This is a genomic window from Vreelandella venusta (assembly GCF_007989605.1).
GTDB lineage: Bacteria > Pseudomonadota > Gammaproteobacteria > Pseudomonadales > Halomonadaceae > Vreelandella > Vreelandella venusta.
The window spans coordinates 1-56,832 of the sequence record NZ_BJUL01000020.1; the positions used below are offsets into that span (position 1 = coordinate 1).

Annotated in this window: 53 protein-coding genes and 2 tRNA genes (1 of these 55 only partly in view); 30 read left to right on the plus strand and 25 right to left on the minus strand. The window is 52.1% G+C overall.

The window, feature by feature from the left end; translation table 11 throughout:
• Positions 1-196: 196 nt before the first annotated feature.
• From trpC to HVE01_RS16750, 3 genes are read right to left on the minus strand one after another with little or no spacing between them, the layout of a single operon-like run.
• Positions 197-1,000 (minus strand): indole-3-glycerol phosphate synthase TrpC, encoded by an 804-nt coding sequence (gene trpC, locus HVE01_RS16740; protein ID WP_146945151.1) that lies wholly within the window; start codon positions 998-1,000, stop codon positions 197-199.
• Positions 1,001-1,008: 8 nt separating this feature from the next.
• Positions 1,009-2,028, minus strand: coding sequence for an anthranilate phosphoribosyltransferase (trpD, locus tag HVE01_RS16745; protein WP_125746775.1), 1,020 nt, complete (start codon positions 2,026-2,028; stop codon positions 1,009-1,011).
• A gap of 36 nt (positions 2,029-2,064) precedes the next feature.
• The gene (locus HVE01_RS16750) at positions 2,065-2,670 is read right to left on the minus strand and encodes an anthranilate synthase component II (protein WP_146945152.1); all 606 of its coding nucleotides are present in this window, start codon (positions 2,668-2,670) and stop codon (positions 2,065-2,067) included.
• A gap of 309 nt (positions 2,671-2,979) precedes the next feature.
• Between HVE01_RS16750 and HVE01_RS16755 the strand changes: the two genes are divergently transcribed.
• Positions 2,980-3,903, plus strand: a complete 924-nt coding sequence (locus HVE01_RS16755; RefSeq protein ID WP_146945153.1) for a metal ABC transporter solute-binding protein, Zn/Mn family — start codon at positions 2,980-2,982, stop codon at positions 3,901-3,903.
• 41 nt (positions 3,904-3,944) lie between these two features.
• Here the strand turns inward: HVE01_RS16755 and HVE01_RS16760 are convergent, their stop codons facing one another.
• The gene (locus tag HVE01_RS16760) at positions 3,945-4,613 is read right to left on the minus strand and encodes a phosphoglycolate phosphatase (RefSeq protein ID WP_146945154.1); all 669 of its coding nucleotides are present in this window, start codon (positions 4,611-4,613) and stop codon (positions 3,945-3,947) included.
• A gap of 152 nt (positions 4,614-4,765) precedes the next feature.
• Here HVE01_RS16760 and HVE01_RS16765 point away from each other — a divergent pair, with 152 nt between their 5' ends.
• Positions 4,766-6,064: an NAD(P)/FAD-dependent oxidoreductase gene (locus HVE01_RS16765; protein WP_146945155.1), complete on the plus strand. Its 1,299-nt coding sequence runs from the start codon at positions 4,766-4,768 to the stop codon at positions 6,062-6,064.
• Positions 6,065-6,073: 9 nt separating this feature from the next.
• Here HVE01_RS16765 and rpe read toward each other — a convergent pair whose 3' ends face one another.
• The gene (gene rpe / locus HVE01_RS16770; protein ID WP_125746766.1) at positions 6,074-6,775 is read right to left on the minus strand and encodes a ribulose-phosphate 3-epimerase; all 702 of its coding nucleotides are present in this window, start codon (positions 6,773-6,775) and stop codon (positions 6,074-6,076) included.
• Between the two features lie 219 nt (positions 6,776-6,994).
• Here rpe and cysP point away from each other — a divergent pair, with 219 nt between their 5' ends.
• From cysP to HVE01_RS16790, 4 genes are read left to right on the plus strand one after another with little or no spacing between them, the layout of a single operon-like run.
• A complete protein-coding gene (cysP, locus tag HVE01_RS16775) occupies positions 6,995-8,032 on the plus strand; it encodes a thiosulfate ABC transporter substrate-binding protein CysP (protein ID WP_125746765.1) in 1,038 nt (345 codons plus the stop codon).
• Positions 8,033-8,041: 9 nt separating this feature from the next.
• Positions 8,042-8,896, plus strand: a complete 855-nt coding sequence (gene cysT / locus HVE01_RS16780; RefSeq protein WP_146945156.1) for a sulfate ABC transporter permease subunit CysT — start codon at positions 8,042-8,044, stop codon at positions 8,894-8,896.
• Entirely contained in the window at positions 8,896-9,723 is an 828-nt protein-coding gene (gene cysW / locus HVE01_RS16785; protein ID WP_146945157.1) for a sulfate ABC transporter permease subunit CysW, read from the plus strand. The genes cysT and cysW overlap by 1 nt, the downstream gene beginning before the upstream one ends.
• A complete protein-coding gene (locus HVE01_RS16790; protein WP_146945158.1) occupies positions 9,720-10,814 on the plus strand; it encodes a sulfate/molybdate ABC transporter ATP-binding protein in 1,095 nt (364 codons plus the stop codon). The genes cysW and HVE01_RS16790 overlap by 4 nt, the downstream gene beginning before the upstream one ends.
• Positions 10,815-10,928: 114 nt before the next feature.
• Here HVE01_RS16790 and HVE01_RS16795 read toward each other — a convergent pair whose 3' ends face one another.
• Positions 10,929-11,543: an alpha-ketoglutarate-dependent dioxygenase AlkB family protein gene (locus HVE01_RS16795; protein WP_146945159.1), complete on the minus strand. Its 615-nt coding sequence runs from the start codon at positions 11,541-11,543 to the stop codon at positions 10,929-10,931.
• 138 nt (positions 11,544-11,681) lie between these two features.
• On the opposite strand from HVE01_RS16795, the gene HVE01_RS16800 reads away from it, so the two are divergent.
• Together HVE01_RS16800 and HVE01_RS16805 are read left to right on the plus strand one after the other, a co-directional pair.
• Complete coding sequence (locus HVE01_RS16800; RefSeq protein ID WP_146945160.1) at positions 11,682-12,584, plus strand: DMT family transporter; 903 nt, start codon at positions 11,682-11,684, stop codon at positions 12,582-12,584.
• Between the two features lie 115 nt (positions 12,585-12,699).
• A complete protein-coding gene (locus tag HVE01_RS16805; protein WP_125746753.1) occupies positions 12,700-13,293 on the plus strand; it encodes a YajG family lipoprotein in 594 nt (197 codons plus the stop codon).
• Between the two features lie 149 nt (positions 13,294-13,442).
• Here the strand turns inward: HVE01_RS16805 and HVE01_RS16810 are convergent, their stop codons facing one another.
• From HVE01_RS16810 to HVE01_RS16820, 3 genes are all read right to left on the minus strand, one after another.
• Positions 13,443-14,075, minus strand: coding sequence for a thiopurine S-methyltransferase (locus HVE01_RS16810; RefSeq protein WP_146945161.1), 633 nt, complete (start codon positions 14,073-14,075; stop codon positions 13,443-13,445).
• 53 nt (positions 14,076-14,128) lie between these two features.
• Positions 14,129-14,764 carry a TIGR04211 family SH3 domain-containing protein gene (locus HVE01_RS16815; RefSeq protein ID WP_125746749.1) on the minus strand — a complete coding sequence of 212 codons (636 nt, stop codon included), beginning with the start codon at positions 14,762-14,764 and terminating at the stop codon, positions 14,129-14,131.
• An 84-nt stretch (positions 14,765-14,848) separates the two neighbouring features.
• Positions 14,849-15,178, minus strand: a complete 330-nt coding sequence (locus HVE01_RS16820; RefSeq protein WP_009100748.1) for a DUF1820 family protein — start codon at positions 15,176-15,178, stop codon at positions 14,849-14,851.
• 213 nt (positions 15,179-15,391) lie between these two features.
• On the opposite strand from HVE01_RS16820, the gene HVE01_RS16825 reads away from it, so the two are divergent.
• From HVE01_RS16825 to HVE01_RS16835, 3 genes are read left to right on the plus strand one after another with little or no spacing between them, the layout of a single operon-like run.
• Positions 15,392-16,615: an ATP-grasp domain-containing protein gene (locus HVE01_RS16825; RefSeq protein WP_125746747.1), complete on the plus strand. Its 1,224-nt coding sequence runs from the start codon at positions 15,392-15,394 to the stop codon at positions 16,613-16,615.
• Between the two features lie 30 nt (positions 16,616-16,645).
• Positions 16,646-18,679, plus strand: coding sequence for a hypothetical protein (locus HVE01_RS16830; RefSeq protein ID WP_146945162.1), 2,034 nt, complete (start codon positions 16,646-16,648; stop codon positions 18,677-18,679).
• A 43-nt stretch (positions 18,680-18,722) separates the two neighbouring features.
• Positions 18,723-19,499: a TlyA family RNA methyltransferase gene (locus HVE01_RS16835; protein ID WP_146945163.1), complete on the plus strand. Its 777-nt coding sequence runs from the start codon at positions 18,723-18,725 to the stop codon at positions 19,497-19,499.
• A gap of 102 nt (positions 19,500-19,601) precedes the next feature.
• Here HVE01_RS16835 and mscK read toward each other — a convergent pair whose 3' ends face one another.
• The gene (gene mscK / locus HVE01_RS16840) at positions 19,602-22,901 is read right to left on the minus strand and encodes a mechanosensitive channel MscK (protein ID WP_372374281.1); all 3,300 of its coding nucleotides are present in this window, start codon (positions 22,899-22,901) and stop codon (positions 19,602-19,604) included.
• A 219-nt stretch (positions 22,902-23,120) separates the two neighbouring features.
• Between mscK and HVE01_RS16845 the strand changes: the two genes are divergently transcribed.
• From HVE01_RS16845 to HVE01_RS16860, 4 genes are all read left to right on the plus strand, one after another.
• A complete protein-coding gene (locus tag HVE01_RS16845; RefSeq protein ID WP_146945164.1) occupies positions 23,121-24,140 on the plus strand; it encodes a phospholipase A in 1,020 nt (339 codons plus the stop codon).
• Positions 24,141-24,220: 80 nt separating this feature from the next.
• The gene (locus tag HVE01_RS16850) at positions 24,221-24,553 is read left to right on the plus strand and encodes an ElaB/YgaM/YqjD family protein (protein ID WP_125746737.1); all 333 of its coding nucleotides are present in this window, start codon (positions 24,221-24,223) and stop codon (positions 24,551-24,553) included.
• Positions 24,553-24,957: a phage holin family protein gene (locus HVE01_RS16855; protein WP_125746735.1), complete on the plus strand. Its 405-nt coding sequence runs from the start codon at positions 24,553-24,555 to the stop codon at positions 24,955-24,957. The genes HVE01_RS16850 and HVE01_RS16855 overlap by 1 nt, the downstream gene beginning before the upstream one ends.
• Positions 24,932-25,231: a YqjK family protein gene (locus HVE01_RS16860; RefSeq protein WP_125746733.1), complete on the plus strand. Its 300-nt coding sequence runs from the start codon at positions 24,932-24,934 to the stop codon at positions 25,229-25,231. The genes HVE01_RS16855 and HVE01_RS16860 overlap by 26 nt, the downstream gene beginning before the upstream one ends.
• Positions 25,232-25,331: 100 nt before the next feature.
• Here the strand turns inward: HVE01_RS16860 and HVE01_RS16865 are convergent, their stop codons facing one another.
• Positions 25,332-26,516 (minus strand): BaiN/RdsA family NAD(P)/FAD-dependent oxidoreductase, encoded by a 1,185-nt coding sequence (locus HVE01_RS16865; RefSeq protein ID WP_146945165.1) that lies wholly within the window; start codon positions 26,514-26,516, stop codon positions 25,332-25,334.
• A 195-nt stretch (positions 26,517-26,711) separates the two neighbouring features.
• Between HVE01_RS16865 and HVE01_RS16870 the strand changes: the two genes are divergently transcribed.
• A complete protein-coding gene (locus HVE01_RS16870) occupies positions 26,712-27,779 on the plus strand; it encodes an efflux RND transporter periplasmic adaptor subunit (RefSeq protein WP_146945166.1) in 1,068 nt (355 codons plus the stop codon).
• On the plus strand, positions 27,779-30,919 hold the full coding sequence (locus HVE01_RS16875) for an efflux RND transporter permease subunit (RefSeq protein WP_125746730.1): 3,141 nt from the start codon (positions 27,779-27,781) through the stop codon (positions 30,917-30,919). Before HVE01_RS16870 ends, HVE01_RS16875 begins: the two co-directional genes overlap by 1 nt.
• A 99-nt stretch (positions 30,920-31,018) precedes the next feature.
• On the opposite strand, the gene HVE01_RS16880 is transcribed toward HVE01_RS16875, so the two are convergent.
• Positions 31,019-31,447 (minus strand): DUF3617 domain-containing protein, encoded by a 429-nt coding sequence (locus HVE01_RS16880; RefSeq protein ID WP_186808866.1) that lies wholly within the window; start codon positions 31,445-31,447, stop codon positions 31,019-31,021.
• A gap of 167 nt (positions 31,448-31,614) precedes the next feature.
• On the opposite strand from HVE01_RS16880, the gene HVE01_RS16885 reads away from it, so the two are divergent.
• Complete coding sequence (locus HVE01_RS16885) at positions 31,615-31,824, plus strand: zinc ribbon domain-containing protein (protein ID WP_125746728.1); 210 nt, start codon at positions 31,615-31,617, stop codon at positions 31,822-31,824.
• A 9-nt stretch (positions 31,825-31,833) separates the two neighbouring features.
• Here the strand turns inward: HVE01_RS16885 and HVE01_RS16890 are convergent, their stop codons facing one another.
• From HVE01_RS16890 to HVE01_RS16905, 4 genes are all read right to left on the minus strand, one after another.
• Positions 31,834-32,676, minus strand: a complete 843-nt coding sequence (locus HVE01_RS16890) for an ABC transporter permease subunit (RefSeq protein WP_125746726.1) — start codon at positions 32,674-32,676, stop codon at positions 31,834-31,836.
• A complete protein-coding gene (locus HVE01_RS16895) occupies positions 32,676-33,581 on the minus strand; it encodes an ABC transporter permease subunit (protein WP_213017628.1) in 906 nt (301 codons plus the stop codon). Before HVE01_RS16895 ends, HVE01_RS16890 begins: the two co-directional genes overlap by 1 nt.
• 34 nt (positions 33,582-33,615) lie before the next feature.
• On the minus strand, positions 33,616-34,800 hold the full coding sequence (locus HVE01_RS16900; protein WP_146945168.1) for an ABC transporter ATP-binding protein: 1,185 nt from the start codon (positions 34,798-34,800) through the stop codon (positions 33,616-33,618).
• Positions 34,801-34,893: 93 nt separating this feature from the next.
• The gene (locus tag HVE01_RS16905) at positions 34,894-35,997 is read right to left on the minus strand and encodes a polyamine ABC transporter substrate-binding protein (RefSeq protein WP_125746720.1); all 1,104 of its coding nucleotides are present in this window, start codon (positions 35,995-35,997) and stop codon (positions 34,894-34,896) included.
• Positions 35,998-36,340: 343 nt separating this feature from the next.
• Here HVE01_RS16905 and ahpC point away from each other — a divergent pair, with 343 nt between their 5' ends.
• Together ahpC and ahpF are read left to right on the plus strand one after the other, a co-directional pair.
• Positions 36,341-36,904, plus strand: coding sequence for an alkyl hydroperoxide reductase subunit C (gene ahpC / locus HVE01_RS16910; protein ID WP_125746718.1), 564 nt, complete (start codon positions 36,341-36,343; stop codon positions 36,902-36,904).
• Between the two features lie 243 nt (positions 36,905-37,147).
• The gene (ahpF, locus tag HVE01_RS16915; RefSeq protein WP_146945169.1) at positions 37,148-38,704 is read left to right on the plus strand and encodes an alkyl hydroperoxide reductase subunit F; all 1,557 of its coding nucleotides are present in this window, start codon (positions 37,148-37,150) and stop codon (positions 38,702-38,704) included.
• 123 nt (positions 38,705-38,827) lie between these two features.
• On the opposite strand, the gene HVE01_RS16920 is transcribed toward ahpF, so the two are convergent.
• The 5 genes from HVE01_RS16920 to hemA are packed head-to-tail and all read right to left on the minus strand — an operon-like array spanning position 38,828 to position 43,377.
• Complete coding sequence (locus HVE01_RS16920; protein WP_146945170.1) at positions 38,828-39,583, minus strand: HesA/MoeB/ThiF family protein; 756 nt, start codon at positions 39,581-39,583, stop codon at positions 38,828-38,830.
• Between the two features lie 4 nt (positions 39,584-39,587).
• The gene (locus tag HVE01_RS16925; RefSeq protein WP_038482725.1) at positions 39,588-40,088 is read right to left on the minus strand and encodes an Lrp/AsnC ligand binding domain-containing protein; all 501 of its coding nucleotides are present in this window, start codon (positions 40,086-40,088) and stop codon (positions 39,588-39,590) included.
• Between the two features lie 33 nt (positions 40,089-40,121).
• Complete coding sequence (prmC, locus tag HVE01_RS16930; RefSeq protein WP_146945171.1) at positions 40,122-40,982, minus strand: peptide chain release factor N(5)-glutamine methyltransferase; 861 nt, start codon at positions 40,980-40,982, stop codon at positions 40,122-40,124.
• A complete protein-coding gene (gene prfA, locus HVE01_RS16935) occupies positions 40,982-42,070 on the minus strand; it encodes a peptide chain release factor 1 (protein ID WP_146945172.1) in 1,089 nt (362 codons plus the stop codon). Before prfA ends, prmC begins: the two co-directional genes overlap by 1 nt.
• On the minus strand, positions 42,067-43,377 hold the full coding sequence (hemA, locus tag HVE01_RS16940; RefSeq protein WP_125746708.1) for a glutamyl-tRNA reductase: 1,311 nt from the start codon (positions 43,375-43,377) through the stop codon (positions 42,067-42,069). The genes prfA and hemA overlap by 4 nt, the downstream gene beginning before the upstream one ends.
• A 275-nt stretch (positions 43,378-43,652) precedes the next feature.
• Between hemA and HVE01_RS16945 the strand changes: the two genes are divergently transcribed.
• The 9 genes from HVE01_RS16945 (at position 43,653) to HVE01_RS16985 (ending at position 50,987) form a co-directional block, all read left to right on the plus strand.
• Positions 43,653-45,446: a tetratricopeptide repeat protein gene (locus HVE01_RS16945; RefSeq protein WP_241006802.1), complete on the plus strand. Its 1,794-nt coding sequence runs from the start codon at positions 43,653-43,655 to the stop codon at positions 45,444-45,446.
• Positions 45,447-45,516: 70 nt separating this feature from the next.
• Complete coding sequence (gene lolB / locus HVE01_RS16950; protein ID WP_125746706.1) at positions 45,517-46,170, plus strand: lipoprotein insertase outer membrane protein LolB; 654 nt, start codon at positions 45,517-45,519, stop codon at positions 46,168-46,170.
• 17 nt (positions 46,171-46,187) lie between these two features.
• Positions 46,188-47,048 carry a 4-(cytidine 5'-diphospho)-2-C-methyl-D-erythritol kinase gene (ispE, locus tag HVE01_RS16955; protein ID WP_146945173.1) on the plus strand — a complete coding sequence of 287 codons (861 nt, stop codon included), beginning with the start codon at positions 46,188-46,190 and terminating at the stop codon, positions 47,046-47,048.
• Between the two features lie 31 nt (positions 47,049-47,079).
• A tRNA-Gln gene (locus HVE01_RS16960) sits at positions 47,080-47,154 on the plus strand.
• 59 nt (positions 47,155-47,213) lie between these two features.
• Entirely contained in the window at positions 47,214-48,155 is a 942-nt protein-coding gene (locus HVE01_RS16965) for a ribose-phosphate pyrophosphokinase (protein ID WP_171880177.1), read from the plus strand.
• 96 nt (positions 48,156-48,251) lie between these two features.
• Complete coding sequence (locus tag HVE01_RS16970; RefSeq protein ID WP_125746702.1) at positions 48,252-48,887, plus strand: 50S ribosomal protein L25/general stress protein Ctc; 636 nt, start codon at positions 48,252-48,254, stop codon at positions 48,885-48,887.
• A 163-nt stretch (positions 48,888-49,050) separates the two neighbouring features.
• Positions 49,051-49,632, plus strand: coding sequence for an aminoacyl-tRNA hydrolase (pth, locus tag HVE01_RS16975; RefSeq protein ID WP_089038651.1), 582 nt, complete (start codon positions 49,051-49,053; stop codon positions 49,630-49,632).
• A gap of 108 nt (positions 49,633-49,740) precedes the next feature.
• On the plus strand, positions 49,741-50,832 hold the full coding sequence (ychF, locus tag HVE01_RS16980; protein WP_125746700.1) for a redox-regulated ATPase YchF: 1,092 nt from the start codon (positions 49,741-49,743) through the stop codon (positions 50,830-50,832).
• Between the two features lie 78 nt (positions 50,833-50,910).
• A tRNA-Met gene (locus HVE01_RS16985) sits at positions 50,911-50,987 on the plus strand.
• Positions 50,988-51,051: 64 nt separating this feature from the next.
• On the opposite strand, the gene HVE01_RS16990 is transcribed toward HVE01_RS16985, so the two are convergent.
• On the minus strand, positions 51,052-52,356 hold the full coding sequence (locus tag HVE01_RS16990) for a M18 family aminopeptidase (RefSeq protein ID WP_146945174.1): 1,305 nt from the start codon (positions 52,354-52,356) through the stop codon (positions 51,052-51,054).
• Between the two features lie 137 nt (positions 52,357-52,493).
• Between HVE01_RS16990 and HVE01_RS16995 the strand changes: the two genes are divergently transcribed.
• Complete coding sequence (locus HVE01_RS16995) at positions 52,494-54,593, plus strand: carboxy terminal-processing peptidase (protein WP_125746696.1); 2,100 nt, start codon at positions 52,494-52,496, stop codon at positions 54,591-54,593.
• Positions 54,594-54,700: 107 nt separating this feature from the next.
• Here the strand turns inward: HVE01_RS16995 and HVE01_RS17000 are convergent, their stop codons facing one another.
• The 3 genes in view from HVE01_RS17000 to HVE01_RS17010 are tightly spaced (at most 48 nt apart) and all read right to left on the minus strand, a layout consistent with a single transcriptional unit that may run on beyond the window.
• Positions 54,701-55,360: a potassium channel family protein gene (locus HVE01_RS17000; protein ID WP_125746694.1), complete on the minus strand. Its 660-nt coding sequence runs from the start codon at positions 55,358-55,360 to the stop codon at positions 54,701-54,703.
• Positions 55,357-56,538 carry a low temperature requirement protein A gene (locus tag HVE01_RS17005; RefSeq protein WP_125746692.1) on the minus strand — a complete coding sequence of 394 codons (1,182 nt, stop codon included), beginning with the start codon at positions 56,536-56,538 and terminating at the stop codon, positions 55,357-55,359. Before HVE01_RS17005 ends, HVE01_RS17000 begins: the two co-directional genes overlap by 4 nt.
• A gap of 48 nt (positions 56,539-56,586) precedes the next feature.
• Positions 56,587-56,832 carry the 3' portion of a hypothetical protein gene (locus HVE01_RS17010; RefSeq protein ID WP_125746690.1) on the minus strand. It continues 6 nt past the right edge of the window, so 246 of the gene's 252 nt are visible here — the last part of the coding sequence; the start codon falls outside the window, past its right edge; the stop codon is at positions 56,587-56,589.

Genomic DNA, 56,832 nt, shown 5'->3' on the forward strand with positions numbered 1-56,832 from the left:
CAACCTCCAAAACTATTTATGCCCAATCCTGGCAGCCCCAGGTGGAAGCCGACGAAAACACGGGCAAGCTGCTCGCCACCGGCTACTCCTGCCGCAGCCAGGTGAAACGCTACTCAGCACAAACATTACACCACCCGCTTCAGGCGCTACTTACGTGCCTCAAGCGGGCCAGTTAATAAGCGTTTAACACTATCGATTAAAAAAACAGCTGCTTGAGGGCTTGGCCTGGGTCCTCTTCACGCATAAAGGCTTCACCAACTAAGAAACCGTTCACTTCATGGTCGCGCATAAGCTCCACGTCATCACGGGTATGGATACCAGACTCCGTGATGACCGTGACGCCCTCAGGAATGCGCGGCAGCAGGTCTAATGTGGTGTTCAGGCTGGTCTCAAAGGTATGCAAATTACGGTTGTTGATGCCCACCAGCTTTAAATCCAGCGCTAGGGCACGCTCTAACTCAACAGCGTCATGCACTTCTACCAGCACATCCATGCCTAATGCATTAGCTTGCTGGTGCAGATCGCGCAGCTGAGCGTCGTCTAGGGCAGCGACAATCAGCAAGATACAGTCTGCCCCGATGGCGCGCGCCTCGGTTACCTGATAGCCATGGGTAATAAAATCTTTACGAATGACGGGAAGGTCACAGGCATCGCGGGCAGCGATTAGAAAGTCTTCATGTCCCTGGAAGAAATCGGCATCAGTTAATACTGACAAGCAGGCTGCGCCGCCCTCTGCATAACGCTTAGCGATATCATCAGGATGAAAGTCATCACGTATCACGCCCTTGGAAGGCGAGGCTTTTTTCACCTCAGCGATAACCGCTGCGTCACCAGCGGCAATACGGGCATTCAGTGCAGCAATAAAGCCACGGGGGGCACTTTGCTTGTCAGCCAACGCCAGCAGTTCTGCTTCAGAAACCGCCTGTCGGCGCTCGGCTACTTCTTCGTCTTTACGAGCCAAAATACGCGTTAAAATTGTTGGCGTTGCCTGGTCAGTCATTTGATAGTTTACCCTTTAAAGACGCTAGTGAAGTGTGAAAGCTCTCGGAGCTTCTCTAACGGCAGCTTGGAAGCCTGCGCATCCTGAGCCACCATTACGCCCTCTTTTAAGCTATCGGCCACACCTGAACAGTAAAGCGCGGCGCCCGCATTAAGTGCCACTATATCTGCCGCTGCCCCCTCACCACTCAATGCAGCTTTTACCAGCCGTAAGCTGTCTTCGGCGCTGGCTGCTTTAAGCGTAGCTAAGCTTTGTCGCTCAATCCCCAACTCTTCTGGAGTGATGGTGTACTCGGTAATTTCGCCATCCTTTAGTTCAGCCACCCGCGTCGGTGCCGCCAAGGAGATTTCATCCAAGCCATCTTCAGAGCAAACTACTAACACATGGTGGCTGCCAAGCTTGCGGAGCACTTCAGCCATCAATGGCACTAATTCTGGAGAGTAAACCCCCAGCACTTGGTTACGTGCACTTGCAGGGTTAGTCAATGGGCCAAGGATGTTAAACAGCGTGCGCACGCCCATTTCCCGGCGCGGCCCGATTGCAAAGCGCATGGCAGGATGATGATTAGGAGCGAACATAAAGCCCACACCTACTTGTTCGATACAGCGCGCCACTTGTTCAGGCTTAAGGTCTAGGTAAATACCGGCAATATCAAAAAGGTCTGCACTGCCCGACGATGACGAGACACTGCGGTTACCATGCTTAGCGACATGGGCGCCGCCAGCAGCAGCCACAAAGCTAGCCGCCGTAGAAACATTAAACAGGTTCGCACCATCACCGCCGGTGCCAACAATATCGACGACGTTGTCAGTGTGCAGTTCAACGCGCTTCATGAGTTCGCGCATAACCTGAGCCGCCGCACTAATTTCCTCGGCGCTTTCGCCTTTCATGGCAAGCCCCACTAGCAGGCCGCCAATTTGCGCATCGGAGGCTTCGCCGGTCATGATCTGGCGCATTAGCGCGTGCATCGCATTGAAAGAGAGGTCTTCGCGGCGCATCACCGCGTTAATTGCATCTCGCATTTGCATGAACAGAAAAGCCCCTAAAGCGTGTAAATTTGGCAATCAGCCGCGTTTTAAAAAGTTAGCCAATAACGCATGGCCTTGGCGCGTGAGTATTGACTCAGGGTGAAACTGTACCCCCTCAACATCCAGGCTGCGATGACGAAAGCCCATTATCAGCCCCGGCGTAACGTCATCGCCTGAGGTCCAGGCAGTGATTTCAAAACACTCCGGTAAGCTTGTTCTTTCTACCACGAGTGAATGATAACGGGTCACTTCTAACGGGTTTTCAAGCCCGCGAAAAACCCCTTGCCCACTATGCACAACAGCAGATGTTTTGCCATGCATCACCTGGGGCGCTCGCACCACTTTACCACCGTAGACTTGTCCAATCGCCTGGTGACCAAGACAAACCCCCAAAATAGGCAGTTTACCCGCAAAGTGGCCTATCGCCGCCAGCGAGATGCCCGCTTCATTAGGGGTACAGGGCCCCGGTGAAATGACTAGATGAGTAGGCGCTAAGGCGTCAATCTGTTCAAGGGTAAGCTCATCGTTGCGATAGGTCATTACCTCGGCACCCAGCTCACCCAGGTACTGGACGATATTGAACGTGAAACTGTCGTAGTTATCGATCATCAATACACGTTGCACTACCTGCACTTGCGCCATCGCCGCAGCTACTCCATCACATTAATCAAACCCCTTGGTAGGGATGATACCCCAACCCAAGCTCCACTTGCAGAGCCAAGGGTCGGCTAGGACATTCACACGCCCAATACTCTGGTAATTTTTAGTGGGAAACAAACACTGAGTTTATCAGTAAACTAGTGAGGGACTTTTCAAGGTAATCAAAAATACTGAAAGAGAGTGGCTAGCCCTTTCTGCTAGGTTTAAACAACTTGACAGCATAACGAAACTGGCAACGGGCCTTGACTGTCTTTATCATCTGCCGACTTTTTAATGCGTTAGGAGCGTGACATGGACAATCGAGCACCCTGGATAATAACGCTCGTATTGATGACGACTGTCTGCAGCAGTCACGCGCTGGGAGACACCTCGTTTAAGGTTATCGCTTCGTTTTCAGTCATTAAAGATTTAGTGAAGCGTGTCGCAGGCGACAGCATCGGCGTTACCACTATTGTGCCCACAGGCGAAGATGTGCACCGCTGGGAGCTTCAACCGCCAAATGCCCTAGCTGTCGAGGAAGCTGACATTGTTTTCTACAACGGGTATGGGCTAGAGCCATGGATACGGCATATTGAAGCCATGGCAGACGATTCACTAACGCTCACAGCACTTGCAGAAAGTGCCGACTATGCACCGCTAACGATTCTAGTTGGCCAGTATCAAGATAACACTGACCCGCATATGTGGATGGACCCCAAAGGGGCAGCCGCTTATGTTGATGTCATAGAAAAAACGCTTATCGAACGCTATCCCGAGCAGGCTGAGGCGTTTACCACGCGTGCCACTGAGACTCGTGAAGCACTGGCGCTGCTAGATCATCAACTCCGGGAACGCTTGGAAGGCATTCCGCAAACGAATCGCATGCTCACTACCAGCGAAGCCTCCATGGCTTACTTTGCCCGTGCTTATGGTTTTGAGTACGCCGCCATTTGGGGGATTGGCAGTGAGACCATTGGCAGTGCGCAGGCAATGGAAGCAATGAGCATGCTCCTCTCGCAACAGCGCCCGCCTGCACTGTTCTATGAAAGCACCTCTCCCTATATCCACATGGATGCACATGCCCGAGCAACGGAGCTGTCGCTGGCAGGGCCTTTATACACAGACACCTTAAGTGACACAGACGGCCCTGCCTATAACTACCCTGCTATGTTGCGCCATAATGCTGAATTACTGCATGAATACCTAGGCGGCGCACGGGCAGAAAAGCAGCCCTAGAAAAAACAGTTCTAGAAAAAACAGCCGTATCACCGACAGTTTTACTCCGTCAGCGCCAGCAATGAGCTAATAATCACGTCAGGCTGGCTATGCTCAATCGGCTCGCCGTGGTTATAGCCGTAAGGCAACGCCACGGTAGTAAAGCCAGCAGCCTTACCCGCAGCAATATCGTGGCGCGAGTCTCCTACCATGACACTTGCCGAAGGTGAGATATCCAGCTGTTGAGTCGCATGCAGTAGCGGTAACGGGCTGGGTTTCTTCTCGGCAAGCGTGTCGCCACCAATGCAGTGGGTAAAAAGCGAAAGCAGATCAAAGTGGCTTAAAATTGGCGCAATAAAGCGTTCTGGCTTGTTAGTAATCAGCACCAGTAGATAGCCTGCTTTGTGCAAATCATGCAGCGCTGTTCTCACGCCATGATAGAGCCGGGTTAGTGCATTGGGGGCAGCACCGTAATGGCGCATAAAAGCCTCATAGGCGGTGGTTTGCAATGCCTGTCCTGGCGCATCAGCGAGTGCCCAGGTTAGCGCTCTTTCAATAAGTACCTGCGCACCATTACCCACCCAATCGCGCACATGCTCTTCACTAGGCGCAGGCAGCCCAACATCGCTGAGCGAGCGCTGGACCGCTATCGCTAGATCCGGGACCGAATCAATCAAAGTGCCATCTAAATCAAATGCAATTAACCGCTTACCCTGCAAAATGGCATGCACGCTCTCTCTCCCTAGGCTAGGTAAAAATATTTTTCAAAAAATGGCCGTTAGTAAACGTAATCGCGGCTAATTCTTTTATCCTACCGACTTAGCACGTCGCCAACCACGCCCGGAAGCTCTATGCTGTGATCATCTTATCCGAGGAGAAAGTAATGACCATCCCCCGAATTGTGATCGTCGGCGGTGGCGCTGGCGGACTTGCTCTAGCAACACGCTTAGGACGCACGCTGGGCAAAAAAAAGCGCGCCGAGATTGTCCTGCTAGACCGCAATGCCACCCATGTATGGAAACCGCTGTTACACGAACTCGCTACCGGAGTATTGAACTCTAGCATGGATGAAGTGGATTACCGCGGCCACTCTTCCGCGCACCATTACCGTTACCAGCGCGGCTCTTTAAATGGCCTTGATCGCGCACAAAAAGTCATTCACCTAGCACCCATCAAAGATGAAGACGGCGTTGAAATCCTTCCCTCTCGAAAACTAACCTACGATTATTTAGTAATAGCGCTCGGCAGTATTTCAAATGATTTTGGTACAGCGGGTGTTGCGGAACACTGCCACTTTATTGATTCGCCTCAGCAAGCCAAAGCGTTTCAGCGCGATATGATCAATACCTTTTTGCGTTATACCGATCCAACGCTGCGCCAAAACGCCGAACTGACTATTGGCATTGTAGGCGGCGGCGCAACGGGCGTAGAGCTTTCTGCCGAGCTTCTAGATGCTTCGCGCTTACTTAACGCCTACGGCGTAACCGCTGTTGACCATCAAACGATTAGCGTACACCTCATCGAAGCGGCTCCCCGCCTACTACCCGGCTTGTCAGAGCGTATTAGCGAAACAGTGCTGCAAGAGCTAGAAAGCATGGGGGTCACCGTTCACGTCGGCACCGCTATTAAAGAAGCTCAGCAATATCAATTAGTAACAGGCGACAGCGAGGTTATCAAAACGGACCTAAACGTGTGGGCAGCAGGCATCAAAGCACCGCCATTTTTGGCTGAATTAGACCTGACCACTAATAAGAAAAATCAAATTAACGTCCACCAAACGCTGCAGAGCGTAGATGATCCTTATATTTTTGCCATAGGTGACTGCGCCGACTGCCCTCAGGGCGAAGGCATCTCCGTGCCGCCACGGGCACAGGCTGCTCATCAACAGGCAACATTACTCGCCAAAAACCTGGTGCACTGCTTGGATAACAAACCACTGCAAAGCTTTACTTATCGTGACCACGGTTCGCTGGTGTCGCTCGCCCGCTACGATGCGGTAGGAAAGTTGATGCGCAGTTCCGCGTCTCGTGGGCTATTTTTAGAGGGCTGGTTAGCGCGCCAAGCCTACGCTTCACTTTATCGAATGCATCAGCTATCTATTCATGGCGCACCCAAAACGGGACTCGCATGGCTGGTTGATAAGTTAAACCGCTACTTAAAGCCCCGTATGAAATTGCACTAAGCTGTTTGCTTAGCCGTTATCCTTTGCCAACTCAGCGCGCATTTGCTGGATAACGCTATCGTAACCGTGCGGGTCGCTTGACTGGTGAGCATTGAAAATAGCGGAACCAGCGACAAAGGTGTCGGCACCCGCAGCGGCGATATCGGCAATATTATCTACCTTAACGCCGCCGTCGATTTCTAAGCGGATAGGGCGGCCTGAAGCATCAATACGCGCCCGAGCTTCACGCAATTTACCCAGCGTGCTGGGGATAAATGACTGACCGCCAAAGCCCGGGTTAACGCTCATCAGCAGAATCATGTCAATTTTGTCCATGACATAATCGAGATACGAAAGCGGTGTTGCCGGATTAAATACCAGCCCTGCTTTACAGCCACTATCGCGTATTAGCTGTAACGAGCGATCCACATGCTCAGAAGCTTCCGGGTGAAATGTAATGTAACTCGCCCCAGCCTCACTAAAATCGCCGATCATACGATCCACGGGTTTAACCATTAAATGTACATCTATGGGTGCCGTCACGCCGTGCTGGCGCAGGGCTTTGCAGACCATTGGCCCAATCGTCAGGTTCGGCACATAATGATTGTCCATGACATCGAAATGGACAATGTCGGCCCCAGCGGCCAACACATTGTCGACCTCTTCACCAAGACGCGCGAAATTAGCGGATAGAATCGAAGGGGCAATCAGGAAGTCCTGCTCAGCGCTCATAGTGCATTCCTAGGTTAACAGGGGAAAGGAAGGCCCCTATCTTACCAGAGCCACCTAAGAAGCCCCATCTCCCTGCCGTTAAAGCTCAGCCGACAATAAATGCATATCTTTTAATACATATTCCCAAATAGAATATAAAACACAATTGTAATTCCACAATCACAGGTTTAACCTTATCCTCATTGCGATTAAATCGCCCCCAGATACAAGGAGCCTGTAATGACGCGATCTACTTTTTTCCGTACTGGCCTGCGCCGCAGCCTGATAGCCACGGCTGTTGGCGCTACGGTGGCTGTCACCGCTGTTTCAAACACGGCAATGGCTCAAGAGCGCGAGTTACTGAACTCTTCTTACGATATTGCCCGTGAACTGTTTTCAGCGATCAATCCGGAATTCCAAGCATGGTGGCAAGAAGAGCACGGTGAAGAGATTGCCATTAGCCAGTCTCACGGCGGCTCATCCGCACAGGCGCGCGCGATCATGCAAGGCTTGCGTGCGGATGTCGTTACCTTTAACCAGGTGACTGATGTTCAAGTACTTGCGGATGCAGGCCTAGTGGCCGAAGACTGGCAAGACGCGTTCGATAATAACGCCTCCCCTTACTACTCCACGACGGCGTTTTTGGTGCGTAAAGACAACCCAAAAGGAATCGAAAGCTGGGATGATCTCGCGAAGGAAGACGTGCAAATCGTTTTTCCCAACCCAAAAACATCTGGCAACGGACGCTATACCTATCTAGCGGCTTGGGGCTTTGCGGAAAATGAATTCGATGGCGATGAAGAAAAGATTCAAGACTTCATGCGCACCTTCCTACGCAATGTTGCGGTGTTTGATACCGGCGGCCGCGGTGCCACCACAAGCTTTATCGAACGCGGCATTGGCGACGTATTGATCAGCTTTGAGTCAGAAGTAAACAACATCCGTAGCGAATATGGCAGCGACGACTATGAGGTTATCGTGCCGCCGGTCAGTATCCTGGCAGAGTTCCCCGTTGCGGTGGTAGGTGAAAATGCTGAACGTAATGGTAACAGCGACCTTGCCCAGAGCTACCTTGAGTATCTCTACCGTGAAGACACCCAGCGCTTGCTGGCGGGCTTTAACTATCGCGTTCACGATGAAACAGTTGTAGCCGAATTTGCCGACCAATTCCCCGATACCGAACTTTTTGAAGTTGAAGATGTGTTTGGCAGCTGGGAAGAAGCTATGGAAAACCACTTTGAAGGCGGCGCCCTACTTGATCAACTGCAACGTCGTTAACGGAACACCATGAGCCAGCTAGCATTATGGCGGTCCGACAGCGCTCGCGTGCTGCCGGGCTTTGGCCTATCAATGGGGATCAGCGTGCTGTTTATTTCGCTGGTCCTTCTTCTCCCAATCACCGGGCTATTTGGCCAATTGGCAGGGCTTAGCCTTGCCGAATACTGGGCCATTATTACCGAAGGCCGCGTGGTGGCCAGCTACATGGTCACCATGGGTGCAGCGGCTGTCGCGGCGCTGGTGAATGCAGTATTTGGCTTACTACTTGCCTGGGTCCTGGTTCGTTATGAGTTTCCCGGCAAACGTCTGCTAGATGCTTTAATGGATCTGCCCTTTGCGCTACCCACAGCGGTAGCCGGTATTACCCTAGCGACACTGTATGCGGGTAACGGCTGGATGGGCAGCTTGTTGGAGTCACTGGGATTCCAAGTAGCCTATACCTGGGTAGGCATTGCACTGGCCATGGCGTTTACCAGCATTCCATTTGTGGTACGCACCGTACAGCCGGTACTGGAGGATTTACCCGCAGAAGTTGATGAAGCAGCGATGTCTCTTGGCGCAACCGATGGCGTGGCGTTTCGGCGCGTGATTATGCCGCACCTGTGGCCAGCTCTCGTTACCGGCACCGGGTTAGCCTTTGTGCGCTCACTAGGTGAGTTCGGGGCGATTATTTTTATCGCGGGTAATATGCCCTACGAAACCGAAATCACTGCGCTGATGATTTTCGTCAAACTACAGGAGTATGACTACGCAGGTGCCTCTGCAATCGCCTCCGTTGTGCTGTTTGTGTCACTGGCTCTGCTGCTGGCGATCAATATTTGGCAAGGCCGCTTTGTACGCCGCCTGCATGGAGGTAAAGGTTAATGCGCCGAATTGGTGATGCACCCGCCGTGCGGCGTCTACTCATTGGCACCGCCCTGCTGCTATCTGGGCTATTTTTGCTGCTACCGTTGGTGGCAATTTTTGCCCAGGCCTTCTCCCAGGGCGTGACAGTCTTTTGGGCCAACGTTAGCGATACGTTCACCCTGCATGCGATTGGCCTGACACTCGTCATTGCGTTATTAACCATACCGATATGTCTAGTATTCGGTGTCGCCTTGGCATGGCTGGTTACCCGCTTTAGTTTCCCAGGTCGGCGTATTTTACAAACGCTGATCGATATTCCTTTTGCCGTTTCCCCCGTTGTGGCCGGGCTTATCTACCTGTTGCTATATGGCCGTAATGGCTGGATTGGCAGTTGGCTAGACAGCCACGATATTCAACTGATGTTCGCTTGGCCCGGCATTTTAATGGTCACTATTTTTGTGACCTGCCCGTTTGTGGCCCGCGAGCTCATTCCGCTCATGCAGGCCCAAGGCTCCCGGGAAGAGGAAGCCGCGGTGACCCTAGGGGCTGGCGGCTGGACCACCTTTCGGCGTGTCACGTTACCCAACATTCGCTGGGCACTGCTGTACGGGATCATCCTCACTAACGCGCGCGCCGTGGGGGAATTTGGTGCCGTTTCGGTGGTTGCCGGAGCTATTCGCGGCAAGACAAATACTTTGCCGCTGCATCTAGAGCAGCTTTATCAGGATTACAACGCAGTGGGCGCGTTTGCTAGCGCCGCACTACTGGCCCTTATTGCCCTGTTAACCCTTGCGGCCAAGGCAGGCCTGGAATGGCGTGCATCGCGCCAGGAGGCATTTTTATGAGTATTCGCCTACAGAATATCGCCAAGCACTTTGCCAACACCCAAGCGCTTGAGCCGATCAACCTGGACATTCATGAAGGCGAACTAGTCGGCCTGCTTGGTCCGTCTGGCTCTGGAAAAACCACACTGCTGCGTATTATTGCAGGCTTGGAAAGCGCTGACCGCTATCCTCAACCCGGAAAAATACTGTTCGGCGACCGCGATGTCACCAACGTTCACGTTCGCGATCGCCGCATTGGGTTTGTTTTCCAGCACTACGCCCTGTTTCGCCATATGAGCGTATACGACAATGTCGCTTTTGGACTAACCGTGATGCCCAAGAAGCGACGCCCATCCAACGGTGAAATTCGTGCGCGAGTCTTTAGACTGCTGGAAATGGTTCAACTGCAGCATTTAGCTAACCGTTTGCCCGCTCAACTCTCTGGCGGTCAGCAGCAACGTGTTTCTCTCGCCCGCGCCTTGGCCGTTGAACCTGACGTATTGCTTTTGGATGAGCCATTTGGCGCGCTGGATGCCAAGGTGCGCCAGGACCTACGACGCTGGTTACGCCGCCTGCATGAAGAACTTAACTTTACTAGCGTGTTTGTTACCCATGATCAAGAAGAAGCGCTGGAGCTGTCTGACCGCGTGGTGGTGATGAGTAACGGACGCATAGAGCAAATTGATACGCCTGAAACGCTCTATCGTTCACCCAAAAATCGTTTTGTGTTTGAGTTCCTTGGCGACGTTAACCACTTAGAAGGCAAGGTACACCAAGGTGTACTCACCTGTGGCGATGCGCACCTCAATGTTAACTTGCCTAACGGTGACGAAGAGCTGTTGCTGCGCCCTCATGAAGTGCGCCTTGCCCAGCAGCCAAGCGCAGAGAGCCACTTGCCGGTGACAGTGACTGCCATTTCACCGGTTGGTGCTGAAGTGCGTGTTGAGCTGGAAGCCGACTGGCTGGCTAAGCCATGGCTTGCAACGGTGCGTCATGCTGATTTTGAGCAGCTTCAGATGCGCCGTGGGCAACGCCTATTCGCTCATCCACGGCAGTGGCATCGTTTCCCCGCCGCAGCGTCAAAAGTAACGGAGCAAAGCCGCGCCGCTTAGGGCATGCCAACAACGGCACAAGTAGAGGGCAGCTTTAGTTCGCGGACGCTTTAGAGCTGCCACCTTCTATTATTAGTTACGACAGATGAACTATCCACCTGTATCAACAGCTGGTTAGCGCATTTGCCTAAACGTGAGGCTCACCCGCGGCTCACAATCTTTCTTGGTTTTAGGCAGGCTATGTAGCCAGTTTTGCTGCGTGGCGCCTTTCATCACCAACAGACTACCGTGCTCTAGATTAAGCGATAAACTCTCCCCTGTTTGTTTATGTTTAAACGAAAACCTCCTTGCGCCACCTAGGCTCAACGCGCCAATCACACCATTTTCAACTAGGTCTTTTTCAGCATCACTGTGCCAACTCATTCCTTCCGCGCCAGAGCTATAAAAGTTGCACAAGCACGAATTGAACACATCACTACAGTTACTCTCCACTATCTGCTTAATCTCTTGTAAAAAGCCAGGCCACACTGATGCCGTCTTGGTATATCCAGAGTAGGTATAAGAGACTGGCTCATCCGCGTACCAGGCTACTTTCCTCTTGGTAACGATCTCTTTTCCGTAAATAAACGCTCGATCATGCTCCCAGTTTAATTCGTCCCTACACTTAGCTAGATACATATCAGCAGAGGCCGCCTCTAGGATTTTACCGTGATAATAGACCGCCCCATCTTGTGGAAGCAGGTTAATCAACTTCATGTCGTCGTTTTCAAACAGGTCAGTAAACGTCATAGCGATGCCTATTTTATGCTAACTACCAAGACAGCAAGAAACGGGTTTTTCCCATACCCCAAAGGCGGCAATACTGAGCCACACGAGGCTAACTCTCGAGCCTACTGATTAATAGCAAACCTTAAAATGGGGTATAAAATGAGAGCAATCGACTATATACGACTACTGTCATTAGCCGCTATATGGGGAGCGAGCTTTCTTTTCATGCGAATCGCCGCCCCTGCAATAGGGCCAATCAACACGGCATTTTTTAGAGTCTTTTTTGGCCTAATTGGTTTAGCTTTCATCATCTTAGCCATACGCAAAAGCCTGGAATTCAAAGGTAAACTAGGTAAGACTTTGATATTGGGTGCGATCAATTCAGGCCTTCCTTTTCTGATGTACAGCATAGCAGCAACATTATTACCTGCTGGATACTCCGCTATTTTAAATGCCACCACCCCTTTGACGGGCGCCATGATTGGTTTATTTATCTTTAGCGAGCATTTATCGTTAAGAAAATGGATAGGTGTCTTATTAGGTATTATCGGTATTACGATCATTACTACGGTGGGTGATTCAAATATCGACGGCAATATATACATTGGCGTGGCCGCTTGCATCATAGCCACTATTGGTTATGGCTTGGCGGGGTTTCTTACCCGCAAGTGGATAACCCAACAAGGCGGCCTGGATTCAATGCTGGTTGCGTTTGGCAGTCAAATAGGCGCAACCGCTTTTCTTAGCCCCTTTTTGATCTGGAGTATTTCATATGGTCCGAGTACTGAATGGCTTCAGGGTGAGGTGTGGATCAGTCTGCTAGCCGTCGGCTTTTTATGCACGTCCCTCGCTTATATCCTCTATTTTAGATTAATCGCCGACATCGGGCCTTTACGATCACTCACGGTTACCTTCTTGGTGCCGCCATTCGCCGTGTTATGGGGCTTCTTAGTTCTTGATGAAACAATTTCCAGCGGATTCCTCTCGGGCTCTGCCGTCATTTTGCTATCCGTCTGGTTAATCGTTGGCCCTGATTCCCAAGCAACAGCCGAGCGCATTTGATTGCAATCGCATCACGACATGGCGTTGAAAGCGACAGAATAACCCAACCACCAGAACATACCGCCAGCACACTACCCGCGTTATACTGACGTTTTAGCCATTGCGGAGGAAGACCATGCGTCGGCGCCATTTTTTACACCTCTCTGGTGCGCTGCTTACCAGTGTTTTGCTAGCGGCCTGCGCTAGCCCTCAGTATCTACAGCTAAGCCCAGAACGCAGCGCCAGCGTGCCGCAGACAGGCTCTGGTCAGCAAGTCACCGTGATAGCGACTGATGCCAGGGAAAGCGAAGTGATTGGAACACGCTCAGGTGGCAATATGTCTACCGCGCAGATCACCGTGAGTAGCCATGAGCTCATTCCGCAGTTGCAAGCCGAAGCTGAGCGCGCTGTGCGCGATATGGGGTTCACTCCTACTCGCGATGCAGCCCAAGGCCGCCCGAGTATTACTCTTGAACTCGCTGGTCTTAACTATGCCAAAGGTGGAAGCGGCCAACCGCTGATCGACGAAGCGCGTATTGAAGGGGTTTTCAGAGCGATCGCTCAGAACAAAGGCACGACATATACCGGCACTTACACCTCGCGACGCACCCAAGGCTATGCCATTAAGCCCGGCGAAGATGCCAATGCACGCATGCTAAACGATTTGTTAAGTGATGGTTTAAACCGTGCGTTTAGTGACCCAGAACTGGGCCGCTTACTCGCTCGCTAAACCGTTTTATCCTGATAGCGTATTCTGAGAATATCTGCCCGCTTCGCGGGCAGATGTCGTTACAGACAACGCGATAAAAACACAGCTATTAGCAAACACGCTTATCAGCAAGCACAGCTATCAGCAAACATAGCTTTTAACAGAGACAGCTATACGTGCGGGCCTCGGCGCTCCAGCACCCAAACGCTTTCGCTGCGGCCCCGTTCATCAGCCTCTCTGTTCTCAACCAATTCAACACGGAAGTTGGGCATAAACAAATGCTCAATCTCACTGTTGGGCACACTGTAAGGCGGACCTGCATTGTGGTCATCGTGGGTTAACCCCACTAACAGCCCTTTAGCACCAGGCGGCACTAATTGGGCAAGGTGGAAGGCATAGCGCTCACGGGTAGCCGGCGGCAGTGCAATTAATGAAGCTCGGTCATAAAACGCGCCCACTTCTGCTGCCTGCTTGATGTGCAAGTGAAAAAAATCGCCGCACCACAATTCAACACTACCCTGGCGTGAGACATTAAAGCCTGCCTGGGTATAGCGCGACACACTCGCATTGCGCTGAGCCAGGAACTGCTCTATTGCTTCAGGAGCCAACTCAATACCCAATACCGGATGGCCTTCATCTGCTAGCCAACGCATATCCAAACTTTTTCCGCATAGCGGCACAAGCACTTTGGCTCCAGGCGTCACATTAAGCGTAGGCCAGTACTGGGCAAGCGCTGGGTGGGTATCGGACAAATGAAAGCCAATACGTCCCTCTTGCCAACGTTGACGCCAGGGGTTTTCCATTGCGGCCACCTCGTACTCGAAATTTACACGTAACGCTGGTTTGTTTACGTCGCTTAAAACCAGCGGTCTCTCTTTTTACGACGACGCGGCAAATGAGGAACAATCAGCCCAACTAATAACCCAGCGCCAGCAACTCCACCGCCGTACATGAAATAGCGCATCAGCAGATCTTCTTCCTGGGTCTCTAGACGCGCCTGCAATGCACGCACCTGCTGGCGAGACTGCTCTGCTTCACTATCAAGATCGTGGTTACGCGCTTCCAATTCGACGATCCGCTTTTCACGGATATCGAGTGTTTCCGTCATGGAAGAAATGCGCTGCTCCCAAGTATCGTTAATACCATCCAATTCTTGGGTAAGCTCATCGACTTGGGCTTGTAGTATGGGTAACTGTTGGCGGGCACTCGGGTCTTGCTGCAGCTCGCTACTGAGCACCCACACCGTATCGCCGCTATTGCTGCGTACACGCGTATAATCACCGCTTGTTTCCAGCACCTCGACCTGCTCACCTGCCTTTAATGTTCCCACAATGCGATAACCATCGGTGGGACCACTGCGCACATACGTGCTTAACTCGTCACTTACCCAAGCTTGGTTATCAGACTGGGCAAATGCTGGGGTTCCCCCGATACTCAACAACACGCCAACGGCAGCGGCGTAACAACTACTACGAAGTTTATTTACTTGCATAACGTCATGTCCTGATTGTAAAAACGCGCGAGGCAGACGAAGCCGTCGCGCGTATCGCTCAAAGCGGTGCGCTTGTCTAGGCGCTTACCCTTCTCCACGAGGCGGCAATGGAAAGGGACGAGGAAACTCTGCGACGCGAGCATCGCTTTTAACTGCTTTCAAAGGGCCTTCACGTTCCACTTCATCAATACGCACAATGGCATTAAGCGGCAGATAACTGCGCTTAACACCTTCAAAGGTACGCTGTAGCTTTTCTGCCCCTGGATCAACAACAACCCGCGACGCATCGTCAAAGACAAACTCCTCGACTTCAATAAAGCCCCAGAGTTCGCTTTGAAAGATTTCTCTGACGTATAAATCCCATATTTCACCCTGCTGGTGAACCACCACACGGTAGATCGGCTTGGCCGCCATCTTGGCCTATTCCTCTTGCCACTTGAACATAATGTTAAGGCGCCTAGCCTAACATACTCAGGGGTTTGCTCTTTAGTATGCCATCCTCAAAAGGGCTTATTTTTGGCTATTTCCACCTTCAGTGGCTGCTAATTAGCCGACGGATGACCCTATCGTGTATGGTGAAGTAAGTGGTATGGCAACTTTATTCACTCACCCACAGGAGTCACTGACATGCAAAAGGATCCCAATAAGGGCTATATCGCCCTGTTAGGTTGGAGCCTCAATGCGATTGAAGCGGCTGAGAATTTTGACCGCCGCTATATCGTGGTTGCACCCGACTGGGCCGAGGAGTACTGCCAGAAACATGATATTCCCTACGTTCCCTGGAATTTTGAGCGTCTCAACGACCGCTCTCTCGAAATTGCTGAAACGTTGAAAGAAAAAGGCGTTGACGTCGCTATCCCGCTTTACGAGGAAACCGTTGAGTGGGCAGGCGCTATTAACTCAGTGCTGCTCGACAATCCACGTATTTACGGTCAATCGCTGCTGCTTCGCGACAAAGCATTGATGAAACGCCGCGCCCAGCTTGGCGGCATTCGCGTGGGTATTTTCGAAGAAGCCCACGATAAAGATGACGTAGTACGCTTTCTAAAACGCGTTAATCAGACACTACTCAAGCTGGATGGCGACCCCAACGACCCTATCCACCTGAAGGCGTTCGATAAGGCTGGCTGTCTTGGCCACCGCGTTATCCGCACACCGGATGAAGTCGATACGATTCCCGACGAAGAGTTTCCTGTGCTGATGGAGTCTCACTTAGACGGCTGGGAATTCGCCGTTGAAGCGTGGATTCACGATGGAAAAATCGCTTTCTTGAATATTTCAGAGTACGTCACTCTTGGCTACTCAGTATTTGTGCCCGCGTCTCCAGAGCTTGAAAAATACCGCGAACAAATTACGGCACAAATCGAAAAGCTGATCAAAGCGTTTGATATTGAATTCGGCCTCATTCACCCCGAGTACTTTGTCACCAGCGACGGTGAAATGTACTTTGGCGAAGTCGCTTACCGCCCACCCGGCTTTAAAGTCTTCGAACTTCTTGAGCGGGTGTATGGATTTAACGCCTATCAGGCATCAATGCTGGTATTCGATCCTAAAAGCACAAAAGAAGAAGTCGCCGCCTTCTTTCCCAAAGAAGTGGTCGACGCTGATGGGTTCGCGGGCTGCTTCGGCGTTTATCCCCGCCGCCGGGTTGTTAGCCGCTTGGAGATTCCTGAAGAAACAGAGGATCACGCCTATTTTGAATCCCACGAGCTGACATCACCGCTTGAAGAAACCGTCACTAAACGTACGGCATTTGGTACCCACTGGGGCTTGGTCTATTTTAAAGGCGAAGACGCACACACGCTCCGTGATCTGCTTAAACGCCAAGAAGACCTCGACTTCTATGTATAATCCCCGCTACAGCTGGGATAAGGAGTCAATGTGACGAACGATCAAGAGGCATCTTCAACTGAAGAAGATGGCAAGCTCAAAGGACTGCTGAGCAAATTTGATGATGCGGTGCGCCTGCTTTCGCAGGCGCCTGCCTTTTCTAAACCGGCGAAACTGCCCCGCATAATGGATACTGCGCGCCGACTCTTGATGCAGGAGGGAGGCTGCGCTGCCCTCGAAGCGCGTGCAGCAGATTTTGAATCCGCCGGCGTGTTTGCAGGCTCAGACTGGGAAACCCCACAGTTCCTAGTCCCCACCCTCACTACGTTCTCGTTGAAAAGCCCTGACGCCAATGTGGTCGTTATTGAGGCGCTGAGTGAGCTGCGACTTTTAGCAGTCGCCAAAGGTGAATACTTGCATGCGCTGGTATCCCAAGAGCATGCACACCACTATTTAACCCAAGTAATGGCCATTAATCTGTGGCTGTTATTTAACGCACCTAGCGAAGCCGAACGGGAAACCCAGGGCCGATTAGCGACGATTCCCAGGCAACTATTCCAACACTTAGCCGACCGCATCGGCTATGAACATGTTATTGATCAGCTAATTGATGAGATATGGCGCATTCTAAAACAGCGCCCTATTCAAGTTGATGCCATTAAACAGATGATCACCCAAATTGCGTTATGCCAAATTAATCCAGCCATTGATTTGGGAGCAAGTGGCCAGGGAGCTGACAGGCTAGTTAGCTCGCTTTTCGGGCCCACCCAAGCGTGTCGCGAAGACCCAGGCATTGCGGTGTATCGTGAACGACTGGAGCGTATGGATAGCGCGGCTTTGCAAGCTGAAGCCACTGGCTTCGCTCGTGCAATGCATGACACAGGGCTGGTATCGCCCTATCACACGATACTGATGCGCTATTTACTCGAAGAGAGCGACCACCTTCTATCAGAGGCTCTAGGCCTCTCGTCGACGGGGCGTGACTGTCTACTCTGCTATCGCGAGCTAGTCCATGCGCTGATTCGCGGGGGTGTTTATCCCGCCACAGCCCAAGCGGTGTATGGCTTGGCACTGCTACTTGAGCGAGGCATTCTCTATCAGCCTCCGGTTGCGCCAGCAATGTGGCGGCAGTTAAATCTAAAGCTTTCAGAGTGGTCAGAAGCACGCTTAAATCTGGCCTATGGTGAGGATGCATCCCCCCGTGCACGTTTAATTGAAGGCGTGCTCTGCATGTTAGGTCTGCCGCTCGGCGTAGGACAAGGTAATAACCCGACCTGCCAGTCAGCGAGAGCACTTTCCATGTGGGCTTATAACGACCCTGACTATCTGCTGCAAATGGTGGCCTGGGCTGCGCGTGATGATGAAATCATTATGCATTTCGAGGGTCAGCCAATCTCTTCAATGGAAAGCGCCTCAGGCGTTGCCTCCGAGCTGCCGATGGATCTCGACCCAGCCTCGTTGATCGTGGTCCCCCATCTTGACCGTATTTACGCTGAGATGGGTAGGCGCTGCATTGGCCGCGAAGGTGATCCCCATCGCTGGGTTAATCCAGAGTTTCACGGGTGGTGGTCAGGTCGTGGCTTTAGCATCAACGTTGATGTCGCCTCCGGCCAACTTAGCGGTGTAGATAACTTTATTCGTCACTTCTACGCCAGCTATCACCCTTACTACAATGGCAACCAGCCGCTGATTCACCCTCAGCCTGCTGGCATTGCCGTCACTGACAGTGCTGCCCGGTTTATTGGTTGGCATGCAATTACCATTTTGCGCGCCTCGCTAGATCCCAACGATGTCATGAGAATCTATTTTTACAACCCCAATAACGACAGCGGCCAAGACTGGGGAGACGGCGTGAAAGTTAGCACCTCAGGTAATGGAGAACGCTTTGGCGAAGCCTCACTCCCCTTCGCACAGTTCACCTCTCGGTTATATATTTACCACTACGATCCGTTGGAGCGTGGCGAGCTGGCCACGGTAACGCAAGAAGAGCTTGAGTCTGTAAAAGGCTACCTGCATCGCAGTTGGGGAGCTAGCCGCTTACCCCCCACCGAGCTGCAGGCCGACAAAGGACCACACACGCCGTAGCGAGACACGCTAGCAGCGTTTAATAACCGCCATATTGACGACAATGACTCAACTAACACGATTAGACCAATTGCTGGTCAGCCAAGGGCTAGCCAGTTCACGCACCCGCGCGCAGCGATTAATTCGCAATGGGCGCGTGTTTCTTCAAGATGGCACGCCACTCGCAAAACCATCCGAAAAATGGCCGCTGGATACTCCGCTTCAGATTGATGAAGACCCAGAGGAGCGTTACGTTTCCCGTGCAGGATTAAAATTAGAGGGCGTTCTTAACGCTCTAAACATGCGCCTGGAAGGGTACGTTGTGTTAGACGTTGGTCAGTCAACGGGGGGATTTACCGATTGCTCGCTTCAATTTGGCGCCCGGCATGTTATCGGAGTTGAAGTCGGCCATAGCCAATTGGCCGAGTGCTTACGTAATGACCCAAGGGTCACGTGTTTAGAAGGCTTAAATGCTCGTCATATGGCCTCAGCGACAGCCCTTCAACACGTCGTGGCTCAATACCCTATCGACCTAGCCGTCATGGACGTTTCGTTCATCTCGCAAACCCTGATTTTAGCTGAAATCGCTGCTCTGCTCCCCGCTGGGGGGCAACTGCTCTCATTGGTAAAGCCACAGTTTGAGTTAGACCCAGGCGCACTGGATAAGCACGGCATTGTGCGTAACGCTAGCCGCTATGCAGAGGTAGAACAAAAGATACGCGATGCTTGCACAGAGTGTGGCTTGATCATTAGCCACTGGCAGGAAAGCCCGATTACCGGTGGTGACGGTAATCGGGAGTTTTTACTGTTCGCCACCAAACAGGAACAACCAAGCGTTTAAAAACCAGTACTTAAACACAAGTACTTAAACATAAGTACTTAAACATAAGCACTTAAACACAAGCACTCACCTCCGCTGCTAACCCAGCCATTAATTTAAAACTTAGGTTAGGTTAGCAGGAGGCAGCCGGTTAGCTGACTGTACTTTAACTGATTCACCTCGGTCACGGTGCAGCCACACGTCCATCTGCTCGAAGGCCACCCTAACGCCCGCCTCACGGAACAGCTCGTCAATCCGGCAGTTCACTTCGTCAGCAGCAAACAGGCGATCAAGCAAGTCGTTAACGAAAATGCGCAGCTCAAAATTCAGGCTGTGCGGCCCATAGTTGAGGCAGAAAACCTGTGGTTCTGGGTCTTCTAATACCCGCTCATTTTCGTCGGCAGCCTGGCGCAGCAATGTATGCACTAAAGGCAGATCAGACCCATGAGCAACGCCGTATGTCAGCACCACGCGGGTCACGTTATCCGAAAGTGACCAGTTGATGAGCTGATCCGTCACAAAGGTTTTGTTCGGAATGATAATTTCTTTTCGGTCAAAATCGGTCACGGTGGTGGCTCGGATGCGAATCCGGCTAACCGTGCCATGAAGATTACCTAACGTGATAGTGTCGCCAATGCGAATTGGGCGTTCAAACAGAATGATCAAGCCAGAAATAAAGTTAGCAAATATTTCCTGAAGACCAAAACCTAACCCCACGCTCAGCGCGGCCACCAGCCACTGCAATTTATTCCAGGAAACGCCCAGCGTGGCCAACGCCATCACGACGCCAGTACCAACAATGGTATAAGAAAGTAGCGAGCTAATGGCATAAGCACTGCCCTGCTTTAATGACAAGCGTGAAAGCACCATCACTTCCAATAAACCAGGCAAGTTACGCGCCATAATAAACGTAATGGCAATTACAAGTAGCGAGGTAAATACATCGGAAATCGATAGTGCATCTCCGACCAAGTCACCCTCTTCCGCATCCCATATTGACACTTGATCTAGATAGCTCAGTACCGCCAGCAGGTCTGACCACACTAGGTACAACAAGGCACTGAAGCCAATCAACAAAATCAATTTGGATAAGCGTAACGACTGAGAGTTAATTTTCTCCATATCCAGCGGTGGCTCTTCAACGACTTCTAGCCCACCTTCTGCGCCTTCTTGTACTTGGGCACGACGCCTGGCGAGCGCACGTCGATAAGCTAGCCGCCGCGCTGCAACGGCTAAACTACGTACGACAGTAGCCTCAACGACGACCCACAAGCCCAACAGGTAAAGGGTGATGGCAAAACGAGCGACCAGCCGCAACGCCGTATATTCATAGCCCCACGCCACCAGGCCAAGGAGTACTAATGGCACCGAAGCCATCGCAAGACCTAATACCAGCCGAAAGAGCCGCACACCGAAAAATGGCACATGGGCTAGGATTAATAGTGCCAGCCACCAGCTCATGGCCACTAAGCCTACGGCAAAAAGTCCTATCGCCACCGGGCGCATCGCCAATGGGGTTTCCATTTGTCCAGAGAGCGCGGCAATAACGACCACGGGCGCTAATGCCACGCCAAAACCACCCAGCAGCTTACGCAACCGCGCTGTATAAGCAGGTGCCCAGGTAAAATGGCGCTCAGCAACCCCGTCTTGAACGAGGAGTCGCCGGCCCCAAGCCACGACAGCCCAACTAAGCGCCAGTTGCAGCAGCGCTGGCGAAACGCTGTTTGCCAAGGCTCCTTCAGCTTCACTTAGACCGATGCCAATACCTGCCAACCCTAATGGTCCTGGTAACGCAAGCAGAGCATTTAACAGCACCGCTTTGGAGGTATGCAGTTGAGTGTCGCTTTTCAGTCGACCAATTTGTGAGTGAATAAGCGCAAGCTGTGATTTAATTCGTCGGCGCAACCCAACCAGCACCACGCCAAGTAAAATAAATGGCGTGCCAATCAGCATTTTCCAAGAAAAACCTTTCCACTGCGAAGGCAAAACGGCCCGCCACTCACCTTCTCGCCACTCCAGTTGAAGGTTTTGGGGAATTTGTCGTAGCCAATTTAAATCTAGAGGGCGGCTATTAGCTACCCAGAATAGCTGTTCATCAATCGTCGCCCGTAAATCTCGCGTCGTCGCAAATAGCTGTTGTTGATTAAGTTGAAGCTCAATAGCGGCACTCAGCAAGCTACCGTAAGATTGTTCAAGCTGCTCTACCAATTCACGCCGAGACTGGAAGAGACGCGTTAGGGAGTCCACCAACCCAGGCGTGACTTCAACCCCAGCTTCCTGCAAGCGTTGGGTCGCCAAGCGGTCACTTTGGCGCAACTGGTCACGCTGTCGAATCAAGTCGAACTGCTTGAGACGCAAATCGGCAATTTCATCTTGTAAATCACGCCTTGGCGCGACAAAAGGTAACGACTGGCGCTGTTCTCGAAGAATACGCGACAGTAATTGGCTACCGCGAATAGCATCAATTTGTTCGTTCAGGCTACGTTGAAGCTGCCGTACATGATCCAACTGACGCTGGGCTTCAATATTCTCACGTATAATGCCATTCGCCCTGTCCGTGGTTCGCAACAGCTCAAGGCTTAGCGCTTGGTTCGTTTGTTGAGCATTAAGCACCACAGGGTGCCCTTCAGCGATCAGCGGGTCATTCTTGGCGGCATCAGCAATTGCCTGCTCAGATTGTAGCCGCCGCTGGCGATCAATAACGCCTTGCAATAAATTAAGCTGCTGCTCCTGCTGGTCTATTTGCAGCTCAATGAGTTCTCGGCGCTCCTGAGCCAACTCACGCAGCCGACTATTGGCACTTAGTTCACGCTGATTAAGGTTCACTTCTTGCTCAGCGAGGGCTCGCTCAATGCGCCACTGAATCAACTGTGCATCGTGGCGTGCCGATAGTTGCCGATCTCCCAATAGGGCTTCTCGCTCATCAGATTGACGGCGTAAACTTTCAGTGCGCTGTAACGCATCTGAAATTGCTTGCTGAGCGCGCTCAGGCAGTGTCTGCGTGGCCAATAGCTGAGAGTTAACTTCCGCTAATTGGCTTTGAAGCCGCTGAAGCTCCACGACGGCTTCTGCTTGCTGCGCTTCCAGCTGATTCAGTGGCATATCACTAAGGTTATCCACCGAGAACTGTCGGCTTTGCTCTTCCGCTTCGTTTAGCTCACGCTCTAGGCGAAGCAATATTTCGGGCGCTTGGACAACCCGTTGCTCTAATGCCTCAATGCGGTCTTCAACCGCATGCAGGCGTTCATAGCCTTGTAGCGCAGCCGTCAACGCTTCTTTGACCTGAGTTTGCTCGGTGGTTAGCTCGCTTTCTTGGGACTCGAGCTCTGCTAATCGCTCAGATAACTGCTCCTCAGAAGGAACCTGTTCAAGCAACGCAGCCTGCGCGTATACGGCACTAGCAGTCGTAAGTAATAGATAAATAAAGAAGAGCTTGAGGAGTGCCTTCAGTGCATTTTTGACCACGTTAAGTATGCCTCATCGACATGGATACAACTCCAACCAGGAAGACCGCCATTGTCAGACGTTCCGGCTTCTGACGCAATCTAACGCGTTTGGTGGGCAAGAGGAGTTGACTTACGCGATGGGCGTGTATAGAAGAGAACCTGATAACTGCCCTTTATTAATTTGCGAGCCATTTTGATGGTCATTCGAAAACTGTTGCTAGTTAGTTTTATTGTATTGCTAGGCACTGAAAGTGCCGTCGCCGAATCACGAGAAGAAATCGAGGCCCGCATCCGCGCACTCAGTAGCGAACTTTATCAGTTGCGACAACAGCTGCAACAGGTTGAAGATCCTACAGAAAGCGAATCAACGACCCGCCCCAATCTGCTTCCGGAAGAGGTCGCGCTTGAGGATCTCAACGAACGCCGTCAATTTGAGCAGGAGTCATCACGCAATCCGTTTGCGATTACCACTCACCGGACCAATTATCTTTTCCCGATTAGCTATAGCACCAACCAGAACAGCGCAAACTTTCGTAGCATTTCCGCAGACTCCACGCCTAACGACGTCGAGATGAAATTTCAGTTTAGCGCTAAATTCAACCTCGCAGAGAATGTGTTTGGCGACATTGGCGATGTCTATTTCGCCTACACGCAACGTAGCTGGTGGCAGGCCTATAATACCGATGCTTCTTCCCCCTTCCGGGAAACCAACTACGAACCTGAAGTTTTTATTGATTTTGATAACGCCTGGAGCGCATTAGGCTGGGTAAATACACGCAATCGCCTGTCCTTTATTCATCAGTCTAACGGCCGTTCAGACCCACTCTCACGCAGCTGGAACCGAGTTTATTTGGAAAGCACATTCCAACGCGGTGACTGGGCACTTTCTCTCGCGCCCCACTGGCGAGTACCTGAGTCCGACGGCGACGATGACAACCCAGATATTGAGCGCTTTGTCGGTTATGGCGATATCCGTCTGGCAAAACAACTCAATGGCAACCATGAGGTCGCGGGGCAGCTGCGTGGCAACCCCAGCGCGGGAAACTATGGCACTCAAATAGACTACAGCTGGCCTGCGTTTAACAATGTGCGTGCTCATCTACAGTACTACTACGGCTACGGAGAGAGCATGATTGACTACAATAACCGCGTGCATCGTCTCAGCATCGGCTTTAGCTTAAACCCCTTGTTCAGTACGTCAGGGCTGAACCGATAGCGCCTAAGGTTGTCTTATGGTTAACGGCTGCTATGCTGGAGTTGACACTTTTTCATATTCACTCGTCAAAGGATGACATTATGGCTAAACGTACTACTGATACCTCTGCTCGTGCTGACCAGTTGAAGGAAGATCTCCGCCACCTGAGTGAAACCGTAGAAGAGTTGATGAATGCCACGTCAAAAGATGCAAGTGGCGAGATGCGTGATCTTCGTGAGCGTGCCGAAAAGCGCCTGAAAGACACTCGAGCACGCCTAGAAGCTCGCGGCGAACGACTTTACGAAGACACTCGTGAAACGCTCTCTCAGCAAGCTGATTGCTGTGACCGCTACGTGCACGAAAACCCCTGGACTAGTATTGGTATTGGTGCCGCAGCAGGTCTAGTGGTGGGTATGCTTCTCGGTCGTCGCTAATGGCTTTAGGGCCAACACAACGCGTTTTCTCTGCCGCCAAACGTCTGCTGAGATCATTAGTCGCTAATGGTGAGACCCGGCTTCGTTTGGCGGTTTTGGAATTAGAAGAGGAGCGTGCTCGTTTATTAACCCTGCTTTTGTTAGCGGGAGCTAGCCTGTTACTGCTGCTGTTGGGCGTCGCGACACTTACCGCGCTGGTAGTAGTAATGTTTTGGGACACCTATCGGCTGACTGCGATTGGCGTAAGCGCAGGCGTTCTTATGACCTTAAGTTTTTTACTCGCCGTTATTGCTATCCGCCAAGCCAAGCAGCATACGCTGTTAAAAGAAACGCTTAAGCAACTCTCCGCTGACCGAGCCTTGTTGGAGGTAAATGAGGATGACTCAACCCAACATCGTCAATAAGCCTCCCAGCCGAGCGGAGCGCAAAGCTGCCTTGTTAGCTGAACTAGAGCAACAGCGTATCGATATATTGGTTGATAGCGATACACTTACCAAGGCAGCCTCTCCGCTAGACAAGAACTGGCGCAGCCTTAAAGTACCTTTGTATGTGGTTGGTGGCATCGCCGCGTTGCGTATTTTGCGCCATCCAGGTGGCGCGATGGCGGTTGGCAGAAAAGCATTGGCTAGCTACATGTTGATAAGAAAACTGAAGCTGCTAGCGAAAGTGGCTAGCTAGCGAGTTACTAGCGATATTTTCTGAGAACGACGCTGGGCCATTTTTTATAAACGCAAAGTTTGAATGCTTTACGTATTGATGGCCCAGTTTTTGAGACTTATCAGCACGCCTGCCCACAAGCGACACCACTTGCCCAAGCCCACTGAAAGTTGTACCCCCCCAATTCCCCCGTCACATCGAGTACTTCACCGATAAACCTAAGCTGTGGTAAATCTTTCACGGCAAATGTTTTTGATGAAATCGCTTCCGTACTTACCCCACCCATGGTTACCTCAGCTGTTCGCCACCCTTCTGTACCTGACGGTTTTAGCTGCCACTGGTTTAGCCGCTGCGCCCAGTGATCAAGCGCATCATTGCTGTACTCAGCCATAGGACTGGTAAGATTGGCGTCTGGGTACCACTCTAGCAACGCTTGGGCAAAGCGCTTTGGAAAACGCTCTCCCAGCCAAGTGGACAGCAGACGCTTAGGGGTCGCATGCCGTGCATAGCGTAATACGTCAGCGGCATCTTCAGTTGGCAGTAAATTAATAGTGATCGCGTCGCCAGGTTGCCAAACGCTGGAAATTTGCAGCATCGATGGGCCTGATAGGCCACGATGAGTAAATAGCATTGGCTCTATATAGCGTTTCCCATTGCAGCTAACTTCGCATGGCACACTGACCCCAGAAAGTGCTGCTGTACGCTCTTTCCAGCTATCGCTTAAGGTAAACGGCACCAAACCTGGGCGAGTGGGCAGAACATCTAAGCCAAACTGACGGGCAATATCATAACCAAACCCTGTCGCCCCCATCGTGGGTATCGAAAGTCCTCCCGTCGCAATCACTACCGTACCCGCGTCGATGCTTCCCAACGACGTGGCTAAGCGCATGCTATCCCCCATTCGCTCCAGCCTAGAAATTGACGTGCTGAGCGATACCTCGACGCCGGCCCATTCACACTCGGTGAGTAGGACATTAACAATGTCTTTAGCGGAGCTCGCACAAAAGAGCTGGCCTGGGGCTTTCTCCACATAGTCAACACCATGCCGCTCTATCAACGATACAAAATGCTCAGGACGGTAACGCTTTAATGCGGAAATGCAAAAATACGGATTTTCCGAATAAAAGTTCTGAGGCGTAGTTGCAAGATTGGTAAAATTGCAGCGTCCTCCTCCAGACATCAATATTTTTTTGCCCGCCTTGTTGGCATGGTCCACTAACAGTACACGACGCCCTGCGTAACCCGCTTGAGCCGCGCACATTAAACCAGCGGCTCCGGCACCAATGACGACGACGTCGTAGACCATAAAATCAGGCTCCCAGGATGAAAAAATGAGGGGCATTTTAACAGGTAAACGGCTCAAGATTACTGTACATTCAAAAGCAATTGTACAAACTACGTATACCTACTTAACAAAATACCATTACTCACTCTTTCGCCCTCTAACGCGGCGCTACCCTAAATGGTATTACTAGGCCTTTTTGATAACACTGAGACGCTAATGCTTGCTTGTAAACGTATCTGTTTCTTTTGGCTGTTGACCCTATTATGGGTGAGCCCCCTTTTGGCACAGTCTCCCCCTCCTGTTATTGGGCACTACGCGGCCATAACTGCGTGGTCTGATCCGCTTGAGGCGTTAGGGACACTAAGTGCTGATGAGAGCGTGACACTTTCCGCCACAGTGACCGACACAATTGCCGAGATCAATTTTGAAGATGGCGAACAAGTAGAGCGCGGAAGGCTATTAATTCGTTTAGAAGATGCTGAAGAACAGGCTCAGTTAAGGGCGGCGCAAGCCCTTAATGAAGAACGCCGTAATGCGCTAGACCGAGCCACCCAGCTGCAACAACGCAGCCTTGCCCCGCGGGCTGACGTAGAGGATTCTCAGGCACGTTTACGTCAATCACAAGCCGATGCACAAGCGTTAGAGGCTAGGTTGTCAAATTATCGCTTACATGCCCCTTTTAGCGGACGGGTTGGCTTTCGTAACGTTAGCATCGGCGCACTAGTGACGCCCGGCATGGAGCTTGTCACGCTTGATAAGCTGGATGTCATGAAGCTCGACTTTACCGTACCTGAAGTATTTTTAGGACGTTTGTCCAACGGCCTAAAGCTTAGTGCTACGACGGCGGCCTTCCCTGACGAGGTGTTCAGTGGTGAGATCTCTAGCATTGGCACTCGCATTGACCCTATCACCCGCAGTGTTAACGTTCGCGCCGAAATGGTAAACCCTGGGCTTCGTCTGCGGCCAGGTATGTTAATGGAGGTCGTGGTTCAACAACGCATCCGCGATACGCTTGTACTTCCTGAAGCGGCGATCGAACCCAGTGGCAACCGTCACTTTGTGATGTTAATCAACCAACAGGACGGCAGCTATCGATTAGAACGGCGAGAAGTCACCATTGGCGAACGACGGATTGGTCAAGTAGAGGTACTGGATGGTATCAGTGCAGGCGACCTAATCGTGATTCACGGATTACAACTCGCTCGAGATGGCCAGCAAGTCAGACTACTCGGTATCGCTGATGAAGAAGCGGATATTCGCACGCTACTGGAGGCTGATCGTTAATGCGCTTATCCGACATTTCAGTTCAGCGGCCAGTGCTGGCGATGGTGATCGCCACACTGATTATCGCGTTTGGTTTACTGGCTCTCAACCGACTGCCCTTGCAAGAATACCCAACGGTTGATCCGCCTATCGTTAGTATTGACACCCGCTATCCTGGCGCATCAGCAAGCGTTGTAGAGACCCGCATTACCCAAGTGCTCGAAGACCGCATCGCCGGCGTGGAGGGTATTGAGCTAATAACGTCACAAAGCGAGGATGGTCGTTCGCGGATTGAAATCGAGTTCGCCATCACTATGGATATCAATGCTGCCGCCAACGATATCCGCGATCGCATTTCAGGAGCACTGCGCAACCTTCCTGATGATGCCGATAACCCAGAGGTCACTAAAGCCGACAGTAGTGAGACGATTGTCGTGTGGCTAAGTCTCTCGGGGGCAGATTACTCGATTACTGAACTGACCGATTATGCCAACCGCTTTCTGGTAGACAGCCTTTCGGTACAACCCGGCGTGGCAAGGGTGCGCGTGGGTGGTGGACGCGACTACGCGATGCGCGTTTGGCTAGACCGCAATGCGCTCGCCGCACGGGGGCTAACCGTCGGTGATATTGAGGATGCTCTACGTGCTGAGAACGTTGAGTTGCCAGCGGGCTCAATTGAATCCGAAGATCGCCAATTTATTGTCCGTTTGCCGCGCAGCTTCGCGACCGCGGATGATTTTAAGCAGATTGCTTTAATTGAAGGCAGTAACGGTTATCTAGTACGCCTGGGCGATGTAGCACGTGTCGAGATAGGCTCAGTAGAAGACCGAACGGTGTTTCGTGCCAATGGCGTCCCGATGGTGGGGCTAGGCATGATCATGCAATCAACGGCTAACGTAGTGGAGCTATCGAAAGCCGTTCGACAAGAACTTGAGCGGCTTCAAGGCACCCTGCCGGAGGGGATGTCACTCAGCCTTAACTATGATGCCTCAGTATTCGTTTCAGGCGCTATCGAACAAGTAGTGATGACGCTGTTTATCGCCATGGGGCTAGTTATTGTGGTGATGTTTATGTTTTTAGGCAATCTGCGCACCACACTAGTACCTGCCGTGACAGTGCCGATTGCCGTTATTGGGGCATTTACCGCCCTGGCCGCTATGAATTTTTCGATTAACCTACTCACGCTATTGGCGCTGGTGTTGGCGATTGGGTTAATTGTTGATGACGCGATTGTAGTACTTGAAAATATCAATCGACGCATGCACGACTACGGAGAAACACCTCTGGTCGCAGCATTTCGAGGCACACGGCAAATCGCTTTCGCGGTGATTGCTACCACGCTGGTGTTAGTGGCGGTCTTCGTTCCCCTCAGCATGCTGCAGGGGGATATTGGTCGGCTATTTTCAGAGTTCGCACTTACCATGGCAGCAGCGGTTGTTGTCTCAACCCTGCTAGCCCTTACCCTCACCCCAATGATGGCTTCTAAGATTCTTAAGCCAGGCATGCATGATAGCCGAATTGGTCAAGCCGTTCAGTGGCTGCTGACGGGCACCCAGCGTTATTACCAGCGCGCATTAGAAATCGTACTCACATTAAAATGGCTGGTCGTTGCCCTGTTTTTCTTGTTGATTGCCGCTACCGCCTGGCTGGCAACCGCACTGCCCAATGAATACACCCCGCAAGAAGATCGTGGCAATTTCATTGTCCTTGTCAACGGCCCAGAAGGCGCAACGTTTGACTATATGATGGACTATATGGATGAGATAGAGGCCAGGTTAACGCCTTTGGTGGACAATGGAGAGCTTGAACGAATCGTGGTTCGAGCACCACGTGGCTTTGGTAATATCGAAAATTTCAACAGCGGTTTTATTATCGTCAACATGGCTGATTGGGGAAGCCGCCGTAGCGCTTGGGAAATCATGGCCGATATTCGTCAGCAGCTACGAACATTGCCAGGTGTTCAGGCTTTTCCAGTGATGAGGCAAGGTTTTGGGCAGCGCACTCAAAAACCCGTGCAATTCGTGCTCGGAGGCGGTACCTACGAAGATTTAGCACGTTGGCGGGATATGTTGATTACTCATGTTCGTGAAAACAACCCGCGTATTACTGCTATCGAAAGTAATTATGATGAGACCCAGCCCCAGTTACGCGTGGATATCAATTATGAGCGCGCTGCAGCGTTGGGCGTCACGGTTACAGAGATAGGTCGGACGCTGGAAGTGCTGCTTGGTGGGCGTAACGTCACCCGCTATGTAGATGACGGGGAAGAGTACGATGTCATCCTTGAAGGTGACCGCAGCGGTCAAAATAGCCCTGCTGCGCTAAACAATATTCAAGTCCGCTCTGCTCGCTCAGGAGAACTGATCCCTCTAGCCAGCTTGGTAACGCTCTCTGACTTCGCTGGTGCTAGTACGCTGAACCGTTTTGACCGTGTTCGCGCTATTACGATTGAAGCCAATCTAGCCGATGGTTACCCCCTTGGTGAAGCATTGGAATACTTGCAACAAGCTGCCGACAATGTATTGCCTGAAGAGGTACAAACGAACTTTGCCGGGCCTTCCCGCGACTTTCAACAGGCCAGTGGCGCTACCATGTTCTTATTAGTGCTCGGTGCCGTGGTGGTTTATTTAGTGCTTGCGGCCCAGTTTGAAAGCTTAATTCACCCGTTTGTGATCATGCTGACCGTCCCACTAGCCATGGTTGGCGCCCTGCTTGCCTTGCTGCTTAGCGGCCAGTCACTCAATATCTATAGCCAAGTAGGCTTAGTACTACTGATTGGTCTTGCCGCTAAGAATGGCATTCTGATTGTTGAGTTTGCCAACCAGCTACGCGATGAAGGTCAGGCGTTTCGCTCTGCTTTAATTGAAGCATCAGTAACACGCTTACGGCCAATTTTAATGACCGCAGTCACTACGATGGCGGGTGCGATACCACTGATATTATCAAGCGGCCCGGGCGCGGAATCTCGGCTCGTTATTGGCACCGTTATTATGGCGGGTGTTGGCTCTGCGACTGTATTTACGCTGTTTGTCGTCCCGGTAGCCTACGACCTGCTTGCGCGTTACTCGGGCTCACCTGGGGCAGTTAAACGTCAATTAGAAAAGGAGATAGCCAGCGCTCCTATTGCTCATCATACGCCGCTGAATACCCCAGAGCGCTAACATGAGCCATTACGCAACGTCATAAAGCCATCTTCGCACTATGCAAAAGGCGCCACACAGGCGCCTTTTGTCGATCATGAAAATACGCTAACTGTCATCTTAATCGCAGTTACCAATACGCTCGCCTTCAATGACCGTATTCATGTTCAGCTCGCCCATCGGCGATTGAGTGAATATATCCACATTGCCTTCGATTTGCTCACCCATAAAACGCATTTCGCCATCAATGGTCGCTTCACCGCCATCGGCACGGCAAATCATGCTGTAGGAAAGGCCATCGGCATTCATATCCTGGCTCAGCAGCTCGCAGCCCTCTTCCTCTTCAATAAAGCCAAACTCAGCGCTATCCAACTCCTCTTGGGTGATGCACTGACGCTCAGTCTGGGTTTGATCCGGAATTTGCATGTCGCCACTCATGCTGGTCACGCTGACAAACTCCCACTCGCCAGGCGTAACGTTAGGGGTTTCCGCCTGAGCGACCATCGGGAAGGCCAAGAAGGCCGCTACTGCCATGTGTCGTATCATCATCGCACTCATCTCTAGGTGGCTTTAAGGAATACGTTATTATCCTACCTGATTCATTACTTACATGTCCTACCGGACAAGGTCACTGCTACACTATTATCGTCACAGTTACTCATTTTCAGAGCTTTCCGATAAAAGGGCGCTAGCGATCACATTAAGGGGAAATAGCCATGCAGGATGACGCGCTAGTCAATTATGACTTTTACTGCCCCTACTGCGATACACCACTCACGTTTCTTATCGACACCTCCCAAGGTAGCCACGATACCTGGGAGGATTGCCACCAGTGCTGTGCCCCGATTCAATTACACATCATGGTCTCGCTAATAACCGGTGAGCTAGAAGCTGTGCTCACCGGGCGAGACGACGATGTGCTTTAGCGCCCGTCGCTAAGCACTCTCGGCTTGTCGCAGCAGTGCTTTTCGTTTTGCTTCACCCCGACGCATAAAGAACCACGCCAATAGCGTCGTCAGCGATACGGCCAGAATAATCAGCGTAGCCAGCGCATTGATCTTAGGCGACACCCCCATCCGCACCGACGAAAACACCACCATTGGCAAGGTGTTGGCACCGGGGCCAGAGACGAAGCTGGCAATAACCAAGTCATCTAGTGACAGCGTGAATGCCAGCAACCACCCCGCTGCTAAGGCAGGCGAAATAACAGGCAGCGTAATAAAGAAGAAGGTCTTCACCGGTGGCGAGCCCAAATCCATGGCAGCTTCTTCGATAGAGCGATCAATTTCACGCAAGCGGGCTGCCACAACCACCGCGACATACGCACTGCAAAACGTTGTATGAGCAATCCAGATAGTCGCCATACCACGATCAGCCGGCCAACCAATCAGTTGAGCCATCTGCACGAATAGCAATAGTAGCGACAGCCCCGTAATAACTTCCGGCATTACCAGCGGCGCGGTAACCATACTCGACAATGCCGTCTTACCGCGAAAATGGCCATAACGCGTCATTACAAAAGCGGCCACTGTACCTAAACATACCGCCATGCTAGCGGCAAAAAAGGCAATTTTCAGACTGGTCCAAACCGCTGACAGGATCTGTTGATCGCGAAATAGTTCGCCGTACCATTGTGTCGAGAACCCTGCCCACACCGTCACTAACCGCGAGGCATTGAAGGAGTAAACCACCAACACCACCATCGGCAAATAAAGAAACAGCAGCCCCAACACTAACATCACGGAGGTAAAGCGTGGGCGTCTATCCAGTCTCATCATTATTCAAGCTCCCGTGACTGGTAGCGATGGAACAGCACAATGGGAATTAACAGCAGCAATAGCATTACCATGGCTAACGCCGAAGCCACAGGCCAGTCGCGGTTCAAGAAGAACTCTTCCCACAACACTTTACCAATCATCAGCGTATCCGGTCCCCCGAGCAATTCAGGGATCACAAACTCACCGACGGCAGGAATAAATACCAGCATAGAGCCCGCGATGATTCCGCCCATAGAGAGCGGCAGCGTGACTTTGATAAAGGTATTAAGCTTGCGCGAACCCAAATCGGACGCCGCTTCTAGCAGCGAGTTATCCAACCGCGTTAGATGGGCATAAAGCGGCAACACCATAAACGGCAGATAGGCATAAACAATGCCGATAATGACAGCAAACTGGGTGTTCATCATGCGTAGCGGGGAGTCGATCAGTCCCATTCCCAACAGTACGTTATTGATTAATCCGCTATTACTTAAAATACCCATCCATGCATAGACGCGAATCAAAAACGACGTCCACGACGGCAGCATTACCAACAGCAGCAAAATAAGCTGCCAGCGCCCCGGCGCACGGGCCATCGCATAGGCCATCGGATAGCCAATCAACAAGCATACTGCTGTCGCTACAAACGCGGTTTTTATCGAGCCCCAGTAGGCCGCCACATAGAGAGAATCAGACAACAAAAACAAATAGTTGCCCAGATTCAAGAAAATATTGAGCGTTTGGTCAGCATACTCAACCAACGGCCCATAGGGTGGTATAGCAATTGCTGCTTGCGAAAGGCTGATCTTTAAGACCAGCGCAAACGGCAATAAAAAGAACAGCGTAAGCCACAAAAGCGGTAGTGCGATAACTGCACGACGACCTAACTGCAACCGCTTTACGAAGCCTGCAATGCGAGATGGCATCACGATAGACGATCTCCTGTCAGCCACTGAGGCATTAGCGATTCAGTACGATAGCGCTATGGTCTTCCCAATAGACATAAACACTATCCTCCCAGGTTGGGCGATCCCCCCGCCGCTCGGTATTGGCCATACTCACTTTGATCATTTGCCCGGAGGCAGTACGCACGTAGTAAAGCGAGTAGCCACCCAAGTAAGCTATATCATCAACCTTGCCCGCCTCCCAGTTGTACTCTGCGGATGGCTGCTCACGGGTTAGCCAGATTTTCTCAGGGCGCAGCGCAGCCCACACCCGGCGATCTACCGCCTGGGTCGTAATACCATGATCAATATAGATCGGCCGAGATAGTGCCGGTGATGCAATGCGACAGTGGTCCGCAGCGTCTTCGACGATTTCACCTTCGAATAGATTCACCGTACCGACAAATTCCGCCACCATTCGGCTGGCCGGACTTTCATAAATATCGACCGGTGAGCCCACCTGCTCTATCCAACCATCGGCCATAATCGCCACGCGGTCGGCCATGGTCATGGCTTCTTCTTGATCATGAGTCACCATGATGCAGGTCACCCCCACCTGCTCAATGATCTCAACAACCTCGAGCTGCATCTCCGTACGCAGCTTTTTATCCAACGCCCCCATCGGCTCATCCAGCAACAGCAACTTGGGACGTTTGGCCAGCGAACGAGCAAGCGCTACCCGTTGGCGCTGGCCGCCAGAAAGCTGATGCGGTTTACGCTTAGCAAAACGCTCCATATGCACTAGCTTGAGCATCTGTGCGACACGGGCATCAACGTCGGCCTTAGCTAGCTTGTCCTGCTTGAGCCCAAAAGCGATGTTTTGCGCTACCGTCATGTGAGGGAATAACGCGTAGGATTGAAACATCATATTGATTTGACGCTTATGCGGCGGCATCGAGGTGATATCTTCGCCGCCTAGCAGAATCCGCCCTTCACTGGGCGTTTCAAACCCCGCCAACATCCGCAACAATGTCGACTTGCCTGATCCTGACCCACCTAGCAAGGCGAAAATTTCGCCGCGCTTTACCTGCAAATTAACATCATCGACCGCAAGCGCATCGTCGAAACGCTTACTTAAGCGCTTTACCTCAAGCACACTATCTTCTGCAAACCTTGGCGTTTTTCCCTGAGCGCGCTGAGTGGCGGGAGAAGTGACCGCAGGAGAGGATGACGGCTCGTTCGACAGGGGCGTAGTGACCATTCGCCACTCCCATCAAAAGGCCCGGAAACCGGGCGTTAAAAAAGTAACAGCGAGCCCAGCATTCGCTTGGCTCGCTGTTAGGCGATGACTAAATTAACGACCTGATTTGACGCGGTTCCAGATGCGCGTACGTGCGCGCAGAACGTCTTGAGGCTTTTCAGCCTGCAAATAGAGGTTTTCCATCACCTCGGCTTCAGGGTAAATAGCCGGATCATTGACAATCTCATCAGAGAGATACTCATTAGCCGCCGCATTAGGGTTGGCATAACGCACGTACTCGGTTATTTCGGCGGCGATTTCCGGATCCAGAATAAAGTTAATGAAGGCGTGGGCATTTTCAGAATTCGGCGCATCAGCGGGCACTGCCATCATATCAAACCACAGTGCAGCCCCCTCTTTGGGAATGCTGTAGCCAATCTTGAAGTCACGGCCAGCTTCTTCGGCACGATCAGCCGCCTGAAAAACATCGCCGGAATAGCCTGCGGCCACACAAATGTCACCGTTCGCTAAATCGGAAACGTAACGAGAAGAGTGGAAATAGGTTATGTCATCACGAACACTGGCAATCAGTTCACCAGCAGCTTCCAGGTCTTCGATATTTTCACTGCGCGGATCAAACCCTAGATAGGCCATGGCGGGCGACAGCATTTCATCGGCAGAATCCAACATCGACAGCCCACAGCCGGCCTCGCTCAACGCGGCGGTAATTTCAGGATCAAAGAGCAGCGCCCAGCTATTCAGTGGCGCGTCATCGCCTAAAATGTCTGTCACACGGTCAACATTATAACCAATGCCGTTGGTACCCCACATATAGGGCACCGAGTATTCGCTACCCGAATCAATCTCTTCCAGGCTAGCCATCAATTCAGGATTGAGGTTATCTAAATTAGGCAGCAACTCATGATTGAGCGGCTGAAAAACACCGGCCTTCACCTGGCGGGTAAAATAATAAGTAGAAGGAACCACAACATCGTAGCCAGAACGGCCAGACAAAAGCGCAGCGTCTAATATTTCATTACTGTCATAAACATCATAGGTCACTTCAATACCGGTGCGCTCGGTAAACTTTTCTAGTGTTTCAGGAGCGATATAATCGGACCAGTTGTAAACTCGCACTTCATTCGCTTGAGCATTAGCAGCCGCTACGGCAAGAGAGAGGGCCGTAACGGCCACTGAAAGTTTGTGAATATTGCCCATCCCACTACTCCTTATTTAAAACCGATATCGCTAAGAATGTTTCGTTAAATGCCAAGTCATTCTCAAACGTCAAGCTTACGCTAAAACATTAAAAACAGCTGTGGCTGCTCTGCCAGATAAGCGAATTTTGCGATGCAGCGACATCTATCGCAAGCCCATGTGGAAAATTCTTGTATTCGGCTTAATGCGACCCCACTTGTAGGGTAGCCAACTGTCAAAAACACGCACTAATAGTCTCATGCTATTTCTCGGATGCATTTTTACAATTTTAGCTATTGGTCGTAGTTGGTTACCATGAGCAGCAACTTTTCACTGCCACTCACTTATTTTGGAGACGTTCGGAATGTCCTTGATCAATACTGAAGTAAAACCTTTTAAAGCGACTGCCTACCTGAATGGCGAATTTATCGACGTCACTGAAGCAGACTTGCAAGGTAAGTGGTCTGTTTTCTTCTTTTATCCTGCCGATTTCACCTTTGTTTGCCCGACAGAGCTAGGCGACTTGGCTGACAACTACGCTGAATTTCAAAAGCTTGGTGTTGAAATCTACAGCGTGTCGACTGACACCCACTTTACTCACAAAGCTTGGCACGACAGCTCTGAGACCATCGGCAAGCTGCAGTACCCGATGATTGCTGACCCGACCCTACAAATCTCTCGCAACTTCGAGGTATTGATTGAAGAAGCAGGTCTTGCAGAGCGTGGTACCTTCGTGGTTGATCCCGACGGCAAAATTCAAATCGTCGAAATCAACGCTGGCAACATCGGCCGTAACGCTGAAGAGCTACTGCGCAAAGTGAAGGCTGCCCAGTACGTTCGCGAGAACCCGAACGAAGTATGCCCGGCTAAATGGAAGGAAGGCGAAGAGACACTTGCCCCGTCTCTGGACCTCGTAGGCAAAATCTAAACGGCCTACCGCTGCCGTTCAGGGTTGCCCCTTAAGGCAGCACGACACCCGGGCATACCCCGGGTGTCCTTTTTTTGAGTACTCGTTTTTGAATACTGGTTTTTGAATACCCGTTTTTGAGTACCCGTGTTAACGCAACCATTGTTCTCCCTATTGCTCTGTTACTCATGCTGCGGTCTTTCAACAACAGCGAGCGTGTTAGGTTGAGAACCCATTACTGCTGACTGCGAGGAAGCCACTGTCATGCTGGACGCCAATTTAAAAAATCAGTTGAAAGCTTATTTAGAAAAAGTGACTCAACCGTTCGAGATCGTTGCGTCCCTCGATGACGGTGCAAAGTCACATGAACTGTTAGGTTTGCTCGAAGAGATCAGCAGCCTATGCGACAAGATTACACTGCAAACTGACGGTCAAGATAATCGCACGCCGTCATTTGCGATTAACCGCCCCGGCGAAGAAACCGGCGTGGTATTTGCGGGCATCCCGATGGGGCACGAGTTCACTTCACTAGTGCTGGCACTGTTACAGGTGGGTGGACATCCCCCAAAAACGTCTGAAGAACTGCTCAACCAAATCAAGGCGCTCGATGGCGAAATGCTGTTTGAGACCTACTATTCGCTCTCCTGCCAGAACTGCCCAGATGTTGTTCAAGCGCTTAACTTGATGGCGATTTTCAATCCAAATATTCGCCACGTGGCCATTGATGGCGCACTGTTTCAGGATGAAGTAGAAGCGCGGGAAGTCATGTCGGTTCCCAGCATCTATTTAAATGGTAAACCGTTTGATCAAGGGCGCATGACTTTAGAGCAGATTCTAGCCAAGGTTGATACGGGCGCCGCCGAACGGGAAGCAAAAAAACTTGGCGAAAAAGCCGCCTTTGATACGCTGGTGATTGGTGGCGGTCCTGCAGGAGCCTCAGCCGCAATCTACTCTGCCCGTAAAGGGATCAACACAGGTGTTGCTGCTGAGCGTTTCGGTGGCCAGGTGGCGGACACCATGGGCATTGAAAACTTTATCTCTGTCAGCCATACCGAAGGCCCTAAACTGGTAAGCGCTCTGGAAGAGCATGTTAAAGAGTATGACGTTGACGTTATGAACCTTCAACGCGCCACATCGTTTAAGGCCGCTGAAAACGAGGGTGATTTACACGAAATCGTCTTCGAGTCGGGCGCCAAGCTGAAGAGTAAAACGCTTGTCCTGGCAACCGGTGCGCGGTGGCGCGAGATGAATGTGCCTGGCGAACAACAGTACCGCAATAAAGGCGTTGCTTACTGCCCTCACTGCGATGGCCCGCTATTTAAAGGCAAGCGCGTAGCAGTGATTGGCGGAGGTAACTCTGGCGTTGAGGCCGCTATCGACCTGGCGGGCATTGTGGGCCACGTCACCTTAGTCGAATTTATGGGTGAGATGCGCGCAGACGCTGTGCTACAAAAAAAGCTTAAGAGCCTGCCTAACGTCGACATTATTTTAAACGCTGAAACCACGGAAGTAACCGGCGACGGCAGTCGTGTTAATGGTTTAGCCTACAAAGACCGCAATACCGATGAGCTAAAAACCATCGCATTAGAAGGTATCTTTGTCCAAATTGGCTTAGTACCTAATACCGAGTGGCTGAAAGGCTCACCGATTGAAATGACCCCGCGCGGCGAAATCATTGTCGACGCCCACGGCATGACATCGGTTCCAGGCGTATTTGCCGCAGGTGACGTGACAACCGTGCCATACAAGCAAATTATTATCGCTATGGGTGAGGGTGCAAAAGCATCACTGGGTGCGTTCGACTATTTGATTCGTCACTAACCTAAGTCGACATTAGCTAGCCTGCTGGGCGGATCCCCTGCCGCCCTTTAGGCTGTTTCCTTTGACGTAAAAGACCGTGACGTCACGCCCGCTGCCCTGCGGGCGTTTTTTTTGTTTATAGGGTTAATCAGCGCGACCGCACACGGAGCAGGCAGGGTCACGGGGCACCTGGAAATGGCGCCACTGACCGCTCAAGCCTTCAAAAGTGGCAAGCCCTTGATGCGGTTTTCCTGCACCGCTCAACAGCTTAAAAGCTTCTATCGCTTGAAAACAGCCAATCAACCCCACCAGTGGCGCCATGACACCACTTTCGGCACAGCTCAAGGCTTCATCTTCGCTGTCGCCGGGAGGATAAAGACACGCATAGCAGGGACATGCTGGGTTACGAGGATCAAAAACAGCTAACTGCCCAGAAAAACGAATTGCCGCTCCAGAGACCAGAGGCACACCGGCCTGCTGAGCAGCGGCGTTAATCGCATAACGGCTTGAAAAACGATCGGTGCAATCCAGCACCACATCTGCCGACGCGACCAATGCCTCAAGCGCCTTGCCATCCACATGTTGCTCCAAGGCGATCACATGACACTCAGGGTTAAGTGCCTGCATGCTCGCTTTGGCTGAACGCGCCTTATTGATGCCGATACTTGCCTGCTGATGAGCAATCTGACGCTGCAGATTTGACAACTCTACCGTATCAGCGTCGGCAATCGTGATTTTGCCCACGCCAGCGGCGGCTAAGTAAAGCGCCACGGGAGATCCCAACCCACCTGCGCCGACAATCAGAGCATGAGCATTTCTCAGGCGCTCCTGCCCCTCAATATCAACCTCGGGTAGCATAATTTGGCGGCTATAGCGCAGCAGCGCCTGATCATCCATCATGGGGTTACTTATCCTCAAATTCCTCGAAATCGGGTATGTGTAAGTTGAAGCTCTCTTTCACTTCTTCCATTACCACATAGCTTTTGGACTCTTTTACCCCAGGCAGCGTCAGTACGACATCGCCTAGTAGCTGCCGATAGGCGGACATCTCAGGAATGCGGCATTTTAAAATATAATCAAACTGACCAGACACCAAATGACACTCTTGGATTTGCGGCAGCTTCTCGACCGCCCGGCGAAACTCATCAAACACAGCAGGAGACTGAGTTTCCAGGCTAATCTCCACAAAGACCAACAAGTTAGCCTTCAGTGCCTGCGGATCAAGAATGGCTTGATAGCCGCGAATGATGCCCGCACGCTCAAGACGCTTAACACGCTCTAAACAAGGGGTTGTGGATAAGCCCACTTCAGCGGCAAGGTCGACATAGGAAATTCGCGCATTTTCCTGCAGACAGCGCAAAATTTTAAGATCGATCCGGTCCAGCGTTCTATTTTTTGGTTTCATGGCAGGATCCAATACTGATGAATCAGGCGGTTATTAAAGGTGGCCCAGGGTAACCCGTTCATGACCTCCAACGTCTAGTACACTTTCAACGTTTTGGAAGCCAGCGCGCACTAATGCCGTGCGTACGTTGGCCGCTTGCGTATAACCATGCTCTAAAGCAAGCCAGCCACCACCGGCAAGATAGCCACGAGCGCTGCAAATCAAATGCAGCAAGTCTGCCATCCCGTCAGCATCAGCCACCAGAGCTGATAATGGCTCGAAACGCACGTCACCCAAGCGCAAGTGTGGGTCGTCGGCAGCGATATAGGGCGGGTTACTAACAATAATATCGAATGCGGCCGCTTGAGGGGGCTGAGCGAACGCACTAAACCAATCGCTAATTACGAACTGAGCATTGCCAATCTTCAGCGCTTGCGCATTGCGCGTTGCAAGCGCCACTGCTTCTGGGCGAATGTCCGCCCCGACTACTTGCCAATTAGCTTTCTCACTAGCAAACGCAAGTGCAATAGCACCAGTGCCGGTGCCAAGATCCAGCAATCTCCCCTCGCTTGCGTTGGCACGCAGCAGGGCAGCCTCAACCAGGGTTTCGGTATCAGGGCGGGGAATCAGCGTTTCTGGCGATGTTGCCAGCCGCAGCCCCCAAAATTCTCGTTCGCCGGTTAGATAGGCAATTGGCACTCCCTGGACACGCGCAGCCACCAACGCATCAAATCGTGCTTGCTCCCAGAGGGGGCACTCACGATCTCCCCAGGTATACAGCCAAGTACGGTCATGCCCCGTAGCGTGACTGAGCAGCACCTCGGCATCAATTCTAGGGGAAGGCGAACCTACCGCTTGCAGCCGAGCCGCCGCTCGTCGCAAAAGCATATCGAAAGTTACGACACCAAAACTCATTAGGCGTCCTGAAGGGCCGAAAGCTGCTCAGCTTGATATTCATGAATGAGCGGTTCAATGACATCGTCGAGCTGCTCACCGGTAATGACTTCCGTTAGCTTGTAAAGTGTCAGGTTGATACGGTGGTCGGTAATTCGCCCCTGGGGGAAGTTATAAGTACGAATGCGTTCACTACGATCCCCGGAGCCGACCAATGAGCGGCGAGCGTCTGCTTGCTCTTGGCGCTGCGAGTCAACCGCATTGCGTTTGAGCTTGGCTGCCAGCAACGACATCGCCTTTGCACGGTTTTTATGCTGGCTACGCTCTTCCTGGCACTCCACCACGACGCCTGTCGGCAAGTGCGTAATACGGATAGCAGAATCTGTAGTATTGACGTGCTGGCCGCCCGCGCCACTGGAACGGTAAGTATCAACGCGCAAATCCGCGGGGTTAATATCGATATCGCCCACGTCGTCCACCTCAGGCATGACGGCCACCGTGCACGCGGACGTGTGTATCCGGCCTTGCGATTCCGTCGCCGGCACGCGCTGTACGCGATGCGCGCCAGACTCAAATTTTAAGCGCGCATAGACACCATCACCTTTCACACGAGAAATAACTTCTTTATAACCGCCCTGCTCACCGTGACTTGCGCTGACAACTTCAACGCGCCAGCCACGTTTTTCCGCATACCGTGAGTACATACGAAACAGATCACCAGCAAAGATTGCAGCTTCATCTCCGCCTGTACCGGCACGCACTTCCAAGAACACACCGCGGCCATCATCGGGATCTTTAGGCACCAGCAGGCGTTTCAGCTCACTATCCAGGGCTTCGAGTTTCTTTCGCCCATCACTGATCTCCAGTTCCGCCAGCTCGCGCATATCAGGGTCGCTGTCACGGCTTAACTGCACGGCGTCTTCGATGTTTTTTTCTACCTCACCGTAGCGCTTCCAGGCGGCGACCAGCTCTTCTAATTCCGCGTACTCACGGGAGTAGTCGCGAAAACGCTGCTGATTATTGATCACTTCAGGATCAGACAGCAGCATTGCCAGCTCTTCAAAGCGGTCGGAAAAGCTATCTAGACGTTGGCGCAAAGTCTCTTTCATGCGGGTGTATCATCCTTCTGGCGTTTTACCGCAGCCACGGGTTGTTCAAAGGCAGGCTTAGCAGGCAGTAATATATTGGGCGCGGCATTCAGCAATTGGTTATTTTCCTGCGATGCAGCGTCGCGCAAGGCAAGCGTGGGCTGGTGCATTAATCGGTTCGCCAATTGGTGAGCTAGACGTTCAATCACCTTGGCAGGATCTTCACCCTTTGCTAATCGCTCAAGAGCCTGCTCACGAGATTGGTCCCGAATGGCCTCTCCGTGGCGTCGATAGTCGCGAATAATTTCGCCACCATTGCGGATTCGACGCTCATGCTGCCAACTACCCACCCCGTGCTCGATGAGTGATTCCGCCTGATCAGCGGCAACTTGACGGTGACGACGATTCTCTTCAATGACCTCTTGCAAGTCATCAACGGTATAGAGGAAAACATCGGCAAGTTCACCCACTTCTGGTTCGATGTCACGGGGCACCGCGATATCCACCATAAACACTGGTCGGTGACGGCGCTTTTTCAGCGCACGCTCTACCATCCCCTTCCCTAGAATCGGCAGCGGAGAAGCCGTGGAGGAGATGACAATATCAGCCTGTTCTAGCGCCTCCGGTATTTCTGGCAGTGTAATAGCAGAACCACCCAAAGAAGCAGACACTTGTTCAGCGCGCTCCCGAGTACGGTTGGCTACCGTTAGATGCCGTACACCAGCTTCATGAAGATGACGCGCGACTAGCTCAATGGTTTCTCCCGCCCCGATCAAAAGCGCCCTGGCACGACTAAAGTCATCAAAGATGCGGCTAGCCATACTGACAGCCGCATACGCCACCGACACTGGATTTTTGCCAATGCCTGTTTCCGTACGCACCTGTTTGGCTACCGCAAAGGTGTGCTGAAATAGCCGCTCTAATTCGCCACCCAGCCCATTGGCTTGCCGCGCCTGCTGATAAGCATCTTTTAACTGTCCGAGTATCTGCGGTTCGCCCAGCACCATGGAGTCTAGGCCAACAGCGACACGCATCAGATGACGCGCAGCATCGTTGTCAAGATAATGATAAGCACAGCGGGAAAGGTCTTCGACGCGCAAATTATGAAAGCGCCCAAGCCAATCCAGCACGGCATGCTCACCGGCGGCATCCGTCACGCAATAAAGCTCGGTACGGTTACACGTCGAAAGCACAGCCGCTTCGCTGATTTGTGGCAGGTTACGCAGTTCCGTCAACGCGCTTTCCAGCTGCGTTGGCGTAAATGCAACCTGCTCACGTACGGCCACGCTGGCGGTACGATGATTTATTCCCAGGGCAAGAAGCGTCATGCGTTATGCGTCTTCGCTAGTGGATCGGTCGTCACGTCACTTGTCGTTCTGAATGTCTGGAGCTTGCTATAGCAAGTCTAAAGGGTGGGTAGATACGATGAACTATTAGTAGATACTATGATAGATACTATGAGTAGATACCATGAATTGCACCACACCACCCCGTTTTCAAGGTGGAATATTCTATCACAGCACAGCATGTTCTGGCGCACACCACTTTGCCGCAGGCAACCAAGCCGCTATGCTGAGCACTCGGCCACTTGATCGAGAGACGCATGCCCCTTCGCGCGACACTACTGGGTCACCCCCTATCGTTACTGGGTTTACCCTTACTGCCCTTGGCCGCAACGCTACTACTGGGCGGCTGCCAGCTTTCCCCGTCTTCCTTTGAGAGTGGGGTTCAAAGCGATGCCTACGATCCCATGCATTCAGCACCGCCGATTACTCGCGGCTTGGACGCAGAAGGTCTTCGTTCGTTGCTGGCAGCAGAACTTGCTGGCCAACGGGGCGATTATCGCTACGCCAGCCAAGGCTATCTAGAAGCGTCACGGCGCTATCGCAACCCCGCGTTAGCCGAGCGTGCTACCTTCGCAGCGCGCTTTGGCAATGATGTCGCCTTAATGGAAGCCTCCGCGATACGCTGGCGTGAATTAGCACCTCAAGCAGAAATGCCGAATAGGTTGCTGGCAACTCTCTCATTACAACGCGGAGACTGGCTGGACAGCCTAGAGCAGCGTCTGGCGATCGCTGAAGCAGGAGGCAATGGCGAAATAGCGGCTTTTTCTGAGGCGGCGGTGGCCGAAGAAGCGCCACTGAACCTATTAATCGAGCCGTTGCGCGATTATCTTGCCCAGCCTGGCGCCCAGCAAAATGAATTCCACAGCGATGTTTTACTTGGCGCCGCACTGATTGAGTCCGCACTGGGGCAAACGCGTCAAGCACAACAGTACCTGGACCAAGTAACGCAGCTGTCGCCTGAGTCTGCCGCCTTGTGGCTTGCTAAGGCGCGTCTAGCTTTAGAGACTGGCGATCATCGTGGTGCTCAGCGCGCTGCGCAAAGGGGGCTGGATTTAGCACCCGACGATGTCCGTTTCATATTAATGTTAGCCCAAGCTGAAATTCGCCTGAATAACATTACCGCTGCGGAAGCACACACCACTTCTTTGCTAGAAACCCATGGTGGTAACGAAGAATTACGCATTGCTCTCGCTCAACTCTATTTGGAAGAAGGCCATAGCGAGCCAGCGTATCGATTACTGCAACCTTTTATTGGCCAGGAACGCGTACCTAACACGGCCTACTTCTTGTTGGGGGCCATCGCCCAATCCCAAGGAGAAGTCGACAACGCACTGCTTTATTATCGGCAAATACAAGACGGCAACGAGTTTCTTCCGGCCCGAGCCGCCGCTGCACGAATGCTGATTGAAAATGATCGCCTGTTAGATGCTCGCGCTATGCTGCGTATTGAGCGAATGCGCCATGACGACTACTTCGGCGAGCTGGTAATGCTAGAAATACAGCTACTGGATGAGTTTAATCTACAAGAAGAGGCCATGGCACTACTTGATAGAGAGCTGACGCGTACGCCAGATGACACCAGCCTGCTTTATTTAAGGGCAATGCGCGCGTGGGAAATGGGCGATCTTGAAGCGATGGAGCGTGACCTGCGCCAAATACTGAGTACCGAACCTGACAATGCAGATGCATTAAACGCATTAGGCTACACACTTGCCGACCTGAACATCCAAGGTCGCCTTGAAGAAGCTCGCGATTTGATTGAGCGCGCCTATGAAGCAGATCCCAACAACCCGGCCATACTCGACAGCATGGGTTGGGTCTATTTTCGGCTTGGCCAGCCTGACAATGCACTGGCATGGCTAGAGAGCGCCTACGCACAAGTGCCTGATCAAGAAATTGCCGCTCATTTAGCCGAAGTTCTGCACGCCCTAGGGCGCAGCGAAGAAGCACGCCAACTTATTGAGCGCACTCTTCAGCGGGTAAATTATCACCCGCAAATTGATGACCTACTTGAGCGCCACCCTGAACTAACACCGCTTAGCACGCCCTAATACGGTATGCCTTTATAAAAGCATGCCCTTATAAAAGACAGTTTACGCAATACTGACATGGAGCCAGTTTATGTTGACCCATTCCCTGCCCGCGAGCCGTTTATCAATATGCAGTCGTTCAACTCGTTTGTTACTGGCCGGTATTGCCCTATTAACGCTGGCTGGGTGTGCCACCCAAACGCCTGTAGATGATGGCGGACGCCAAGCTGGGCAATGGGAACGCCAGCAAGCCGACGTTGAAGCCTTCGATACCTGGACACTCGTGGGCAAAGCAGGACTTCGCACCCCCCAAGAAAATACCAGCGCCAACCTAGACTGGAATCAACACCCCCACTATTTCCGAATGCTGATCAGTGGTCCCTTTGGCGGCGGCCGCAGCGTGCTAGAAGGCCGCGAAGGGCGTTTTTCACTCACCACTAGCGATGGCCGCTTTGAAGCCGAGACGCCGGAAGCATTAATGGAAGAGCAGCTTGGCTGGTCATTACCGGTTCGCGCCATGCCGGACTGGGTGCGAGGCCTGCCGGGCGAGCACGCCAGCTATCAGCTGGAAACGGACGAACTAGGCTTCCCTAACCATTTACAGCAAGATGGCTGGGAAATCGACTACCGTGATTGGGAGCAAGTAGAGGGCATGTGGCTACCGCGTCGACTAGTAATGAACTACGGCGACCTGCGCATCACCCTGGTGGTCAATCAGTGGCAATCGACTAACTCGGACGCCTAGACCAGTAGAGAGATCACATGCCTGCAACACCCTCGGCGTTGACACTGCCAGCTCCCGCTAAGCTAAACCGCATGTTGCATATCGTAGGCCGTCGTCAAGACGGCTATCACGAGCTGCAAACGCTTTTTCAGTTTATCGATTTGTGTGATTACCTTACTTTCACACCACGCACTGACAGCGCTATTACTCTGTCCAATCCCCTTAGTGGCGTTGCCCATAACGACAATTTAATTGTCCGTGCAGCCCACTTATTGCAACAGGCAAGCGGTATTCAGCAAGGCGTCTCAGTCGCCATCGAAAAGAACCTGCCAATGGGAGGTGGCCTTGGCGGTGGCAGCTCTAATGCAGCGACTGCCCTGATCGGGCTAAACCACCTGTGGCAACTAGGACTAAGTAGCGAAGCGCTAGCAAAACTGGGGCTGACGCTAGGTGCGGATGTCCCGGTATTTGTTCACGGTCACAGCGCTTGGGCGGAAGGCGTTGGCGAAAAGCTGACTTCAGTCACGCTGGATACCCCCTGGTTCGTGGTCATTCATCCTGGTGTTAGCGTCTCAACACCAGCAATCTTTCAAGACCCGGAATTGACACGCGACAGCCTCCCCATTACTATGGCGCGCGCACTGCAGGGGGGAGCGCCGGAGTGGCGTAACGACTGCGAAGCTATCGTCAAAAAACGCTATCCGCCAATTGCGGAAGCATTGGACTGGCTCACGCAGCATGCACCTAGTCGGTTGACCGGTACCGGCGCCTGCTTGTTTGCGGCTTTCGATTCACAGCAAGCCGCGCAAGCCGTCGCACATATGGCAGGTCAATACTGGCATTCATGGGTAGCGCGCGGACTCAACACCTCTCCCCTACAAGATGCTCTGGGCCGCTGAAAGCGCCCGGTCATCGCATTAGGTTTATTGCTGGGGTATCGCCAAGTGGTAAGGCACCGGTTTTTGGTATCGGCATTCCCAGGTTCGAATCCTGGTACCCCAGCCAAACCTAATTATGATCTGCGTTTTCTCCCCTGATCCCCAACACTGCAAAGGTGGCTGCGCGTGTCAAAATTGATGGTTTTCACCGGGAATGCCAATCCCGAACTCGCTCAAAAGATTGCCGAGAGCTTAGACAGCCGTATGGGTAATGCTACGGTCGGTCAATTTAGCGACGGCGAAATCGCGGTCGAGATCAATGAGAACGTGCGTGGTAAGGATGTGTTTATCCTGCAATCCACCTGTGCCCCCACGAACGACAACCTAATGGAACTGATTCTGATGGTGGACGCCCTGCGTCGCGCCTCAGCTACCCGTATTACGGCAGTCGTTCCCTATTTTGGCTATGCGCGCCAGGATCGTCGCGTCCGCTCAGCCCGCGTTCCTATCTCCGCAAAAGTTGTGGCTGATATGATGGTGAAAGCTGGCGTTGATCGCGTCATGACGATGGATCTGCACGCTGACCAAATTCAAGGTTTCTTCGACGTACCGGTTGACAACGTTTACGGCTCGCCCATTTTGCTGGACGACATCGAGCGCCAGAACTACGACGACCTCGTTGTGGTTTCTCCCGATGTCGGCGGCGTTGTGCGCGCTCGCGCTATCGCCAAACAGCTTAACGCTGATCTTGCCATTATTGATAAGCGTCGCCCCCAGGCCAATCAGGCCCAGGTGATGCACATCATCGGTGAAATCGAAGGCCGCACCTGTGTGGTTGTCGATGACATGATCGATACTGCTGGCACGCTCTGCAAAGCCGGCGAAGCGTTAAAAGATCACGGCGCAGCACGCGTTGTCGCCTATGCAACACACCCGATTTTGTCCGGCCCCGCGGTCGACAACATCACCAACTCGGTGCTGGACGAGGTTGTCGTGACCGACACCATTCCGCTTTCCGACACTGCCCGTCGCAGCGGAAAAATTCGCCAGCTGAGCGTTGCCGGACTCATCGCGGAAGCCATCCGTCGAGTCAGCAACGAAGAATCCGTTAGCGCGATGTTCCACTAATCGCCTGACGTAGTAGCCCCCTATTGGGGCCCTGGAAGCGTCGTCGTCTGGTCGCGGTCGGCGGCGTTTCCTTACTTAAACCAAGAGGCAAATTCCATGTCTGATTTTATCCTGAAAGCCAGCGTTCGTAACGACCTGGGGAAAGGTGCGAGCCGCCGCCTGCGTCGTGCGAACCAACAAGTTCCGGCCGTTATTTACGGCGGTGAGAAAGGCGCACAGTCTATCTCTGTAGAAAAAACTGCTTTCTACAAAGCGATTGAAGACGAGTCCTTCTTCTCCTCAGTGATCAAGCTGGTCATCGACGGTGCCGAAGAGCAAGTGGTTGTTCGTGACCTACAGCGCCACCCGTTCAAGCCGCTGCTCACCCACGCTGACTTCCTGCGTGTTGATGCTACTCACGAAATCACCATCAACGTGCCGCTTCACGTCGTTGGTGAAGAGAAGTGTGTTGGCATCAAAGATCAGGGCGGCGAACTGCACGTTCTGGCCAATGAAGTAGCCATCAGCTGCTTGCCGAAAGACCTTCCGGACTTCCTGGAAGTGGACATCAGCGCCATTGAGCTAGGCACTACACTGCACCTGTCTGACCTAAACTTGCCTGCTGGCGTCACGTCGGTTGATCTGGCCCACGGCGAAGATCACGACAACGCGGTTCTAAGCATCACCAAAGTAAAAGTACGTGGCGGTGATGACGAAGAGAGCAACGACGAAGAAGAGCCAAGCGCTGAGTAAAACGCTAGCTCTCGGCGCTGCCAGCTAATGCTTTTCAGTGCCACCTGGGCCATGCCTGCATAGCCCAGGAATGATAAAATCAAGCGCTCCGGCGCTTGATTTTTTTTTGCGGCCTGACATGACGTCGAAAATTTCGTCTAGAAATTTTTTATGAGGTGGGACAATGAGCCAGGTAACGGCCATTATTGGCCTGGGTAACCCCGGTGCAGAATACGATGCAACTCGCCATAATGCGGGCTTTTGGCTCGTAGATGCCATTGCACGCAGTGCGCACACAGAGCTTCGCCCGGAAAAGAAATTTTTGGGCCTGTACGCAAAAGCACGTGTTGGCGACCATGAACTGCACCTTCTCAACCCCACTACTTTTATGAATCGAAGCGGCGCTGCCGTCGCGGCGCTTGCACAGTTTTTCAAACTAACGCCTGACAACTTACTGGTTGCTCATGATGAGCTAGATCTTCCGCCAGGACAGGCTCGCTATAAGACCGGCGGTGGCCATGGCGGCCATAACGGCCTGCGTGACATTATTAGCGCCTTAGGCAACCAGAAGCAGTTTCATCGGGTAAGAATTGGCATTGGCCACCCAGGAGAGGCGCGTCAGGTCGTTAACTATGTGCTAGGCCGGCCCGGCAAAGCCGAACGGGAAGCTATTGAAAGCGCTTTGGATGAGTGCCTGGCGACGCTACCACTTGCACTCTCTGGCGACTGGGCTAAAGCCATGAACCGCCTTCATAGCGTAAAATAGCAGCCTACTTTATAAGCACCTTTAAAATCAGGCGTTCTAGCACGCCCTTTTTTCAATATTGGCAGACGCTTCCCTTGTTGCGCTGCCCTAGCGGCCAGGAAGTAATTTATGGGCTTTAACTGCGGTATCGTCGGCCTACCCAATGTAGGCAAATCCACACTTTTTAACGCGCTGACTAAATCAGGTATTGATGCAGAGAACTTCCCGTTCTGCACCATTGAACCGAACGTAGGCATCGTACCAATGCCTGACCCGCGACTTGATAAACTAGCGGAAATCGTCAAGCCACAAAAAGTGCTGCCGACAACAATGGAATTTGTCGATATTGCCGGCTTAGTCGCTGGAGCGTCTAAAGGCGAAGGCTTGGGCAACAAATTCCTGGCCAATATTCGCGAAACCCAGGCGATCGCTCATGTTGTACGCTGCTTTGATAACGACAACGTGATCCACGTTGCCAATCAAGTGGACCCGCGGGCAGATATTGAAACCATTAACCTGGAGCTGGCGCTTGCCGACTTAGATACCGTCGAAAAAGCCAGCCAACGCCTTGTGCGTGCAGTGAAAGGTGGTGATAAAGATGCCACTGCCACCAAGGCCATTCTTGACCGCATTCAGCCACACCTCGCTGAAGGCATGCCGCTGCGTAGTTTTGGTCTTGATGAAGATGAGAAGCGCCAAATTAAGAGCTTCGGCTTCTTAACGCTCAAGCCCACCATGTACATTGCCAACGTTAACGAGGATGGCTTCGAGAACAATCCCTACCTGGACATCGTCAATGAGATTGCGGCAGAAGAAGGCGCCGCAGTGGTGCCGGTATGTAACCAGCTAGAAGCTGAGATTGCCGAGCTGGATGACGAAGAGCGCAGCATGTTCCTATCAGAAATGGGTATGGAAGAGCCAGGGCTTGATCGCGTCATTCGCGCAGGCTATGCCCTGCTTGGCCTACAAACATACTTCACCGCTGGCGTTAAAGAAGTCCGCGCCTGGACAGTAAAAGAAGGCGCCAGCGCCCCAGAAGCCGCTGGCGTGATTCACACCGATTTCCAGAAAGGCTTTATCCGCGCGGAAGTAATTGCTTACGAAGACTTTGTCGCACTCAATGGCGAGCAAGGGGCTAAAGATGCTGGCAAATGGCGCTTAGAAGGTAAGGATTACATCGTTAAAGATGGCGATGTTATTCATTTCCGTTTTAACGTCTGAACTGCCGCTGCTTGATAAACAAAAAAAGAAACACTTGACGAACGGTGGGCCACTGAGTAATATTCGCCCCCGTTGAATGGCTACGTAGCTCAGCTGGTTAGAGCACATCACTCATAATGATGGGGTCCCCTGTTCAAATCAGGGCGTAGCCACCACGCGAATATTAAAAGCCCGCTGACTCAGTCAGCGGGCTTTTTTCGTTATTGGCCAGCAATATACTCAGCACAATTCAGGACGATTCAAAAACACCGTCAACGCTCGGGTCAAATAATCAACATCTCGGGTGCCTGCTGTTTCACGTATTGAATGCATTGCCCACTGAGGAAGCCCTACATCAATCGTCGGCACCCCCACCTCAGTAGCAGTAATCGGTCCAATAGTGCTGCCACACCCCATATCTGAGCGAGTAACAAACGCCTGCACGGGCACATCTGCCTCACGGCACACATCCCGAAACAGCGCCCCCGTTACACTGTTAGTTGCATAACGCTGATTGGCATTTACCTTAATAACCGGACCACCATTGATAGCAGGGCCATGACGTTCATCGTGCTTGTCTTGGAAATTTGGGTGTAAAGCATGAGCGTTATCGCATGAAATCATAAGCGATGACTGAATTAGCTGAATCAGCGACTCTTCAGTAGCCCCTCCCACTTGAGCATTTAAACGCTTCAGCACATCACCTAAGAAAGGCCCCTGAGCACCGCAGGCACTGGCACTGCCCACCTCCTCATGATCATTAGCCACCAATAAGGCTCCCTGGCTAGCATCACACGCGAGCATCGCCTCAAGCCCCACAAAACATGACAATAAGTTGTCTAACCGTGCACTGGCGACCAACTCCTGATGCAACCCTACCAACGATGGCGGCTGTACGTCATAAAAGCCCAGTTCAAAGTCAACAACTTCCACAGCACGCAAACCATGCTGCTCTTCCAACCAATCAGCCAGTAAGTCGCTAAGTTGCGCACCATCACTCTGCATGACAACAGGTGACATTTGCGTCTGCGGGTTGATAACACGCCCAGCGTTAACATCGCGGTCTAAATGAATCGCCAAACTAGGCACCATGGCAATAGGCCGATCCACATTAAGCAGCACACTTTCTAGATGGCCATCAGCGTGACGCACATGAACACGCCCAGCCAATCCCAAGTCGCGATCAAACCACGGGGCCAACAACACACCACCATAGACTTGCACCCCTAACTGCAACCATCCTGCGGCATACTGAGTGGCGTTGGGCTTTAAACGCAGCCCCGGGCTATCAGTATGCGCACCGAGCATGCGCAGGCTGGTTAACCTCTTAGCAGGCAGTTGAAATGCAATCACTGATGAATCATTGCGCGTCACGTAATAGCGCTTGCCTGGCTTAAGCTGCCAGTTAGCCGTCTCTTCAAGGCGCACAAAGCCCGCCCGCTCCAAACGCTCCACCATACAGCGCGTGGCATGCCATGGCGTGGGCGACTGGTGCAGAAAATCACATAGTCTCGCTACACGATCCGTATTGAAAGCTTCGGACATAGAAATCCTCATAACAGTAATGATTGAGTATCACAGGGTAAATGACCTGCTACAATGCTCCCTCGGCCTACGCAACTCATAGGCTATCTGCGGGTCTAGAAAGAATAAGTGTACACAAATCCGGGAGAGCTTGACTGATGAGCTTGTTTGCAACGTTTTCGCGCTCGGTCGCCCTTGCGATGATGCTGGTAATTACCAGCCCAGCAGCGCTGGCGCAACTTGAGCCGACCGACGAACAACGCCAAGCGGCAGAGGAAGTAGCGGATTCACTTCGCTATGGGCATTATGCTGATATTAACTTCGACGAGCAGTGGTCAGCGGAAGCTTTCCAACGCTATCTAGACATACTGGACGGCCAGCGCTCTTACCTGTTGAGCCGCGACATAGAGCCTTATCGCCATTTAGAACGCGACATGGCTGAAGCACTTTTCGATGGCAATCTTGACGATGCATTTGCACTTTATAATCGCCTCAGCGAACGCCACACCGCCCGCCTAGAGTGGTTGCTAGAACGCCTTGATGAAGGGCTTTCATTTGAATTCGATAGTGACGAGCGCTTAGAAGTTGATCGCGAAGACGCCCCATGGGCAACCCGCGAAAGTGAACTAGACGAGCTATGGCGTAAGCGGCTCAAAAACGATGCGCTGACGCTCGCCCTAACCGACCAAGATAACGAGCAGATAGAAAGCAATCTGCGTCAGCGCTACGAAGGACAGTTATCCCGCTTGCGCCAGTCGGAGTCTGAAGATGTCTTTGGGCTAATCATGGCAGCAGTCTCCAGCACTATCGACCCACATACCAGCTACCTCTCCCCCCGCCAAAGCGAATCGTTTGATATTCAAATGAGCCTTTCACTCGAGGGTATCGGCGCACTACTTCAAGCCGATGGCGAGTACGTCAAGGTCGCCAGCCTGGTTCCCGGTGGCCCTGCCGATCAAGCGGGTGTACTTGAGCCTGCCGACCGCATTATTGCCGTGGGCCAAGAAGAAGGCGACATGGTTAATGTGGTCGGCATGCGTCTGGACAACGTCGTTGACCTGATTCGAGGCCCCAAAGGTTCCGTTGTACGCCTAGACGTGGTGCCCGCCCAAGCAGTGGACATGACCCGATCTCAAATTGTTGAAATTACTCGCGACACTGTCAGCCTGGAAGACCAAGCAGCGCATAGCGAAGTGATAAACATTGAGCGAGACGGCAAGCCTCATCGCATCGGGGTGATTGACGTGCCGACGTTCTACGTCGATTTCGATGCTTGGCAAGCCGGTGAAGATGAGTACCGCAGCACCACCCGCGACGTCGCTCGAGAAATTGAAAGCCTCAAGAAAGAAGGCATTGAAGGCATTGTCCTAGATCTTCGCAATAATGGCGGTGGCGCACTTCAAGAAGCCAATTCTTTGATCGGTTTATTTATTGACCGAGGCCCCACTGTACAGGTTCGTGACGCCCAAGGTCGCATTCAGCTCTATGGCGACACCGATGCGGGCACGATTTACGACGGGCCACTCACTGTACTGGTGAACCGCCTTTCCGCTTCAGCATCGGAGATTTTTGCCGGCGCTATTCAAGATTATGGCCGCGGCATTGTGGTAGGCACCCCCACCTTTGGCAAAGGCACAGTGCAAACGCTTAATGATCTTAGCCATGGTCAAATCAAGCTTACCCGCGCCAAGTTTTACCGCATTTCGGGTGATAGCACCCAAAACCGCGGTGTTGAACCCGACATTATATTCCCTAGCCTGATTGACCCAGAACGCATTGGTGAAAGCAGCCTAGATAATGCTCTTGCTTGGGATACCGTGCAAAACGTTCAATACCGTCGCTATGGTGCCCCCGAGAACGCCCTCGCGGCACTAACGTCTCAACACCAAGAGCGCGCCAATGGGAATCCTAACTTCCGCTATCTAGAGCGTCAGTCCACCCTGGCTCGCCAGCTACGCGAACAGCACACCAGCGTTAGCCTGAATCGCGAACAGCGCCAACGAGAGTTAGAAGCTCAAGAGGCTGAACAGCTTTCCCTAGAAAACCAACGCCGTCGCGCTTTAAATCTGCCAGAGCTAGATGAGTGGATGGATGCGCGCAGTGATAACTCGCAACCCGAAGGTAGCGACGCAGACGCTGACAACGAGGAGGATAAAGATAAAGACATGCCGGTTGATCGCGCTCAGGTACTAGAAGCCGCCGAAATCCTACTCGACTACGCCCACCTTCAAGGCATCCAGCGCATGGCAAGATACTAAGCCCTTCCCCAAAAATGAATGTACCAGTCCATATTTCGGACTGGTACATTCGCAGTTACTTTTCAAAAAGCTTCCTGAGAAGACTTCTTAGCAAATATCTTTGCGCACTACTTTGGCGGTGTACTCGTCTGTAAGCCCACTAGACGCGATAGCAGGATCACCGTATATAGCACGCCAATCATTGCCTCAAAGATCGCAAACGACTGAGCGTAGAACCCTTGTGGGGTAATATCGCCGTAACCCACGGTCGTTAATGTGACATAGCTATAGTAGAACAGTTGTTGCCAGTTGATTGGCACCCCTGACGACACAACAAAAGAGCCTGGCGCGATCCATTCAATCAGCGAAAAGATTGCAGTAAAGCCTGACCCAATCACCAGATAGATCGAAGCGGCAGCCACCAGCACATCGGACATCATCTCGGTCGAACGGAAGATATAAAGTGCCAGCACCACCCCGATGACAAGATGGTAGGCAATGGAGGTTAGATAAACCGCCAGAGTGGTATAAGCACCTGGAGTATAAGAGTTCGCCAATCCAGCTATGACCACAGCCGCGCCACTGAGAACCGCCAGCGCACGCAGGCGGCGGTCAGCCAACAGTAAGAAGGTCGCTACGACGAAGATAGAGCCATAAAAAAGATAAAACAGCGCAGGCCAGACGCCCTCCGCTCCCGATAACGGATAGGTCAAATTGTGCAACAAAATCGCCACTAAAAGGCCAATTGTCACCCGCAAACCACCAAGCCGAGAAGGAGCACTGGTCATACTGCCGCTCCTCCTCGATGAGCAGTTGCTGCCAGGGTGATCATCACGACCAACACCCCGCCTCCCAACCACAGGCCATTTAAGTGCATTGTTAATACCAGCCAAGCCCAAGCCGCAAGAGCCACTCCGGCCAGCAGGTAGCAGACGGGGAGTTTTGAGGCCATGGTGCGATGAAACATGGCAGACCCTACCAAAAAGATCGTTGGGCCAGCGAAAGCAAACAACGCCGTTGGGGTATGAACAGCATCATGCGGATGGGCAACAATTAGCTCGATAGCAACGGCCACCACAATAGCACCGCAGACCATCACTCCATGAGCATAGGCCAGGCCCGCCCGAGCCAACCGCGTATGATCAGCCGCATGTTCGAAACTGTGCTCACCTGCCTCAGCAAGATGCACGAAATAGATCCACCATAGCGTAATAATCAACAAAAAGCCGATAGCCGCAGCAGCAAGGACACCAGCCCCCAACGTTTGGCTAACGAGCAAGCCTCCCAAAAGCAGAATGGATTCACCAAGCGCAATAATGAAGACTTGCTGGTTACGCTCCAAAAGATGCAGGCCGCGCAAAGGCCAGCTATCCATTGGCGTGGCTCCTTTTCCAGGCAACCAAAAACCAACATAGGGCGCGGAATAGTCGATTACTACAGCGATGATCCACAACTCTAACCTAGCGCTTGGAAACACAACGCCAGCAATCCAGAACACGCCCGATATCGCACCCCATGCACAAAGCTGTGCATAGTTTCGCCCCATCTGTTCGCCACGAAAAACGATGGACATATAGCCCGCGCGTATCAGCGCCATGGCAACATAAGCACCCACGAAAAGGCCTGCGCGAGATGAGAAAGCATGCGGGATTGCAATCGCCATCAGCAGTGCGCAAGCCATGAGTACAATCATCAGGACGCGCCCACTGGCATGATCCGGGTCAAGCCAGTTGGTTGCCCATGACGTGTAGTTCCACGCCCACCAAGCCGCCGCAAAAAGCGTAACCGCCTCCAGCGCGCCCGCCCAATTGTTGTGCGCTAATAGGAAATGCGAAAGCTGAATAATTGCAAAAACGTAGACCAAGTCGAAGAACAGCTCAACATTGGTCACACGCGGAGTTTCACCCGGACCAATATTGCGCAACGCAGCCTTTGGAGCGAGATTGTGAAAAATTGTTGCCTTCATGAAACATTCCTTCTATGATCAATAGCAGCAATTCGCGGCGCTCCTCCCTCAGTTTTTCCGCGACCACAAAATAGCAACCAGCGCAGGTACAGTAAAAACGATTAACAAGAACGGCAGCTCCTGCATGACGCTGTAGCCCGCTTGACTGACACCAATCCACATATTGATGGCAGTACAAATTAACCAGACTACGAGATAAACAGGCAGAAGCCGCGCGAATCGGATTGAAGCAATACGAGCAAAGACGACAAAAACCGCCAGCAATACCAATCCAGCGAGGATGATCATAACCGT

What these genes read in the sequence shown, in the direction of transcription:
- trpC (WP_146945151.1), bottom strand. Translation starts at nt 1,000, where the DNA reads ATGACTGACCAGGCAACGCCAACAATTTTAACGCGTATTTTGGCTCGT.
- trpD (WP_125746775.1), bottom strand. Translation starts at nt 2,028, where the DNA reads ATGCAAATGCGAGATGCAATTAACGCGGTGATGCGCCGCGAAGACCTC.
- HVE01_RS16750 (WP_146945152.1), bottom strand. Translation starts at nt 2,670, where the DNA reads ATGGCGCAAGTGCAGGTAGTGCAACGTGTATTGATGATCGATAACTAC.
- HVE01_RS16755 (WP_146945153.1), top strand. Translation starts at nt 2,980, where the DNA reads ATGGACAATCGAGCACCCTGGATAATAACGCTCGTATTGATGACGACT.
- HVE01_RS16765 (WP_146945155.1), top strand. Translation starts at nt 4,766, where the DNA reads ATGACCATCCCCCGAATTGTGATCGTCGGCGGTGGCGCTGGCGGACTT.
- rpe (WP_125746766.1), bottom strand. Translation starts at nt 6,775, where the DNA reads ATGAGCGCTGAGCAGGACTTCCTGATTGCCCCTTCGATTCTATCCGCT.
- cysP (WP_125746765.1), top strand. Translation starts at nt 6,995, where the DNA reads ATGACGCGATCTACTTTTTTCCGTACTGGCCTGCGCCGCAGCCTGATA.
- cysT (WP_146945156.1), top strand. Translation starts at nt 8,042, where the DNA reads ATGAGCCAGCTAGCATTATGGCGGTCCGACAGCGCTCGCGTGCTGCCG.
- cysW (WP_146945157.1), top strand. Translation starts at nt 8,896, where the DNA reads ATGCGCCGAATTGGTGATGCACCCGCCGTGCGGCGTCTACTCATTGGC.
- HVE01_RS16790 (WP_146945158.1), top strand. Translation starts at nt 9,720, where the DNA reads ATGAGTATTCGCCTACAGAATATCGCCAAGCACTTTGCCAACACCCAA.
- HVE01_RS16795 (WP_146945159.1), bottom strand. Translation starts at nt 11,543, where the DNA reads ATGACGTTTACTGACCTGTTTGAAAACGACGACATGAAGTTGATTAAC.
- HVE01_RS16800 (WP_146945160.1), top strand. Translation starts at nt 11,682, where the DNA reads ATGAGAGCAATCGACTATATACGACTACTGTCATTAGCCGCTATATGG.
- HVE01_RS16805 (WP_125746753.1), top strand. Translation starts at nt 12,700, where the DNA reads ATGCGTCGGCGCCATTTTTTACACCTCTCTGGTGCGCTGCTTACCAGT.
- HVE01_RS16810 (WP_146945161.1), bottom strand. Translation starts at nt 14,075, where the DNA reads ATGGAAAACCCCTGGCGTCAACGTTGGCAAGAGGGACGTATTGGCTTT.
- HVE01_RS16815 (WP_125746749.1), bottom strand. Translation starts at nt 14,764, where the DNA reads ATGCAAGTAAATAAACTTCGTAGTAGTTGTTACGCCGCTGCCGTTGGC.
- HVE01_RS16820 (WP_009100748.1), bottom strand. Translation starts at nt 15,178, where the DNA reads ATGGCGGCCAAGCCGATCTACCGTGTGGTGGTTCACCAGCAGGGTGAA.
- HVE01_RS16825 (WP_125746747.1), top strand. Translation starts at nt 15,392, where the DNA reads ATGCAAAAGGATCCCAATAAGGGCTATATCGCCCTGTTAGGTTGGAGC.
- HVE01_RS16835 (WP_146945163.1), top strand. Translation starts at nt 18,723, where the DNA reads ATGACTCAACTAACACGATTAGACCAATTGCTGGTCAGCCAAGGGCTA.
- HVE01_RS16845 (WP_146945164.1), top strand. Translation starts at nt 23,121, where the DNA reads ATGGTCATTCGAAAACTGTTGCTAGTTAGTTTTATTGTATTGCTAGGC.
- HVE01_RS16850 (WP_125746737.1), top strand. Translation starts at nt 24,221, where the DNA reads ATGGCTAAACGTACTACTGATACCTCTGCTCGTGCTGACCAGTTGAAG.
- HVE01_RS16855 (WP_125746735.1), top strand. Translation starts at nt 24,553, where the DNA reads ATGGCTTTAGGGCCAACACAACGCGTTTTCTCTGCCGCCAAACGTCTG.
- HVE01_RS16860 (WP_125746733.1), top strand. Translation starts at nt 24,932, where the DNA reads ATGACTCAACCCAACATCGTCAATAAGCCTCCCAGCCGAGCGGAGCGC.
- HVE01_RS16865 (WP_146945165.1), bottom strand. Translation starts at nt 26,516, where the DNA reads ATGGTCTACGACGTCGTCGTCATTGGTGCCGGAGCCGCTGGTTTAATG.
- HVE01_RS16870 (WP_146945166.1), top strand. Translation starts at nt 26,712, where the DNA reads ATGCTTGCTTGTAAACGTATCTGTTTCTTTTGGCTGTTGACCCTATTA.
- HVE01_RS16875 (WP_125746730.1), top strand. Translation starts at nt 27,779, where the DNA reads ATGCGCTTATCCGACATTTCAGTTCAGCGGCCAGTGCTGGCGATGGTG.
- HVE01_RS16880 (WP_186808866.1), bottom strand. Translation starts at nt 31,447, where the DNA reads ATGATGATACGACACATGGCAGTAGCGGCCTTCTTGGCCTTCCCGATG.
- HVE01_RS16885 (WP_125746728.1), top strand. Translation starts at nt 31,615, where the DNA reads ATGCAGGATGACGCGCTAGTCAATTATGACTTTTACTGCCCCTACTGC.
- HVE01_RS16890 (WP_125746726.1), bottom strand. Translation starts at nt 32,676, where the DNA reads ATGATGAGACTGGATAGACGCCCACGCTTTACCTCCGTGATGTTAGTG.
- HVE01_RS16895 (WP_213017628.1), bottom strand. Translation starts at nt 33,581, where the DNA reads ATGCCATCTCGCATTGCAGGCTTCGTAAAGCGGTTGCAGTTAGGTCGT.
- HVE01_RS16900 (WP_146945168.1), bottom strand. Translation starts at nt 34,800, where the DNA reads ATGGTCACTACGCCCCTGTCGAACGAGCCGTCATCCTCTCCTGCGGTC.
- HVE01_RS16905 (WP_125746720.1), bottom strand. Translation starts at nt 35,997, where the DNA reads ATGGGCAATATTCACAAACTTTCAGTGGCCGTTACGGCCCTCTCTCTT.
- ahpC (WP_125746718.1), top strand. Translation starts at nt 36,341, where the DNA reads ATGTCCTTGATCAATACTGAAGTAAAACCTTTTAAAGCGACTGCCTAC.
- ahpF (WP_146945169.1), top strand. Translation starts at nt 37,148, where the DNA reads ATGCTGGACGCCAATTTAAAAAATCAGTTGAAAGCTTATTTAGAAAAA.
- HVE01_RS16920 (WP_146945170.1), bottom strand. Translation starts at nt 39,583, where the DNA reads ATGATGGATGATCAGGCGCTGCTGCGCTATAGCCGCCAAATTATGCTA.
- HVE01_RS16925 (WP_038482725.1), bottom strand. Translation starts at nt 40,088, where the DNA reads ATGAAACCAAAAAATAGAACGCTGGACCGGATCGATCTTAAAATTTTG.
- prmC (WP_146945171.1), bottom strand. Translation starts at nt 40,982, where the DNA reads ATGAGTTTTGGTGTCGTAACTTTCGATATGCTTTTGCGACGAGCGGCG.
- prfA (WP_146945172.1), bottom strand. Translation starts at nt 42,070, where the DNA reads ATGAAAGAGACTTTGCGCCAACGTCTAGATAGCTTTTCCGACCGCTTT.
- hemA (WP_125746708.1), bottom strand. Translation starts at nt 43,377, where the DNA reads ATGACGCTTCTTGCCCTGGGAATAAATCATCGTACCGCCAGCGTGGCC.
- HVE01_RS16945 (WP_241006802.1), top strand. Translation starts at nt 43,653, where the DNA reads ATGCCCCTTCGCGCGACACTACTGGGTCACCCCCTATCGTTACTGGGT.
- lolB (WP_125746706.1), top strand. Translation starts at nt 45,517, where the DNA reads ATGTTGACCCATTCCCTGCCCGCGAGCCGTTTATCAATATGCAGTCGT.
- ispE (WP_146945173.1), top strand. Translation starts at nt 46,188, where the DNA reads ATGCCTGCAACACCCTCGGCGTTGACACTGCCAGCTCCCGCTAAGCTA.
- HVE01_RS16970 (WP_125746702.1), top strand. Translation starts at nt 48,252, where the DNA reads ATGTCTGATTTTATCCTGAAAGCCAGCGTTCGTAACGACCTGGGGAAA.
- pth (WP_089038651.1), top strand. Translation starts at nt 49,051, where the DNA reads ATGAGCCAGGTAACGGCCATTATTGGCCTGGGTAACCCCGGTGCAGAA.
- ychF (WP_125746700.1), top strand. Translation starts at nt 49,741, where the DNA reads ATGGGCTTTAACTGCGGTATCGTCGGCCTACCCAATGTAGGCAAATCC.
- HVE01_RS16990 (WP_146945174.1), bottom strand. Translation starts at nt 52,356, where the DNA reads ATGTCCGAAGCTTTCAATACGGATCGTGTAGCGAGACTATGTGATTTT.
- HVE01_RS16995 (WP_125746696.1), top strand. Translation starts at nt 52,494, where the DNA reads ATGAGCTTGTTTGCAACGTTTTCGCGCTCGGTCGCCCTTGCGATGATG.
- HVE01_RS17000 (WP_125746694.1), bottom strand. Translation starts at nt 55,360, where the DNA reads ATGACCAGTGCTCCTTCTCGGCTTGGTGGTTTGCGGGTGACAATTGGC.
- HVE01_RS17005 (WP_125746692.1), bottom strand. Translation starts at nt 56,538, where the DNA reads ATGAAGGCAACAATTTTTCACAATCTCGCTCCAAAGGCTGCGTTGCGC.